This is a genomic window from Flavobacterium arsenatis (assembly GCF_031456785.1).
Lineage (GTDB): Bacteria > Bacteroidota > Bacteroidia > Flavobacteriales > Flavobacteriaceae > Flavobacterium > Flavobacterium arsenatis.
The window spans coordinates 230686-273564 of record NZ_JAVDVI010000004.1 but is presented as its reverse complement, the minus strand read 5'-3'; the positions used below and the strand labels follow the sequence as shown (position 1 = coordinate 273564).

At 36.3% G+C, this 42879-nt stretch carries 43 protein-coding genes and 1 pseudogene (2 of these 44 cut by a window edge); 13 read left to right on the top strand and 31 right to left on the bottom strand.

Annotation, left to right across the window (positions count from 1 at the left end; genetic code table 11):
- From J2X31_RS06620 to J2X31_RS06570, 11 genes are all read left to right on the top strand, one after another.
- On the top strand, positions 1-2598 hold a 2598-nt coding region (locus J2X31_RS06620), incomplete at its 5' end, for a collagen-like domain-containing protein (RefSeq protein ID WP_310025431.1).
- A gap of 137 nt (positions 2599-2735) precedes the next feature.
- Positions 2736-4316, top strand: a complete 1581-nt coding sequence (locus tag J2X31_RS06615; protein ID WP_310025430.1) for a phage tail-like protein — start codon at positions 2736-2738, stop codon at positions 4314-4316.
- A 361-nt stretch (positions 4317-4677) separates the two neighbouring features.
- Complete coding sequence (locus tag J2X31_RS06610) at positions 4678-4995, top strand: GIY-YIG nuclease family protein (RefSeq protein WP_310025429.1); 318 nt, start codon at positions 4678-4680, stop codon at positions 4993-4995.
- 373 nt (positions 4996-5368) lie between these two features.
- Positions 5369-5611: a GlsB/YeaQ/YmgE family stress response membrane protein gene (locus J2X31_RS06605; RefSeq protein WP_310025427.1), complete on the top strand. Its 243-nt coding sequence runs from the start codon at positions 5369-5371 to the stop codon at positions 5609-5611.
- Between the two features lie 98 nt (positions 5612-5709).
- Positions 5710-7017, top strand: a complete 1308-nt coding sequence (locus J2X31_RS06600; RefSeq protein ID WP_310025425.1) for a T9SS type A sorting domain-containing protein — start codon at positions 5710-5712, stop codon at positions 7015-7017.
- A 63-nt stretch (positions 7018-7080) separates the two neighbouring features.
- A complete protein-coding gene (locus J2X31_RS06595) occupies positions 7081-7977 on the top strand; it encodes a hypothetical protein (protein ID WP_310025424.1) in 897 nt (298 codons plus the stop codon).
- 12 nt (positions 7978-7989) lie between these two features.
- Positions 7990-8838, top strand: a complete 849-nt coding sequence (locus J2X31_RS06590; protein WP_310025423.1) for a hypothetical protein — start codon at positions 7990-7992, stop codon at positions 8836-8838.
- Between the two features lie 13 nt (positions 8839-8851).
- Positions 8852-9751, top strand: a complete 900-nt coding sequence (locus J2X31_RS06585; RefSeq protein WP_310025421.1) for a hypothetical protein — start codon at positions 8852-8854, stop codon at positions 9749-9751.
- A gap of 356 nt (positions 9752-10107) precedes the next feature.
- Positions 10108-11361 (top strand): T9SS type B sorting domain-containing protein, encoded by a 1254-nt coding sequence (locus J2X31_RS06580; protein WP_310025420.1) that lies wholly within the window; start codon positions 10108-10110, stop codon positions 11359-11361.
- Positions 11362-11377: 16 nt separating this feature from the next.
- Complete coding sequence (locus J2X31_RS06575) at positions 11378-12307, top strand: PorP/SprF family type IX secretion system membrane protein (protein ID WP_310025418.1); 930 nt, start codon at positions 11378-11380, stop codon at positions 12305-12307.
- A gap of 12 nt (positions 12308-12319) precedes the next feature.
- The gene (locus tag J2X31_RS06570) at positions 12320-14254 is read left to right on the top strand and encodes an OmpA family protein (RefSeq protein ID WP_310025416.1); all 1935 of its coding nucleotides are present in this window, start codon (positions 12320-12322) and stop codon (positions 14252-14254) included.
- 538 nt (positions 14255-14792) lie between these two features.
- Here the strand turns inward: J2X31_RS06570 and J2X31_RS06565 are convergent.
- Positions 14793-14996: pseudogene (locus J2X31_RS06565) on the bottom strand (IS5 family transposase); the annotation flags it as partial.
- Between the two features lie 227 nt (positions 14997-15223).
- Between J2X31_RS06565 and J2X31_RS06560 the strand changes: the two are divergent.
- Complete coding sequence (locus tag J2X31_RS06560) at positions 15224-16867, top strand: helix-turn-helix domain-containing protein (protein ID WP_310025415.1); 1644 nt, start codon at positions 15224-15226, stop codon at positions 16865-16867.
- Positions 16868-16942: 75 nt separating this feature from the next.
- Here J2X31_RS06560 and J2X31_RS06555 read toward each other — a convergent pair whose 3' ends face one another.
- The 23 genes from J2X31_RS06555 to J2X31_RS06455 form a co-directional block, all read right to left on the bottom strand.
- Positions 16943-17677 carry an LCIB family protein gene (locus J2X31_RS06555; RefSeq protein WP_310025413.1) on the bottom strand — a complete coding sequence of 245 codons (735 nt, stop codon included), beginning with the start codon at positions 17675-17677 and terminating at the stop codon, positions 16943-16945.
- 160 nt (positions 17678-17837) lie between these two features.
- A complete protein-coding gene (locus J2X31_RS06550) occupies positions 17838-18209 on the bottom strand; it encodes a GxxExxY protein (RefSeq protein WP_310025412.1) in 372 nt (123 codons plus the stop codon).
- Between the two features lie 143 nt (positions 18210-18352).
- Entirely contained in the window at positions 18353-19369 is a 1017-nt protein-coding gene (locus J2X31_RS06545; protein WP_310025411.1) for a bestrophin family protein, read from the bottom strand.
- Positions 19370-19378: 9 nt separating this feature from the next.
- Entirely contained in the window at positions 19379-20986 is a 1608-nt protein-coding gene (locus J2X31_RS06540; RefSeq protein ID WP_310025409.1) for a Na+/H+ antiporter, read from the bottom strand.
- A gap of 25 nt (positions 20987-21011) precedes the next feature.
- Positions 21012-21332: a nuclear transport factor 2-like protein gene (locus J2X31_RS06535; protein ID WP_310025406.1), complete on the bottom strand. Its 321-nt coding sequence runs from the start codon at positions 21330-21332 to the stop codon at positions 21012-21014.
- Between the two features lie 160 nt (positions 21333-21492).
- Positions 21493-21840 carry a DoxX family protein gene (locus tag J2X31_RS06530; protein WP_310025404.1) on the bottom strand — a complete coding sequence of 116 codons (348 nt, stop codon included), beginning with the start codon at positions 21838-21840 and terminating at the stop codon, positions 21493-21495.
- A gap of 170 nt (positions 21841-22010) precedes the next feature.
- Positions 22011-23384: an aldehyde dehydrogenase family protein gene (locus J2X31_RS06525; protein WP_310025402.1), complete on the bottom strand. Its 1374-nt coding sequence runs from the start codon at positions 23382-23384 to the stop codon at positions 22011-22013.
- A 70-nt stretch (positions 23385-23454) separates the two neighbouring features.
- Positions 23455-23724: a hypothetical protein gene (locus tag J2X31_RS18280; protein ID WP_445351659.1), complete on the bottom strand. Its 270-nt coding sequence runs from the start codon at positions 23722-23724 to the stop codon at positions 23455-23457.
- A gap of 47 nt (positions 23725-23771) precedes the next feature.
- Entirely contained in the window at positions 23772-24335 is a 564-nt protein-coding gene (locus tag J2X31_RS18275; protein WP_445351658.1) for a KilA-N domain-containing protein, read from the bottom strand.
- 58 nt (positions 24336-24393) lie between these two features.
- Positions 24394-25134, bottom strand: coding sequence for an SDR family oxidoreductase (locus tag J2X31_RS06515; RefSeq protein ID WP_310025400.1), 741 nt, complete (start codon positions 25132-25134; stop codon positions 24394-24396).
- Positions 25135-25494: 360 nt separating this feature from the next.
- Positions 25495-26061, bottom strand: coding sequence for a DUF6620 family protein (locus tag J2X31_RS06510; protein ID WP_310025398.1), 567 nt, complete (start codon positions 26059-26061; stop codon positions 25495-25497).
- 11 nt (positions 26062-26072) lie between these two features.
- The gene (locus J2X31_RS06505) at positions 26073-27002 is read right to left on the bottom strand and encodes a hypothetical protein (protein ID WP_310025395.1); all 930 of its coding nucleotides are present in this window, start codon (positions 27000-27002) and stop codon (positions 26073-26075) included.
- Positions 27003-27254, bottom strand: coding sequence for a hypothetical protein (locus J2X31_RS06500; protein WP_310025394.1), 252 nt, complete (start codon positions 27252-27254; stop codon positions 27003-27005).
- Positions 27255-27593: 339 nt separating this feature from the next.
- Positions 27594-28940 (bottom strand): DUF6138 family protein, encoded by a 1347-nt coding sequence (locus J2X31_RS06495; RefSeq protein WP_310025392.1) that lies wholly within the window; start codon positions 28938-28940, stop codon positions 27594-27596.
- 219 nt (positions 28941-29159) lie between these two features.
- A complete protein-coding gene (locus tag J2X31_RS06490) occupies positions 29160-30185 on the bottom strand; it encodes a PDDEXK nuclease domain-containing protein (RefSeq protein ID WP_310025390.1) in 1026 nt (341 codons plus the stop codon).
- 422 nt (positions 30186-30607) lie between these two features.
- A complete protein-coding gene (gene tnpA / locus J2X31_RS06485) occupies positions 30608-31069 on the bottom strand; it encodes an IS200/IS605 family transposase (protein ID WP_310025388.1) in 462 nt (153 codons plus the stop codon).
- A gap of 350 nt (positions 31070-31419) precedes the next feature.
- Positions 31420-32358 (bottom strand): SPFH domain-containing protein, encoded by a 939-nt coding sequence (locus J2X31_RS06480; RefSeq protein ID WP_310025387.1) that lies wholly within the window; start codon positions 32356-32358, stop codon positions 31420-31422.
- Positions 32359-32421: 63 nt separating this feature from the next.
- The gene (locus tag J2X31_RS06475) at positions 32422-33087 is read right to left on the bottom strand and encodes a DUF2490 domain-containing protein (protein WP_310025386.1); all 666 of its coding nucleotides are present in this window, start codon (positions 33085-33087) and stop codon (positions 32422-32424) included.
- 95 nt (positions 33088-33182) lie between these two features.
- Positions 33183-33605, bottom strand: coding sequence for a DUF5684 domain-containing protein (locus J2X31_RS18220; RefSeq protein WP_374725214.1), 423 nt, complete (start codon positions 33603-33605; stop codon positions 33183-33185).
- Positions 33606-33957: 352 nt separating this feature from the next.
- Entirely contained in the window at positions 33958-34362 is a 405-nt protein-coding gene (locus J2X31_RS06470) for a hypothetical protein (protein WP_310025385.1), read from the bottom strand.
- 58 nt (positions 34363-34420) lie between these two features.
- Positions 34421-34819, bottom strand: a complete 399-nt coding sequence (locus tag J2X31_RS06465; RefSeq protein WP_310025384.1) for a hypothetical protein — start codon at positions 34817-34819, stop codon at positions 34421-34423.
- Positions 34820-35321: 502 nt separating this feature from the next.
- Complete coding sequence (locus J2X31_RS06460; RefSeq protein WP_310025382.1) at positions 35322-36071, bottom strand: type 1 glutamine amidotransferase domain-containing protein; 750 nt, start codon at positions 36069-36071, stop codon at positions 35322-35324.
- 77 nt (positions 36072-36148) lie between these two features.
- Complete coding sequence (locus J2X31_RS06455) at positions 36149-36904, bottom strand: SDR family oxidoreductase (protein WP_310025380.1); 756 nt, start codon at positions 36902-36904, stop codon at positions 36149-36151.
- A 646-nt stretch (positions 36905-37550) separates the two neighbouring features.
- On the opposite strand from J2X31_RS06455, the gene J2X31_RS06450 reads away from it, so the two are divergent.
- Positions 37551-38468, top strand: a complete 918-nt coding sequence (locus tag J2X31_RS06450; RefSeq protein ID WP_310025378.1) for a helix-turn-helix transcriptional regulator — start codon at positions 37551-37553, stop codon at positions 38466-38468.
- A gap of 721 nt (positions 38469-39189) precedes the next feature.
- On the opposite strand, the gene J2X31_RS06445 is transcribed toward J2X31_RS06450, so the two are convergent.
- The gene (locus tag J2X31_RS06445; protein ID WP_310025376.1) at positions 39190-39951 is read right to left on the bottom strand and encodes a hypothetical protein; all 762 of its coding nucleotides are present in this window, start codon (positions 39949-39951) and stop codon (positions 39190-39192) included.
- Between the two features lie 209 nt (positions 39952-40160).
- A complete protein-coding gene (locus J2X31_RS06440) occupies positions 40161-40292 on the bottom strand; it encodes a hypothetical protein (protein ID WP_310025374.1) in 132 nt (43 codons plus the stop codon).
- Positions 40293-40319: 27 nt separating this feature from the next.
- Positions 40320-40916, bottom strand: coding sequence for a hypothetical protein (locus tag J2X31_RS06435; protein ID WP_310025372.1), 597 nt, complete (start codon positions 40914-40916; stop codon positions 40320-40322).
- Positions 40917-41151: 235 nt separating this feature from the next.
- Positions 41152-41703 (bottom strand): thioredoxin family protein, encoded by a 552-nt coding sequence (locus J2X31_RS06430; protein WP_310025370.1) that lies wholly within the window; start codon positions 41701-41703, stop codon positions 41152-41154.
- 381 nt (positions 41704-42084) lie between these two features.
- Positions 42085-42402, bottom strand: coding sequence for a nuclear transport factor 2 family protein (locus J2X31_RS06425; protein ID WP_310025368.1), 318 nt, complete (start codon positions 42400-42402; stop codon positions 42085-42087).
- Positions 42403-42429: 27 nt separating this feature from the next.
- Positions 42430-42879, bottom strand: partial view of an oxidoreductase gene (locus J2X31_RS06420; RefSeq protein ID WP_310025366.1) — the 3' portion only. The gene runs 24 nt beyond the window's last position; the window shows 450 of its 474 coding nt (coding positions 25-474); its start codon lies beyond the right edge, outside the window; it ends in the stop codon at positions 42430-42432.
- On the bottom strand, positions 42867-42879 hold the end of the coding sequence (locus J2X31_RS06415; protein WP_310025364.1) for an SDR family NAD(P)-dependent oxidoreductase. The gene runs 344 nt beyond the window's last position; 13 of the gene's 357 nt are visible here — the last part of the coding sequence; its start codon lies beyond the right edge, outside the window — the gene reads right to left on this strand; the stop codon is at positions 42867-42869. The genes J2X31_RS06420 and J2X31_RS06415 overlap by 37 nt, the downstream gene beginning before the upstream one ends.

Here is a 42879-nt window from a genome sequence, read left to right as displayed (position 1 = left end):
GGACCGGCAGGTTTGGACGGACAAGACGGAGCACAAGGGCCACAAGGTATCCAAGGTGAAGTTGGACCACAAGGACCGGCAGGTATAGATGGAGTAGATGGACAAGACGGAGCACAAGGCCCACAAGGAATCCAAGGTGAAGTTGGACCACAAGGACCAGCAGGTCTAGACGGACAAGACGGAGCACAAGGACCACAAGGAATCCAAGGTGAAGTTGGACCACAAGGACCGGCAGGTATAGATGGAGTTGACGGACAAGACGGAGCACAAGGACCACAAGGTATCCAAGGTGAAGTTGGACCGCAAGGACCGGCAGGTTTGGACGGACAAGACGGAGCACAAGGGCCACAAGGTATCCAAGGTGAAGTTGGACCACAAGGACCGGCAGGTATAGATGGAGTTGACGGACAAGACGGAGCACAAGGACCACAAGGAATCCAAGGCGAAGTTGGACCACAAGGACCAGCAGGTATAGATGGAGTAGATGGACAAGACGGAGCACAAGGGCCACAAGGTATCCAAGGCGAGGTTGGACCACAAGGACCGGCAGGTATAGATGGAGTTGACGGACAAGACGGAGCACAAGGACCACAAGGTATCCAAGGCGAGGTTGGACCACAAGGACCGGCAGGTATAGATGGAGTTGACGGACAAGACGGAGCACAAGGGCCACAAGGTATCCAAGGCGAGGTTGGACCACAAGGAATCCAAGGTGAAGTTGGACCACAAGGACCGGCAGGTATAGATGGACAAGACGGAGCACAAGGGCCACAAGGTATCCAAGGCGAGGTTGGACCGCAAGGACCGGCAGGTATAGATGGAGTAGATGGACAAGACGGAGCACAAGGACCACAAGGTATCCAAGGCGAGGTTGGACCGCAAGGACCGGCAGGTATAGATGGAGTTGACGGACAAGACGGAGCACAAGGACCACAAGGTATCCAAGGCGAGGTTGGACCACAAGGACCAGCAGGTTTGGACGGACAAGACGGAGCACAAGGACCACAAGGAATCCAAGGTGAAGTTGGACCACAAGGACCAGCAGGTATAGATGGACAAGATGGACAAGACGGAGCACAAGGACCACAAGGAATCCAAGGCGAGGTTGGACCGCAAGGACCGGCAGGAGTAGATGGGCAAGACGGAGCACAAGGACCGCAAGGTATCCAAGGCGAAGTTGGACCACAAGGACCGGCAGGTTTGGACGGACAAGACGGAGCACAAGGACCGCAAGGAATCCAAGGTGAAGTTGGACCACAAGGACCAGCAGGTATAGACGGACAAGATGGAGTTGACGGACAAGACGGAGCACAAGGACCACAAGGTATCCAAGGCGAAGTTGGACCGCAAGGACCAGCAGGTTTAGACGGACAAGACGGAGCACAAGGACCACAAGGAATCCAAGGCGAAGTTGGACCACAAGGACCGGCAGGTATAGATGGAGTTGACGGACAAGACGGAGCACAAGGCCCACAAGGAATCCAAGGAGAGGTTGGACCGCAAGGACCGGCAGGTTTGGACGGACAAGACGGAGCACAAGGACCACAAGGAATCCAAGGAGAGGTTGGACCACAAGGAATCCAAGGAGAAGTTGGACCACAAGGAATCCAAGGAGAGGTTGGACCACAAGGACCAGCAGGTATAGACGGAGTTGACGGACAAGACGGAGCACAAGGACCACAAGGAATCCAAGGAGAAGTTGGACCACAAGGTATTCAAGGAGAGGTTGGACCACAAGGTATTCAAGGCGAAGTTGGACCACAAGGAATCCAAGGAGAGGTTGGACCACAAGGACCAGCAGGTGATCCAGCAACCAATACCGATGAGCAAACGCTTTCTATAGTAGGTGATCAATTGACTATATCTAACGGAAATACAGTGACTTTACCAGACACCGATGACCAAGTAATTGAAACATTCACTCTAACAAGCACTGCAGCTACAAACGCTACACTAAATTTAGAGATAGAAGATGCTGGTGCAGCTGTAGCAGTACCTTTAATTTCAACTACTGCAGGCAATGCATTAGTATATAATACAAACGGGTTATTTGTACCAGAAGCAGCAGCAGTAACTGCAGACAACGGTTTACATATTGATGCAGGTGATGTTCATCTTGGTGGTGCTTTAATAGAAGCTACAACTATCACGCAAGCAGGAAACACTTTAGAGATTGCAACCGGTGGAACTGACTTTATTGTGTCTGATTTAGTAGAATTAACAGATGGAGATCTTGATAACGTAGATGGTATTATGACAGTAGAAGCAGATGGAACAGTAAGAAAAGTATATCCAGTGTATAGCGCAACAGATGCTCAAAATACACTTAAGAAATGGATAGCTGGAGAAACGGTTTATGAAAGAGTTGGAACAGTTACATTAGCTTCAAACACTAACATAGTAAACCTATCAGGATTTGTACCGGCAGGTGCTAAATTGCTTGAAATTAGATTCATCAATGCAACTACCAATTCAATAAGCACTGATATTATTAGTTACAATGCAGCAACAGGAGATTTGATATTAGGAACACCAGGTTCATTAACAGTATTACACCCTGCAGGAAACTATCATATGATTGTAGAATATGTTGAATAAACGTAATTAAATAAACAATCAAATTAGAATGCCCTAATGATGCCTGTTTGGCAAAGGGCATTCTGGATTTGATTTCTTGAAAAAAGAATATTAAGAGTAACACCATTTTTACGATAAAAGTAATTAAGACATAAGTTATGAAAACATCAAAAATTTTAAAATTTGCCTTATTGGGATTCGCTTTCGGAGCAGCCTCAGTAGCAACTGCACAAGTTAAGATAGGCAATAACCCTACAACCATTACACCAAGTGCTGAGTTGGAGATAGAAAGCACCAACAAAGGTGCTCTGTTACCTCGTATTGCTTTAACTAGCCTTACCGATGCTACTACTATTGCGGCACCAGCTCATGCATTAACGGTTTTTAATACGGCAACAGCGGGTACAGCACCAAACGACGTTACACCAGGTTACTACTACTGGAATGATGATACCGTTACCCCAGCAAACAGCAAATGGGTAAGGTTGTTAACTTCATATACAGAAGCTACCGATTGGCACATTACAGGAAACACGGGAACAACCCCAGCCGCAATCGGTACAGTAGGTACGGCTGTAGGTACCACCAACTATGTGGGTACAGCAGATGCCAATAACTTTGTTGTTGGCGTAAACGGCATCACAAGAGGTATTTTTACCCAAGAAGGTAGTTTTATTGGTGGTAGTAATGCAATTGCATCACACACCTTTGGTGCTACACTACCAATTGGTAGCTTAATTTGGGGTACAGGGCATAAATTAGCAGTAAGTGGCGGTAACGCAAACCTTGCTGCTGTATTTGGTAATGGCAATGAAGTAAGCTCTAATAATGGGTTTACAACAGGTCTTCAAAATATTATAGGTACTGCTTCCGTTGCCTCAATGGTAAGTGGTTCCCAAAATAATCTCGGCAATTTTTTTCAAGCCTCAATTGTATCGGGTATGAATAATACTATGAATTATACTGCTATTGGTGGACGAGGTAATATGGTTCTTGGATCCAATAACAATTTGTCTGGCACTGATGCCCCAGTAGGTATAATAGTGGGTGGTAGATACAATACGAGTACAACTAGCAGTCATCATTTTTTAATGACAGGAAATAATAATACCGTAAACGCCAGCAATACCTTGGTAGCAGGTACAGGTAATACCATAACTACCGCTATGCCAAATGCCGCAGTATTAGGAAAATACAATACAGCTGTAGATAACTCATTGTTTATTGTGGGTAATGGAACATCTGCTGCTGCCCAAAACAATGCAATGGTGGTTTTAGGCGATGGAGATGTAGTGGTAGGGGCAAATAGCATCCCAAACTTTACATCGGGCGGAAGCACTATTAATCCAAAATTTCACGTAGCAGGCGATGTTTCTACAACAGGAGCATTCTATACCGCTACAGGTGTGTATGCTGATTATGTGTTTGAAGATTATTTTGAAGGAAGTTCAAAATTAAAAGAAGACTACAGTTTCAAAACATTGGCAGAAGTAGAAAAGTTTATCAACCAAAACCGTCATTTGCCGGGTATCGCCAAAATTGATAACCTAACAAAAAACGAAAACGGCGATTATATCATCAACACTACTGAGCTTTCGGTTCAGTTGCTGGAAAAGGTAGAAGAGTTGTATTTATATACTATCGAACAACAAAATCTAATCGAAAAACAACAAACCGAAATTCAGGATATGAAAACACGTTTGGAGCGTTTAGAAAAATTGATGTTAGAGAAAAAGTAAGACGCACGTCTGTCATCCCGAGGAACGAGGGAACTCACAAGCAGGACGAAACAGGAAAGAGCAACGAGTGGGATGCTTCCTCCGTCAGCATGACAAACCAAACGGAAAGACGCACGTCTGTCATTCCACGTCCAGTTTGTCATCCCGAGGAACGAGGGAACTCACAAGCAGGACGAAACAGGAAAGAGCAACGAGTGGGATGCTTCCTCCGTCAGCATGACAAACTAAACGCAAAGAGTTTCCACAAACTTGTCATCCCGACAAAGGAGGGAACTCACACAAAAAGTTTCCACAAACTTGTCATCCCGACGAAGGAGGAACCCGAATGACAAAAGGGAGGAAACTCACACAAAGAGTAAAGATGATTGAATATATGGAAGGTTACCATACTTACTATGTTTACATCATTACCAATAAACACAGGTCAGTACTCTACACAGGAATGACCAACAATTTAAAGGTAAGGTTAAAGCAACATAGAGAGAACGTTCAAAATGGTACTAAAACATTTGCTTCACGATACAATGCAGAGTTTTTAATTTATTACCAAAAATTCACATGGGTACAACAAGCAATTGCTAGGGAAAAAGAAATAAAAGGATGGAGAAGAGAGAAAAAACTCGATTTGATAAAAGAGTTTAACCCAACCTTTGAGTTCTTAGACCACCTTTTTGTTTAGAAAAACCGGTTGTCCTCCAGAGGAAGGAGGGAACTCAGGCAACGAGTGCGATGCTTCCTCCGTCAGCATGACAAACCAAACGGAAAGACGCACGTCTGTCATTCCACGTCCAGTTTGTCATCCCGAGGAACGAGGGAACCCACAAGCAGGACGAAACAGGAAAGAGCAACGAGTGGGATGCTTCCTTCGTCAGCATGACAAAAAGGGTGGAAATGACAAACTAACCGGAAAGACAAACCGCAAACTTGTCATCCCGACGAAGGAGGGAACCCACGCAAAGGAATGCCACACGTTTGTCCTCCCGAGGAAGGAGGGAACTCACAAAAAGAGAGGAAACAAAAAAGAATAGAATAACTATTAAAAAATAAATAATATGGAATTTATCTGGTTTTTATTAATTGGTGCAGCAGCAGGTTGGCTTGCTGGGCAATTGTTTAAAGGTAGTGGTTTTGGGTTGCTAGGTAATATTGTAGTAGGTATTTTGGGTGGTATAGCTGGAGGCTGGCTTGCAGGCATACTGGGAATACATTTCGGAGGCCTAATTGGTCAATTGTTAGTCGCTGCAGGTGGAGCCATTGTACTATTGTGGATAGTGTCATTGATTAAGAAAAAGTAAATGAACAATAATAGGCGATGGGTAGTGAATTATTTAGTGTTGCTCATTGTCTAACTATAATAAATAATCTATTTACTAACTTTTAACTTATTTGTATTATGAAAAAATTATACTTCTTTATTTCAGCTGGTTTGCTTCTAAACAGTTTAGACTTGATAGCACAAACAGATTTCTTATTGCTTGATGGTTTTGGATCTCGTTTGTATGATATTAACGACAATGGTAATGCGGTTCATCCGGGAGCATATTATAGTTATAGTACAAATACAAGTAGTCCTGCAGAAGCTGAATCTACTGGTACCAACCGATTGAATAACGCAGAAAATGTAGCAGGAAAAATGCTTTTTGTGGCTGGTGATGGTTCAAACCTAGACCAAGGGGCCTACAAAAAAAATGGTGTTTGGACAGCTATTGGTTATTTTCCGGGAGACGTGCCAGGAAACAGTTGGTTTGGTAATGCCTATCATATTTCAGAAAACAGCACCTATGTAGCTGGGCAAATGACCTCTGATGGTCCAGGAAGTAGCTATCCTTTTATCTACAATACAGATACCAACACCTTAACAAAGTTAATTGGAGATGGATTATGGAATAATGGTCGTGGATCAGCAGTAAATGATAATGGTGTAGTAGCCGGATGGGTAGATAGAGAGGATATCTTCAATACAGGAACCTTTCGTGTCCCGGCTTATTTTGATGCCGGCGGTGCTATGCATTATATCGATTTTGATGTACCAGAATATGGAGAGGCAAATGATGTAAATAATGCAGGACAGGTTGTAGGCTACAAGGGTAGCAAGGCTTTCATTTATAATACAAGTACTCAGGAATACCAAGCTTTTGATGCTCCTGTGGGTCAAATAAATCCTGTTTTTGTGTCAATATCAGATAATGGAGTTGCTGTGGGGTATTGTGGAATGCTTGGAGATAGGGATGTAATTATTTATCATCCTTCTATAGGAGAAAATCCTGTTTTACTTACAGACTTTTTAGCAACACAAGAAGTAGATGTAACAACTTCTGATGGAAAACTAGGTACAGCTTTGGGAGTATCGCCTGACGGAACATTTATCTGTGGATTTGACAATGCGGCACCTGTGTTTTTTGCAGCCGGGTGGGTAGTGAGATTAGACGAATCTCTTCTATCCTTAAAAGAGGTTAAAAAATCAAAACTTCAAGTTTCGATGTATCCAAATCCTGTAAAGGATGTGTTTACTATTTCTTCTGAAGAAAATATCGAGTCCTTACAGATTTACAGCGTCAGCGGACAATTATTGATAAGCAAATTATCAATAAAAGACAAAAGTTTTAGTGTTGATCTATCAGACCTACAAACAGGAATGTATATAGCAATTGCTACTTTAGATGATATGCAGACCCAAACGGTTAGGGTTATAAAAGAATAATCAAAGAAGTGTTCTTCGATTTATTTATATTAAAAAACAATTGAAATGAAATTTAAATTATTAATGATATCGGTTCTTGTAGCAACTTCTTGTTTGAAAGGTTATGCTCAAACGGGTGTGGGTACTAGAAATCCGCAAGGAGCTTTGCACATTGATGGAGCAAAAGACAATCCTGCTACAGGAGCACCAAATGCTACACAAGTAGCCAATGATGTTATTATAAATGCTACAACAGGCTTTATGGGAGTTGGCGTTCTTGCACCAGTAGTACCTCTTGATATGCGTTCGTCAGGCGGCCAAAATGCAATAGGTTTAGGGAGTACTACCACCACTATTACTGCCGTTGCCGCAGAAGCAGGTGCAGTGCGTTATAATGTTTCTGACGTTCCTGTAGGGCCCAAAATTGAAGTGTCTGATGGAGTAGCATGGAACAAAGTTTACTTAGCTCCGCAAAAAGCCGTTGTAGTAGCTCGTAAAATCACTACCCAAACTATTGCATATAATGCAGCTACACCTGCCGTTGTTGCCAATTGGCAAGAAGTACGCGATATGTCTAACAGTTTTACACCCTTATCAGGAGAGTTTACAGCACCTCGTAACGGGACTTATACGTTTTTGATGACATTTAATTTTGTCAATCATGTACTTAAAGATATGAGTCATGTAGAGGTTCAGTTTTATAGAACAAATAACACACCAACCGTATTGGCTCGTAGTTATAAAACATTTGGACAATCAATGACAGGAACATCAAATGATGCCAATCTTACAAGAGAATCACAAGCTGGTGGTTCAGCTATTATTACACTTACATTAACTGCAGGTGATATAGTGGTGCCAAGACTGTTTCAAAACATTAGTAATGCTAACGCATCAATCAATCTTAGGGTTACTACCAATGCGGCCGATCCGGCAAATGAATCTGCAGGGTTTAACAATTTAACAATTATAGAACATTAATAAGGAGTAGTTATGTATAGAATAAGTATATATATTTTTATTTGCCTTTTGGCGCTGTTTCCTTTCCAACAGGGATTTTCTCAAACAGGTGTAGGAACACTCAACCCACAAGGAGCACTACGTATTGATGGAGCTAAAGATAATAACCCTGTGGGTGCCCCAACGGTAGCTCAGGCAGCAAACGATGTTATGGTTACCACATCAGGGCAACTGGGTGTTGGGGTTGTAAACCCAGTTACCAAAGTTGACTTACGTTCTGCAACTAATAGAGGCATTATTGGTGTAGGACCCAATACACAAACCGCTGTTGCTGCAGGTGCAGGTGCAATACGCTATTTTACAGCAACTGGTTTATTGCATTATTCAGATGGTGAAAATTGGATTCCATTACCATTATCTGCTCCGCCAAAAGCACTTGTTTTGGCAAATAAAAGTGTTGCACAGTCTATCAGTCAAAACAGTACCACACAGTACGTTACTTCTTGGTTAGGGGTAACAGATAGTGGAGGTCATTTTAATCACGGTACTGGGATTTTTACAGCTCCACGTGATGGGTTTTATGTTGTTTCGTTCAGTGTTACCATTGACTCAAATACGATTCCTAACAATACTCGTTTTGAAACCATTATTGAAAGTAATACAGCTACAGATAATATACAAACCTTTAAGAGCGTGAATTCTTACCCAGCATTTCAGTCGGGTACAACTGCCAATAGGGTTGCAGGAAACTGCAGTGCTATTTTCAATCTGAAAGCGGGTAACACCATTCGATTTAGGATATGGCATAATTTAGGAGGAAATCGAGCTATCAGTACTATCAATAATGGTACAGACAACAGTATCAGTATTTCAGAACTATAAAAAACGTATAAAGATGAACACAATAACAAATAAAGTACAACTGTTAGCAAGCGTTTTTATAGTCGGAGTTTTTTCGATAACGCAAGCTGTAGCACAAACGGGTGTTGGCACACTAAATCCTACTAACAGTATGGATATCGTAACTAATGCAGGTAATGTAATTATAAGCAATACAGGCCAATTGGGTGTTTTGGTTGCAAACCCTAAAGTAGCTTTAGATTTGCGTAGTGGTGGTGCCAATGGCTCATTTGCAATTGGCATGACCAATCAAACAGCAGTACAGGCAGGTGCAGGTGCATTGCGTTACAACCCAAGCCCTGCTATAGGGGTTAATGGCTATTTAGAGTTTTCTGATGGTACTGATTGGATTGGTTTTTTCCCTTTTGGAAAACCACGTATTGTAGTTATGGCAGAAAAAACGACCCAAAATACGGTTGTATTTGAACCAGGAGGCGTAGCAACAGGCAATTATAACGGAATGCCACCTCGGTCATCGGCTTATTTAACCAATTGGACAGAAAAGTTAGATTCAGATTCAGGTACACCAACAAATAATTTTGACCCAGCAACTGGTGAGTTTATTGCGCCAAGAACTGGCGTTTATTTTGCCACTTTTACCTTTGCATTGGCAGATAATAATGTTAATACAGGTGCTAATAACCAGGTAGAAGCTATTTGGGAAGTAAGAAACCCAGCAAATCAAATTATACAAAGAGTAAAAACTAACAATGGGTATCCATCAGATTCTGGTGGTGGTACAGTAAAGGTAGGTGCACAATGTACAGTGAGTGTTTACTTGAATCAAGGTGATAAATTAAGACCTTTTTCTTGGTGCAGTGTTTCCTTCGGTACAGATATGAGAACATTTGATGTTAGTGGAGGGTATAATGTGTTGACTATTGTTGAGCAATAGAGAGATAAGAGTTAGAGATTGAGCTAATAATAAGAAAATGATATTTCTTCAATAGTTTAAAATTTATAAATTATTCAAATAACAGATAAAAAATCTTAACAACTAATAGATAAGTATTAAAGCAAGGGCTAATAGTTACGGTAAAGTTATAAACAAGTTTATATGCCGAAAGTAAGCGAAAAAAGGACGCCCGTTCTTTGTTACTGTATTTTATCTAGGGGTATTTAAAATACTAGGCATCAAGGAGATGATGACATATTGGAAGGGTTTAATACTGCAAGTATGGGATAGCTGTCCCTGTAAATCTTTTAAATTCAGAAGCTATGTCATCCTCCTTTACTATTAAAACAAAAGATATGAAAAAAATGTATTATAGAGTTGGTTTCTTGGGAATCCTTTTGGTTGGCCAGATGGCAAATGCCCAAACAGTGAATAACGGCACTATGGTTGTAATGCCAGGTACGATATTGAGCACGGTTTCAGATTTTGACAATACACCCACGGGAGACTTTGTCAACGATGGAGAGTTTTATGTCTATGCCAATTTTAACAATGATGGGCTTGTGACCTATACACCAGGACCTATTATGTCGGATGGTTATACGCGTTTTCAAGGCACTAACGTTCAAAAAATTAGTGGATCAATGCCAAGTGAACTTATGGATGTGCTTTTTTATAATCAGTCAGTGCAACCTGCATTTGAGCTTTCTGGAGCAATAAGTGTTGCAGGAAATTCAGAATTCAATCAAGGTATTGTCAATAACGACGATTTTGGAGGAACCATTTCATTTGAACAGGAAGGTACCCATACCAGCACATGGAACGGAAGCCATGTGGATGGGGAGGTAATCAAGAATGGAAGTACAGATTTCCAATATCCAATAGGAGACAAGAATTTGTATCGATATGCTAGAATTTCTGCTCCAACAGATGTGGCCTCTACTTTTACTGGGAAATATTTCTTTGAGAATTCAAATCCGTTGTATCCTCATTCAAGCAAGCAGCCAGAGATAGAACTAATCAACAATCAAGAATATTGGACACTTACCAAAGAAGGTGGAACATCCGACATCTTACTGACCTTAAGTTGGGACGAATTGGCTACCACGCCAGCCAATGTAATTGCTTCTCCGGAAAGCGATATCCATATCGTGAGATGGGATGAAGCCTTGAATATGTGGGTGGACGAAGGTGGGATTGCCGATGTGAATAACAAGACGGTTACCACTTCGGTAGAAGTAACAGGTTATGGCGTTTTTACATTAGCTAGAGTAAAAACACTCGATACACCTTGTGTTAAGATATACAATGCCGTTACACCCAAGACAGCTGATGGACTTAATGATTATTTCTTCATAGAATGTATCAACAACTACCCAAACAATACCGTAGAAGTTTATAATCGTTGGGGGGTTAAGGTTTTTGATACTAAAAATTATGACTCCAATGGAAACGTTTTTAATGGCTATTCTAATGGAAGAACAACCATTGATGGAAGCAAGACATTGCCAACAGGAACTTATTTCTATATCCTTACCTATGAAGTTACAGATGTAGAACAGCCCTACACCAAGAAACAGGCTGGCTATTTATATCTGAATGCAAACTAATTAAAAAAAAAGAAAAATGAAAATCAAAACAATAGGGAAATCCTTTTTTTGCTTCTCGTTGTTATGGCTTGCAAGTGAAACAGGCTATGCCCAGCAAGACTCGCAGTTTACACAATATATGTACAATCCAGTCAACTTTAATCCAGCCTATGCAGGTTCAAGGGAAGTATTGAGTATATTTGGGATGCACAGGACACAATGGGTAGGACTTGATGGAGCACCGGTAACCAATACCGTTTCTTTTCACACACCCATAGCCAACAGTGATTTGGGTATAGGGGCTTCCTTTGTAAACGACAGGATTGGACCATCAGATGAAAATACTATTTCGGTAGATGTTTCCTATACAGTTCCTACTTCAGATTATTTCAAATTGGCATTCGGATTGAAAGCAACTGCCAATCTATTGAATGTGGATTATACAAAATTGACACAGCAGCCTGGGGATCCAGAACTGCAATACAATATTGATAATCGTTTCTCTCCTAATATCGGAGCGGGAGTATTCTGGTATTCTGACAGGTCTTATGTGGGGTTATCTGTCCCTAATTTTCTAGAAACCAGACATTTTGACGGAGCCAAGAACTCGGTTGCCAAAGAGAAGATGCATTATCACTTTATAGGAGGATATGTATTTGATTTGAACCCGGATTTAAAATTCAAGCCTTCAATACTTATCAAGGCAGTAGATCAGGCTCCTTTACAAGCAGATTTTTCAGCCAATTTCTTATTCAATGAAAAATTAACTTTGGGAGTTGCCTACAGATGGAGTGCCGCTCTTAGTGCCATGGTAGGTTTTCAAATTACCGATGGATTGTTAGCAGGTTATTCTTATGATGCCGAGACAACCAAACTCGCCAACTACAATTCAGGATCACACGAGATCTTTTTGAGATTTGAATTGTTTAAAAACTATGACAGGATTATTTCCCCACGATTCTTTTAAAAAGCAACCATTATGAAACTTAAAGTTATTTTCCAGACCCTATTGATTGTTGCTTCAATGAATGCATATTCACAAAAAGCAAAAATAAAAAAGGCAGATAAAAATTATGAAAACTATGCTTATATAGATGCCATAAAAACCTATGAACGTGTTGCAGAAAAAGGATACAAGGATGCAGGAATGTTCCAGAAACTGGGCAATGCCTATTATTTTAATGCTGAGCTTGACAAGGCCAATAAATGGTATGGTGAGCTTTTTTCCATGACTCAGGATGTCGAGCCGGAATATTACTACAGGTATTCCCAAACTCTAAAATCGGTTGGAGAATATGCCAAGGCCAATGAAATGTTGGAGCAATTTAACGCCAAAAGTGGTAACGACTCAAGAGCCAAGCTCTATGAGCAAAACAAGGATTATTTAAAAGTGATTGAAGAAAATTCCGGCAGGTATATTGCCGAGAATGCCGGAATCAATTCTGAATATTCTGATTATGGAACCTCTTTTTATGGAAATCAATTGGTTTTTGCAAGCTCAAGAACAGTAAAGGGGACTACAAAAAAAATACAGAAATGGAACAATCAAGCCTTTACAAGTCTTTATGCCTCAACAGTTAATGGCGACGGAGAATTACTGGAGCCAGAAAGTTTTCAATCAGAAATTGATTCAAAATATAATGAGTCTACTCCTGTTTTTACCAATGATGGCACTACGATGTATTTTACAAGGAATAACTATAATGACGGGAAAAAAAGAAAGGACAACGAAAGGGTAACATTGTTGAAACTTTATAGAGCAAAATTAAAGGATGGCAAATTTACGAATGTTACAGAACTCCCGTTCAATAGCGATCAATACAGTACAGCACATCCTGCCTTGAGCACAGATGAGAAGACTTTATATTTTGCTTCTGACATGCCAGGTTCTTTGGGACAATCAGATCTATATAAAGTAACCATCAACGCTGATGGAACTTTTGGGACACCTCAAAATTTAGGAAATAAAATCAATACCGAAGGGAAGGAAACCTTTCCTTTTGTATCGGATGATAATGAACTTTATTTTTCTTCTGATGGGCATCAAGGTTTAGGAGGACTGGATGTTTTTGTGTCTAAAATAAATGCTGGTTCATTTGAAGAAGTTGTCAATGTAGGAGCTCCAGTAAATGGACCAATGGATGATTTTGCCTTTATGATTGATACTAAAACCCAGAACGGTTTCTTTTCTTCCAACAGGGAAGGAGGACAGGGCTATGACGATATTTATAAATTCAAGGAGCTAAGAAAACTGATTTGTGAGCAATTATTGGCAGGAATTGTGACAGATGCTTCAACAGGTGAAATCCTGACAGATACAAAAGTAACCCTTCTTGATGAAAAGATGAACAAAATTGCCGAAACCTATTCAGATGCAAAAGGATATTACTCGTTTGATATAATAGAATGCAAGAAAAAATACTATGTAAGGGCAGAAAAAAGAGAATATGTAACTGTAGAAGAAACAGTGGTTATTGGTAAAGAAACAGGCGAAACAGACTTGCCAATTGCATTAGAAAAAGCTGTTGTTCCTGTAAAAATTGGGGATGACCTAGCCAAGGTATTCAAGATTAAGATTATTTATTTTGATTTAGATAAATCGAACATCCGACAGGATGCTGCACTTGATTTAGCAAAGATTGTTGATGTCATGAAAGAAAACCCAACAATGAAGGTAGATGTACGTTCGCATACAGATAGCCGTGCCTCCTTCAAGTATAATGAAAGTCTTTCGGATCGAAGAGCAAGATCAACTGTTGCCTGGATGATTGAACAAGGAATAGAAGCTAGTAGATTGACAGGAAAAGGTTACGGAGAGTCACAACTGGTGAACAAATGTGCTGATGGTGTTCAATGCTCTGAGGAGGAACACCAGCAGAACAGAAGAAGTGAATTTATCATTACTGAATTATAAAGAACACTAACAATGGGGTGGTATAGTAGACTATTTCAGAAAAAGCTTCCTCCATCTGCCAGACGGATGGTTGCAGAGCTCACAGAGTTTGAATTGTCCGAATCACACAAAATATTGCTGAGCACGGAGAACGTCGTTGAGGAGTTACTCGAACATATCAGCGAGCAACAGCAGTTAATAAAGCGGTATGAAGCGGAATTAGAAGTATTAAGATCTAGGAATATTTCCGATGCGGAAATACAAAAATAATTGAAGAGGGAAACGCGACTGTTTCCTAAATGGGTTGGGGAAAATTGCTAAAAGTTGTTGTCGGGGAGGGGAATACTTCAAAAGTATGGGTGTTTTTGTTTGAGAATTTGGGGTTTTTAAATATTTTTTTTAACAGTCCATACCCCCTCCCGATGACAATTGATAATGGATAGCTTTTGTAGAAACGCTATAGTATCAATAAACTACAAATTATATTCCTTACATTAATTAAAATAATAGACTTTAGATGAACAACCATCCAAATTTAAAATAGAAGTGATTTAAACTTTTATTGTATTAAATTTTTTAGAGCAATTACGATAAATGCTAGATAATTAAAACCTATCGAACTTGCTACTGTTGTGTCAAATCTATTCAACAAAGACCTGAAGCTGTCCATCCAAGCATTTGTTCTTTCAATTTTATATCTCTCATTATAAAGCTCTTGGTCGAAATACTCATCTCTATCTGTATCTTCATTTCTTTTGTTGATTCAAACCCTTTTTAATTGGCAAATAAGTTTAAATCACTACATTTAAAATAACATAATTAAGATGTAGTAAATGAAAATTTTACAATCATAATTCCACTCGAAAAATATAATGCATCTCGGAATTTGTTAAACAGAAAAGTTTTATTTTGAAAATTTTAAGATTTGTATGTTATAATGTTTACATTTGATACACAAACAACCTCTCCTTTCACAAAAGAAACATAGTCATGAAGAATATATTGTCCATTTGTATAATAGTTTATTTGTTTTCGTCCACACTTTTTGCACAATCTAACAAAATTGAGATTGATGAAAAAATACAAAAGGTGAATGATTTATTGGATAAATCTAGTATTTCAGATGAAATGGTTAATATTCTATTACAAGCTGAAAAAGATTCGAAAGAAATCAATTATAGTCAAGGGATTTTAGAAAGTGAGAAATCACTTGCTAGACTTTATCTTGATATAAGCAATTATAAAACATCTCTAAAATTTTGTAATAAAGCTGAAAAAATAGCTATTGAGCTTGAGGATAGTAAATCTCTTTCACAAATATATAGGCATAGAGCCCTTACATTTATGAACTTAGGATTTTTACAACAGGGACACAAAGACATAATGTCATCCATTGATAATAGTAAAAAGATTGAAGATAAAAACTTGCAGCATTATTGCATGGCGTTATCTTATCATAATCTTGCGGAATATTATGAGAAGACACAGGCATCGCAAGACACAATCCTGAGTTGTTTAAAAAAAAGCCTCAAGGCAGTTGAAAATATTAAAGGTGATATTAAATTGTTAGAGAAAAAACACTTTATGATTATCCTCTTAAATAAAAGTTTAGGAATGTTTTATACAGGAATTCATGAACCTCAACGACTTGATTTGGCATCACAATACATACTTGAACTATTAAAATATCGAGAGACACAGCCAAAAGCCTTTAGAATGGATGAACTCAATACATTGAATTCAATTGGCAGGTTTTATGATGCAAAAAAGGAACCAGAAAAAGCAATAAAGTATGCTAGTGAAGTTTTATTCCTAGAAAAAAAATCCAAATCACCCTTTGAAAGGCATCTTGCTTATGCAACATTAGCAAATTCTTATGAATCTATTGGGGATAAGAATTTATCAAATCAATACTTAAGTTTATATTCCACTCTTGTAGACAGTATTAATAAAGAAGAGAAAAGAAGTATTGAGTTGCCTATGGAACATATAATTTCTGATAAGGAAGAAAGTTTTAGCAAAACAATAGGTGATTTATTATTGATAATTGGTAGTATCATACTTATCTTGCTATTAGCAGGCTGGTTATTATGGAAAAGACAAAATAGAATTTTGCAAAAAAAACATAAAAAGGTAATAGAAGAGCTTATTGCTAAAAAAAATACATTGCTATTAAGAGAAGAGGAAGCTACAAACTTAATTGACAATGACAATCCTACACAAAGATCACTTAACATTAGAGATAAAACGGTTGAATCTTTACTTTTAAAATTAGAAAAGTTTGAAAAATCTAAAAAATTTATCAAGAATGAAGTGAGTCTTACTTGGTTGGCTAATTATATGAATACCAATACTAAATCTCTTTCGGAGATTATAAGGCAATATAAAGAAGAATCATTTAACGATTATATCAATAAATTAAGGATAAAGTATATAGTAGAGTTACTATATGATGAGCCAAAACACAGAGAATATAAGATAAGTTATCTTGCCGAAATATGTGGATTTTCTTCCAGAGAAGTATTTACCACAGTATTTAAAAAAGAAACTGGTATTTCTCCTTCTTATTTTATCAATAATTTAAAGAAAGACTTAGATATAAAATCTTCAGATGTTGTTGAGTACCAAGAATAGCTTATATTAGAATAGGCTTGTTTAAACAATAAAGAGAATTTACATTTTATAAATTCTCTTTATTGTTTTTAATTTTTAAGCATAATAAGTTTCCATCAAGCTTTTTCGCTCTCCGGTTTCCAAGTTAATATATTCGAATTTTTTATAAGAACAAAAAGATCCCATATCCTTATCACCATTAATGAAAATAGCACCAATGAGAAGTACATATTTGCAGGGATAATTTGTCTTGCTTACCAATGTTTCAATACGTTCGTTGATGGCTTCATACATCACTTCGGTAGCTTCAAATATTTGGTTTTCGGCAGATTTTATTCTGTCGGCTTGTTTCAAAAAGATTTGTTCAATGGTGTTCATTTGATAATCCAGATCGGTAACGTTTCCAGGTTCAATTTGGTTGTTCAGTAACTTGCTCAAAGCTCCTTTTAAAGCACCACAGCAAGCGGAGTTTTCGCTTTGTCCAATACGATGGATTTCGCCAATGGTTCCGTCTTTTGTAATCCCAATGTGTGGTGCATAAAACACTACAACCGCTCCATCTTCAGGAACGTGGTGTGCAAAAGCATTCATCCCAGTGACGCCTGCAAACGGATAGCCATTTAAACCGCCCATATGAAATGGACCTAACATTTCATAAGCTCGTGGCGGATATTGGATCGCGTTCACATCATCGCAACACATACTGTCGGCGTGCATTAGTTGGTTGGGTTTTAGACCTAATTCGTTTTCGATTACGTCTAATAGTTTGTTTACGGTATCTTCGGTTGTTTTAGCGTTGGGATACCATTTTTGTACTGTTTGTAAGCTCATAATAGTTGGTTTTTTTTTAGTTTTTTAATTGCCACAGATGCACAGATTTTTTGTTTTAATGATCTATAAATTCTTATCTGTGCATCTGTAGTTTTTTTTCTTATTTACATTGCTCAATAACACACTAAGATGTATTTCATCTGTGCATCTGTGGCATATTCTACAAAATCAATCTTTTATAATTCAATTTTAATTCCCCAAAGTTCACTATAAGTGCAACTTTGTTTTGTGAAACTTTTAAATAATTTATAGTTTGTGCAATGTGCTCATTTGCAATATCTTTTGTTCCTTTAACTTCTAAAATAACTTCATCAAAAACTACAAAATCAGCGTAAAATTTATGGGGAAGAATTATGCCTTTGTAATTTACTTCATATTGCTTTTCTCTTTCATAAAATATTCCAGCTCGGCTAAACTCAAGTTCTAAAGCATCTTTGTAGACAATTTCTAAAAATCCTGCACCGAGGGTGTTATGCACCTCCATACAAATGCCTATAATTTTATAAGTTTCTTCTTTTAGTAGGAATTCCATTTTTCAATTTTTTTTGCCACAGATGCACAGATTTTTTTATTATTGTCCCTCTGCTGATTTCTTTGTTTTAAATTTCTGATACAACATTTTATGCCACAGATGCACAGATGAAGATTTCAAAAACATCTGTGCATCTGTGGCTATTACATTAAAATATTATTCTGTGGTGCAATTGCCGGTGGTAAATCTTTTTCGCCCAGCATTTCCTTTAAATCTATTTCTATATTTCTGCTGATTTGTGTAATCGGAATATCGTTGGCGCTTCCTTCAAAAGGATTTTCGGTGCTTTCGCCAATTTGTTCTAAAACTAAAAATACCCAACCCAACAGTACACTGAAAGGTATGACAAGCCAAATGATGTTTTCGCCAAATTTTTCGGTCATTTTTGAGAATTCGCCTATAAATCCGAGCGGTAATAACAGACATAGAGCATTTGTAAAATACAGATTGATGCTCGAAAACTGACGTGGATAAGGGAAATTTTTGATGCGTTCGCACTTGCCTTGCTGGTCATACAAATCTTTTAATTGGTTTTCTAAGGCTACATAATTGTAATCACTAATCACGCCTGTTTCATTCAATTTTTTGAATACTGATGATTGTTGGGCAACGATTTGGGTAGCTCTGTTTTTGGTCGATAAAATATATTGGCGTTCTTCTTCGTTCAAAAACATCTTCAATTCTTCATCCAAACTGCTTTCCCATTCTGGCACTTTGTAATAGTTGAGATACTCACGATTGTAGCTTTTGGTTTTTACATTTTCCCAACTTTTTGTTTCCCGAAGTTGAAATCGCAAAGCCGTAAGCCAAGCAAAATGACGGTAAATAATTTGCTGATGAAGTTGATTTTCGAGCGTTTTATCTTCCGAACGGATAAAATCTTTTACCATTATTCCGAAAGTCCTACTGCTGTTGATGATAGCGCCATAAATTTGTCGGGCTTCCCAACTGCGATTGTAGGTTTGTGTATTTTTAAACCCCGAAATGAAAGCGGTTGCCGTACCCAACAACGCCACCGGAACCCACGGAATTGCCAGCCATTTTATATCTAAAAAATAGAATAATGCAGTTGGAACAATGCTTAGAACGAGCATTTTGTAAATCTTGACCCTTGTCCAGGGAATGAAATGGTGTAATTTGTAATGGCTTGATGTATTCATTTGAATTGATTAATGATGCGTACCGCTTATTTTTAGGTCTTCAAGGTCTAATTGTGTTTCTGCTTTTCTTATTTCTTCATCGCTAAAGTATTTCTCTCTTCGCATTTTAAACAGTTCTTTCCTTTGTAAATCATAAATTTCTGTTAGTACAGCATGGTAAGTTTTTACTTCCTCTTTGCTATTTTCATCTTGTGCTAAAGAATTTAATTTCTGTTGCGTATTGCTAACATCCCTCTCCAGATTTGATTGAAAGAAACTGATTAGTTCGTTGGTTTGTATATCTGATTTATACTTTTCATTCAAAATTTTTAATGCCAATGTATCTAATCTCAACTTTATGCCCGCCTGCTGTTCATCATCAGAAATTACCTTATCTATTTCTTCCAGTTTAATGAATTTGAGTACAAAAGGTAAACTTAAACCTTGCAAAACCAATGTTATAAATATCACTACGAAAGTGATAAAAACAATAAGGTTTCGTTGAGGAAACGCTGTGCCATCTGTCATTAGCATCGGAATAGAAAGAGCAGTTGCCAATGATACTACCCCACGCATTCCGGCCCAACTGATTACCAATGGGCCCTTCCATCCGGGCGAAGGATCTTGTCTGGCTTTTGCACTCAGCCAGCGAGGGATATGAGCAATTGGATATACCCATAGAAAACGTAGCAAAATAGTAGTTGCACTGATATAAACACCATATTTGATACCATCAAAAATAGAATATTCGCCTAAACCGTTAATGATTTCTGGAAGTTCCAATCCTATTAAAATAAATACCAAAGCATTCATTGCAAAAATCATTGTGGTCCAAACGCCCAACATATTTAAGCGGGTACTACCTGTCTTAAATATTTCGTGAGACCTGAATGACATAAACAAACCTCCGCTTACAACAGCCATTACACCAGAATAATGAAATTGCTCTGCAGCAAGAAAAAGTATGTAGGGTGTCATTACAGTTAAAGCTCCATCAATAGCTGGTGTAGTAGGTAAAAAGCGATGGATGGCATACATAATATGGGCTCCAACAAGACCTATCAAAACGCCCATCCCGGCTACTAAAAAGAACTGCCCAGTTGCATCTTGCATGGAGAATGTTCCTGTTAATACAGCTGCCAGAGCAAATTTAAATACAATTAGCGATGAAGCATCATTTACCAAGCTTTCTCCTTCTAAAATGGTCATTAATCTTTTAGGAACTTTTTCTCCTTTTAAAACCGTAGCAGCGGCTACCGCATCTGGCGGAGATATAATTCCACCAAGCAAGAAACCTAACGCTAGGGTCATACCGGGTATAAAAAGCGTAGCAGTATAGGCCACGACTGTAGAGGTTAAGAAAACCAGACCAAAGGCCAGCAGTGCTATTGGACGTTTCCATTTCCAAAAATCATTCCATGAGGTGTACCAAGCCGCTTCATAAAGCAACGGTGGCAGGAAAATCAAGAAGATAAGCTCTGGCTCCAGGCTAACTTGTGGAACTCCAGGTATAAAGCTGATGCCCAATCCTGCAATGACCAGAAAAATAGGATAGGCAATGCGAATACGCTGTGCCAGCATCACTAAAAGAAATACAACAAATAATAAACCCAGTATAAGCAAAAAGGTATGATGCATTGTTTGAAATCAAAAAGGTTAAAGATTATTTAGCTTGTCCAATATCTAATCTATCAAATTTCCCATCAGCATTTTGATGAAATTTGAAAAACACAGGAAAAGTGCCCCATTGTCCGGCTTTGAAGTTTCCTTTGATGTCTTTGCCATCGTTTGTTATGGTATCAATCGTTAGGAAAATTTCCTTCCCGCAGGCTTCTTTTACAAAACTTTGAAAGTTTCTTGGGTTTCCGTCATCGGTCATTGTAGCGTCTGCGGTAAAAAAGGAAAGAAATGTTTTGCTGTCGCCAGATTGCCAAGCTTCGAATGCTTTTTTTACAGTTTCGTTTGTCAATTTACTTGTGTCCATTTTGTTGTTTTTTTGAATTGTTTTTGTTTCTGATTTTTGAGTTTTGTTTTGTCCGCAAGCTGTGAGCGATGAACAAATCAAGAAGAAAATAATTGTTTTTAATTTCATTTTAGTAATGTTTTATATGCCACAAATGCACTAATAATTAATCTCTTAAATATTAATTTTTCAGCGGATGCTGTAGATAAATAATAACCAGGTTCAGCAATAGAAAAGGCAATTCGATAACCACGCCTTTCAAATCTTTATCTAATAAATGAAGGCAGATGATTAATAAAATGCCTGTTGCCATTAAGAAATTACCATAAACAAATGTTTTAGGAAACAGAATTAAGATGGCTGAAATGATTGTCACCGCCCCGTTTATCATCAGTGCAGTTTTGGAGAAATTCCATTTGCTGAACATTTCTACCATTTCAGGCTTGCCCGAAAGCATTGCATAGCCTTGTTTGAAGCCCATAAAAACGGCTACGAGAATTAATGCGGAGTTAATAATTTTTAGTACCATAGTTTTTGAATTTTATTGTTTATTATGAGTTGTTTTTATTACATTAATGCCATGGATGTTTATTAAATCTAAAGTCTTGTTTATTCGTGTATCCGTGACTAATTTTTTATTTTTGCCACGGATGCACAGATGTTTATAAAGTCTCATTCGTGCATCTGTGGCAATTTATATTACCCAAAAACACTTAGATTTTTAGCAATATCCTTCCCTTCATAAGGTGGAAAAACATCCAATTCCAAATCGGGATTGCCTATCAGCATTGCTTTTGTGTTGCTCAATGCATCAAAACCGGCCTTGCCATAATATTTCCCCATTCCGGCATAACCCACACCGCCAAAAGGCAAACTGTCTATCCAGCAATGCAGATTGGTTTGGTTGATACAACCACCGCCAAAAGAAACCGAATTGATGAAATAATCGATATTCGCCTGGTTTTTACTGAAGAAATAGGCCGCTAAAGATTTAGGTTTGCGTTTGATGATTTCAACAATTTCCTTCAAATCATTATACACCAAAATCGGAAACACAGGACCGAAAATTTCCTGTTGCATTGCAGGGTCTTCCCAAGTACTTGGATATAAGATTGTAGGTTCCACATATCGGTCTTTAACGTTAAAGTGTCCTCCCAAAACCACTTTTTCGGGAATGATGTACGATGCAACCCTTTCGGTGTCGTGTTCGCTAATCATTCTTGCAAAATCTGGGCTTTGACTTGGGTCTTCGCCATACATTTTGATGGTTGCCTTTTTTAATTTGTCAATAAATTCATCGGCAATACTTTCGTGCACATACACATAACCCGGAGCGATGCACCACTGCCCGGAAATTGCCATATGTCCCCAGAGAATTCGGTCAACCGCAATATCAAGATTAGCAGTTTCATCTACCACCGTCGGGTTTTGACCGCCTAATTCTAAAACGATTGGCGTCAGGTTTTCGGCGGCCGCACGCATTACCACTTTGCCAACCGCAGAACTTCCTGTAAAGAAAATGAAATCGAAAGGCAACTCTAATAATTCCGTAATTTCCTCTTTTCCGCCGGTAACGATGTTTACGGCTTCTGGTTCAAAATATTTTGGAATAAGGTCTTGAAAAAGTGAAGCAACGGTAGGTGTTGTATTGGCTGGTTTAAGAATTACCGGATTTCCGGCTGACAATGCCACAATTGCCGGGTCTAGCAACAATAAAATGGGTGCATTGAATGGACCGATGACCAAGGTTACTCCAAAAGGTTCTTTGTAGATAATGCCTTTATTACCAGTTTCTTCCAAACCTTTTGGGATGGCAACTGGTTCTGGGGTCATTAATTGTTTTAGGTTTTCTTTGTAGTATTTGATGTTGCCCATCGGAACTGTAATTTCAAACAATTGCTCGAATGGCGGTTTGTTGAAATCGGTTTTCAGGGCTTGACAAAATGCTTCCTGATTTTCGGTAAGCATTTTTTCCAGTCTGTTGAGTTGGTCCATTCGCCACTCATAAGTTTTAGAAACATCAGTATAAAAAAACTCTTTTTGTGTGTCGAAAATTGATTGGTAATTGTTCATAATTGTATTTTTTTTGGTTTTATTAATCATATATAAGTACCTGAATATTGGTACTTTGTAATTCCGTTTTTTATTTTAATTTTTTAATTGCTTTACTCTCAACCAATGATTTCATTTGCATTATAGCAACTTTATTGAGCTGTATCAACCTTTCGCTTTGTGATATATTTTGTCCGATAAGCAAAGCATTGATGCTTTCCATATTGCTTAAAACAACCAATTGTTCCAAAGTAGCATCGTCTCTTATGTTTCCTTTTGTGTTGGTATTTTTATCCCTCCATTCTTTTGCTGTAATGCCGAAAAGGGCAACATTTAGCAAATCTGCTTCGTTGGCATACACCAAACCTGCTTGCTGTTTCGTTATTTACTCACTTATTTTTATTTTTTTTAAAAGTGTTCGTGATTTGCTACGCTTAATTCTTTTGGGATTAAATTTTCTTTAATAGCATCTGTATGTATTTGGTAATTGACTTTGGCTAAGGTTCTTTGTAAGTTCCATTCTAGTTTAAGACGGTCGTTTTCTTCATCTTTAAGACGCTGAAATTCTTTGATTAAATAGAGCTTAAAACTTGGTGAAATCCAAGAAGCGAACTCGAAAGCAATATCTTTATGTGCAAAAGTTCCTCCACCATATCTGCCGGCTTTGGATGTAATTCCGATAGCATTTGTTTTAGAAATCCATTGTTTAGATGTTAAAACAAAACCATTTGCTCCTGCCTCATTTTTAATGTTACTGAATTCCGTAACATTAAAAATAGGATTATGAATTTGTTCCCACAATCCCATAAATTCCACAGTAAATCTCGTACTTAGCCAATGCGAAATAACTAATCCCGTAGCTTCTTCGTTTTTGTGCTTTGCTATATCTGTCAAGGAAATAAAATCATCTGACCTATCAGAAATAATTGTTATTTCACGTCCCTCTATTTCTACTTTCTTATTTTTTGCCATACTTCAACTTTTATTTAGGCTAATTCAAGTTTAAAATTATTTTTTATTGACTTAAATTCTAAGCAAATCCACCATTGACACCAATATTTTGTGCAGTAATCCATTGTGCTTCATCAGATATTAAAAATGCAATCACATTAGCAATATCATCCGTTTCGCCAATGCGGTTGAACGCCGACATTGATGCTAATCTGGCAATGGTTTCATCGGTTTTTCCTTGCGTAAAAAGTTCGGTGTTTACCGGTCCGGGCGAAACAGAATTGACAGTTATATTTCGGTTTCCTATTTCTTTTGCAAACACCTTGGTCAGTTGTTCTACTGATGCTTTTGTGGCAGAATAAGTACCGTAAGTTGGCAACATTAACCGAGTAACCGAGCTTGAAAAATTGATAATTCTTCCGCCATCTGCCAATCGTATTGAAGCTTCTCTCATCGTGTTGAAAGTGCCTTTGACATTGATGTTAAAAATCCGGTCGAAATCTTCGTCGGTAGTGTCTTTTATTAATTTATAAATGGCAATTCCTGCATTGTTAATCAATATGTCTACTTTTCCAAAATGATTAATGGTAGCTTCAAAAAGGTGTTTTACTTCTTCTGTTTTGCTAACATCGGCTTTTATGGCAATCGCATTTCCGCCCGAATTTATGATTTCAGCTACCACATTATCGGCATCAGCTTTTGATGTCGCATAGTTAATGACCAAAGTAGCACCTTTTGAGGCAAGCGTTTTGGCAATGGTAGCTCCGATGCCTTTGGATGAACCTGTGACAATAATAACTTTTTCTTTTAATGTGTTCATAATATCTTTTTTAAAATTTACATTTTGTGATTTTTATTCCTATTTATCTTTTCATCTATAATAATTTCATTCTATAATCCTGTCATCTTCTATAATCCTGTCATCCCTTCGGGATTTTCCAAGTCCGAAGGACTGATAGAATTATAGCAATTTTTTAGCGTGTATTTCAAAACCCTGAAAGGGTGATATTTGCTGTTTCTTATCATTTCACCTCTGCGAGGTTTGTTTGGTTTCTCGTTTCTTTTTCTATAATATTTTCATCCCTTCGGGATTTTTTTCTTCATAAAAAAACATAGTACAAACTGCCGTTGAATTTTGCAATCAGCCTGGTTGACGTAAAATCTTCTTGACAGGAATACTTTAAAACTCCACATCATCCGCCACATTTCCACCCTGTTCTTCGGCAAATTTTACAGCATATTCTTTTTGTTTTTGTTCTCTGTAATCGAGGTAGTGTTTTATGGTTTCATAGTCATCAACACTTTCCGAAGGCATCCACTGCATCGCCACACTTTGAAAATCACCCAAATTAATTCCGAAATTATCCTGTATCCATTGGGCTCCATCTATGCCATATTCGTAAGCAGATTGCCTTGCTCCGTTTAGTTCTTCATAGAAATAACGGTCGGTTCTCATGTTTTCGAGATTGGCTTTTCCCTCTTCGCTTACTTCCGCCTGTAATCCGCTAAGTTTTGGATGCTGGTCTGCTTCGCCAAAATATTTACCGAATAAAGTGGTTACTTCCCACGTGCTGTCTTCCTGCATACGGGTTACCCAAATGGCCGATGCTTCTTCGAAAATGGCAGGTTCTATACCTAATGCCTTGCAAATTTCTTTTACATCCAAGCCGGAAGCTATTTTTGCTGTTATGGTCGAATAATCTTGTAAACTTACTCCGTGAATGGGTTCTAATAATGGATTGCTCATAGTTTTAAAAGTTAATTTTGTTTGCTGTAATCGGTTAATAATCTGTTGTAAAATTTTTCGTGTTCTTCGGCTAAATCAGGATTTATTTTATTCCATTCATCAAACATTGCCCGAAGGTATTTTTGATATAAAATGGGTTGTAAATGTTCCAGTTCTTGCTTTGAAAGTTCTAATTCACCTATTTTTTTCTTCGTATTTTCGATGATGATTTTATCTTTTTCTCTCATTAAGCTGAGCTTCAATTTATGTTTTTGTAAATATAAACTCTGTATCTTTTCGGGCATCACACTGTACTCTTTCAATAAATGGTTTGTTCTCTGCTCTGCCAAACTTCTTCCTATATGTTCCAGCTGTTTGGCTTGTGTGCTTGGCTCAAATGTGTTTCGGGTTTGGCAAGATGGACAGCTTATATAGGTTGTGGTAAAATATATTTTAGTCAGCAAAATAGGGCTACCGCACTGCATACATCGAAAATTGTTTTTTGTAGCTTCAAATTCATCAATTATTTTTTGATATTTAATTTCGTAATCTTCCTGATGTGTATCTTCAATCTGCTGACGACTTTGGCTCAGTAATTCGTCTAACTTATTGTATCTTTCATAACATTCACTTCTAAAATCGAGATATAGCTTTCGCAAATCGTGGCTATCTGCTGGTAAGCAAAAATTCGTAACTTTTTCTTCTTTTATATCTGATGCTTTTTGTTGGATGTTTTGTAGTTGTCCCAACACGGCAGATTTTAACCGATGATAACCTGCCTTATATTCGTCTGTATCGGTTTCGTTCAATTCCACCAGTTCCGGAATGGCTTCTGTGATAAAATCCGTAGTTTTTTGTTCCAATTTTTCTATGAAAGAAAAGAACCGTTCTTTGATTTCATTCATCTCCGTTTTTACAACAGATAGTTGATTGTTTTCCTGATGATTGCTAAAAAATCCCATTTATAGTTTCTTTGAGTTATCCGATTTTTTGATATTAATTCCATCCGAAAGTTCTACTGCAAGAAATTCAAAACTACAATATGCACAATGGGTCAACCCGTCCTGTTCTGCTCTTCCCGCCCCACAATTCGGGCAGGTTCTGGCGTTCATTTTAGCAGTTTCTTCGGTGTATTCGCCTCCGTAATTTTTTCCCTGTTTCGCTCTTTGCTTCATTTTTTCGAGCAGAGAAAGGGGTTTGTTGTTGTTTTCCATATTGTGTGATTATTTTGATTTGTATTCTTAGTTATCATACTGTTATAAAAATCATTTGTACGGTTTTATGATTTAAAATAATTTCATCCCTTCGGGATTTTCACTGATAATCATTAATTATATTCTACAATCTTGTCATCCCTTCGGGATTTTTGTTCGGTTGTTGCATTTTTCTATAATCTTTTCATCCCTTCGGGATTGTATCGTTCCTATCTTTTTTATCAAAGCCCGAAGGCTGAAATGATTATAGCAAATCATATTTTCATTTTTTAAAAATCCTGAAAGGATGGTATTTGTCTTCTATTTAAAAAATCCGCATAGACACTTATTGAACATCATTTATTTTAGTTTTTCGAAAATTTCTTTTTCCGCAGGTGTTAATTGCTTAATAATATTTTCGGGCTTCTTGCCAAAGGTGGTGTACATCACGCTTTCCCAACAGTAATCTGCCATTTCTTGCACATCGTTTCCACTATCTTCAAAATCTTTAAGGGCTTCTTCGGTAAAATAGTATTCGGCAAAGTTTTCTTTGCTGTTCAGCAATAACTTTAAGCCTTTTTCATTAGCGAAATATGATGGAAACAACTTGTGAGGTGGATGTTCCTGCATCGATAGTATGCAGTTGACATACACTTTTACGGTACTTTCATTAAGCCCAAATCTTTCCAGAAACACCGGCGTAAATTTCTCCTGAATGGACTGATGCTCATCGTCAACCGTTTGCAGATAATCGATGACGACATCAACATATTTTTCGTCATCCAAACCCAATGCAAACACGGCAAAGGTGGATGGCATTGCACAATTTTCGTCTTCCACGTTGTTGTACCATTCGTGTTCTTTCTTGGCAAGGCTGATGTATTCCAAAATTTCCTGATGAAGGTTTGGGAATTGTACCGCACCTGCAAACAGGTAGTTTTGCCCGCATTTTGGTAAGCCTTTTATGGGCAACAATTGTTTATTGTTTGATGAAAAACTGATTTCGTAGCTCTCCGGGAAATCGGTTTTCAACAGGTTGTTGATGAACAGCAAAGCTTTGCGATAGGTTTCTTCTTCATCGTTTGCCATTTTTATTTTGATGGTGGCAAAAACGTCGTTAGCTTCGCAGGTTAGGGTTTTGTCTTTATAATTGGTCAATTCCTTTGGCAGATTTCCAGTACCGATTTTTTTGAGTTTTTCGACTTCACCTGAACCCAGTCCAGTAACTACATCAAAATATTGATTGGCTTTTACACTTGCATAACTTGGTCCATATTTTATATGGCAAACCGCCAAATAACATACAAAACTTAACAGTTCCTTTTCGTAATCTGAAAGCGGTTTATTAGCGATAGCCTCATTGCCTTCCGGAATAAATATTTTGTATTTATTTTTCTTTACTCTTTCAAATGTAATGCACACTAAATTGTTTATTTGTTCTCCTAGTGCATAATCATAACTATTAAAACCACTTAGTTTTCTCAATTTCTCAAAATAATCAATGTATAATTCTTTGCTAAATGGTCTTGTTTTAAAAAAATACTGAAGAACCATTGTATTTAAAAACCGTTCTCCTGTGTCAAGCACATAAGGGTTTGGATATTTCTTATCTGCTTTACAGGTGTTGTTGTTGATGGCATCAATAAACCTTTCTAAAAGTGCTTCATTGCCTTCTATTTTTACTAAATAATCTAATTCTCTACTCATATTGTTTCTTTTTATTTTCTATTTAAAAATCCTGCATACACCAAAAACCCACCGATTGCGGTAAAAAGTGGCATTATCAATCAATCCAGTCAAACAGATATTTTTCATCGTGTTCTATTTCACATTTTCAACCCCAAAAACCAATGCTTTCAAATTTTCAAGTTTGGTTGATTATCGAAAACTCGAAGTTGTATTTTTTTAATATTGCTGTCAAGTAGGTCATTGTTGAAAATATTTGTCCAGCTTTTCTGAAATTGTTTTTTTGTTGGGCAGTAGCTTTTCATAGTCTTTTGGAAGTAGCCTAGAAGTGCTGTAAGTTGCAACACCTATAGGCTGGTTGCCTGTTTTTAAAGAATATTCTACAGTGGTTCTGTTTTTTTCTTTGCAGATGATAATCCCTATGCTGTCGTTTTCGTTTGGCATCCGTACTTTTTCGTTGAGCACTGTAAGGTAAAACTCCATTTTCCCTTTGTATTCGGGCAAAAATTCTCCTATTTTCAGTTCTATGGCAACCAAACATTGTAGCTGACGGTGGTATAAAAGCAAATCAACAAAATATTCTTTATCCTCAACTTCTACCTTAAATTGATTACCTACAAATGCAAACTGGTGTCCCATTTCGAGCAAAAAATTTCGGATATTTTGGATTAAAGCGTTTTCCAGTTCCCGCTCCGAATGTTCGTCTGCAAGCCCCAAAAAGTCGAAAGTGTACTCATCTTTTATGGCTAAAACGGCTTGGTTTTTAATAGTTTCGGGCAATGTGCTTTCAAAATTGGTTTGGTTGAGCAAATATTTTTCATACGTTTTATTGCTAATGTGGTTGAGCAATATGTTTTTTGTCCAACCGAATTTTTTGGTAGAAAGTATATAAAACTGGCGCTCTAAATTATCTTTGCACTTGTTGAGGATAAGAATGTGTTTTGTCCAGCTAATTTCTCCAACCAATGGTTGGAGATTTTCATCGGTGTGATATTCGGCATAGAACTGAGCCATTAGCCAAAGATTGGTAGTAGAAAAACCACCTATACCCACAAACTCACGTTGCAATTCTGCCGAAAGCGTGGGTACAACAGCTTTGCCCCAGTTTTCGGATTGCTTTTCTGCAATAGATTTTCCGATTTCCCAATACAGGCGGATAAGTTCCACGTTTACAGCTTTCAAAGCATTGTATTGTGCTTCGCGTACTTTGGTTTTTATTTCGATGATAAAATCAGATTGCTCTGGCGATAATGATTTTGGTTCCATAAATAAGCATTTTTATATTCTGTGTTTGTGTTTGGGGTGTTGTATAATTTTACATTTTTTACAAATTGTATGTCCCTTTATGCTTTATCTAAATTGATGATAAAGCCTTTTTAACGGTTATTTTATTCATAATTACGTTCAAATTCCATTGTTTTTACAATCAAGCCCAAGTATTCTTTAAATTAATCATATTTTTTGCTGTCAGCAATTCGTCGTTATAATCATGTCATCCCTTCGGGATTTAACCATATTCTGACATTTTTGGTCTATAATCATTTCATACCTTCGGGATTTAACCATATTCTGTGACATTTTTGGTCTATAATCATTTCATCCCTTCGGGATTTCCCAAGTCCGAAGGACTGATAAGATTATAGAACTATTTATAAATGCAATATCAAAACCCTGAAAGGGTGGCATTATCAATCAATCCAGTCAAACAAATATTTTTCATCGTGTTCTATTTCAAATTTTTGAAGAAAATCCAGATATTCTTCCTTAAAGCTTTTTTTACGGTGATGTTCTTCTTGGTTCAAAATATATTGATACACATTTTCTATCTGCGAATGTGCATACGAAAATGCTCCATATCCTTCCTGCCACGAGAATTTTCCCTGTACCCAATTTTGTTCATTAATAAATTTCGAAGAATTGTTTTTGATATCACGTATCAAATCTGAAATGCTCTTTGCCGGTTTCAGTCCGACAAATACGTGAACGTGGTCTGCCACACCGTTCACAATAATTGATTTCTGACCTTTGCCTTTTATAATACCTGCTATGTATTTGAAAACCTCATCACGCCAAGGTTTTTGTAACAGATTTTGTCTGCCTTTTACCGCAAAAACATATTGAATGTAGATTTGTGAAAATGTGCCTGCCATTGTTTTTGTTTTTATATTTTCTATAATAATTTCATCTTTATAATCATTTCATCTTCTATAATCATGTCATCCCTTCGGGATTTTTGTTCGGTTGTTGTATTTCTTTCTATAATCTTTTCATCCCTTCGGGATTTTCCAAGTCCGAAGGACTGACAGGATTATAGAATCATTTAATGCGTATTTCAAAACCCTGAAAGGGTGATATTTTTTCATCATTTCATCTATAATAATTTCATTCCTTCGGGATTTTTGCTCGGTTGTTGTATTTCTTTCTATAATCTTTTCATCCCTTCGGGATTTTTTCCCATTGTGAAAATCATTTAATCATAAAAATTATAGTTCAGACGATGTTATATTTTATCAATCAACTCGGCTTTTTTCGTTTTATATTCTGCATCATCAATCAATCCTTCATCAAAAAGGATTTTAAGCTTTTTTAGTTTTGAAGTAATATCATCAACATCGTTGCTTTGATTATTTGATTGGTTTTGCATCTGGTTCATCATCATTCCCATCATTAAACCTTCATTAACGGCTGTTCCCCTTTGTGCAATGGCTTCGGCGGTATTAAATTTGGTAAATTTATCCATATCGGTTACCATATTCATATTGGTCATTTTATCATAATGAGCCGATACTTCGTCTGGAAGCGTAACACTTGTAATGGTAAACGTGGTCAGGTCAATCCCGAATTGAGAGAAATAGGGTTTTAAAAAGGGTTCAACTTTTTTACCAAGTTCGGTTACATTTCCTGCAACATCTTTTACTGCAATACTCTCATTGGCAAGCACTTCGCCAAATTTTGGGGCTATAAAATCTCTCAACTCATACTGCAACTCAAAAATGCTAAAGGTTTTATAAGAGCCTGCATATTGGCGAAAAAACGTTTCAAAGTCCTTAATCTGAATATCGTACGTTCCAAAAGCACGAATGCGAACCTGCCCAAACTCGGGGTCACGCATCATAATGGGTGCTGGCGTTCCCCATTTGTTGTTCACAAATTGGCGTGTATTTACAAAATAAATATCCGCTTTGAACGGACTGTTAAATCCATATCTCCACCCTTTCAGACTACTCAAAATAGGAATATTTTCTGTACTTAAAGTATGAAGTCCGGGCAGAAAGACATCTGCGAGTTTTCCTTCGTTTAGGAAAACAGCAATCTGCGTTTCCCTAACGGTAAGCTTGGCTCCATTTTTAATTTCTTTGTCTTCGTCGGCAAATTTCCACATCAGCAAATTGGGGTCTGGCGTGGTTGCTTCAATAATTTCTATAAATGGTAAATTCATATATCAGTCGTTTTTTTTGTGCTTATGTGATTTGTATTACTTACAACGGTTGAGGGTTTCGTCCTATTTAAAAACTCCAAAATTCTCCAACGGCAATGTAAGTACAAGCCAACCTAAAATCCTGTTACCGCTAGCCTTATCGCTTTGATACATACACATCACTTGCGGTGTGAGCCATTTAAAAAGTTGGATGTTGCCACCCAAAACAACCCGGTTTCGGGTAAATTGTCCGTTATCAAGGCTTAGAAATACTTCGTCTTGTAAAAATATGCTTGCTTGTTTTTTGAAAACTTCGATATTGTGGGTAATTCCCAATCGGTTTCTGTAAAATGATAAATCGTCTCCATCTCTAAATCGGTGGAAATACATATTTCTATCGGCAATCGTCCAGTTTTTTGCTATCGGAAAAGCCACAGTAGCCATTCCTAAAAACTGATGTTCTTCCACCTTGCCAGCGTTACCCAAATCTACATTTACGTAGGTATATCCTGGTGTTAGTGTCAGGTATTTGTTGACTTTAAAATTAGGCAAAGCCAAAATTGCCTTTACATTATCGGTTGGGCTGATACCTGTGTAAAGTAATAGCTTGTTGTCTTTTGGAATTTTCATACTCACGCCAGCCACCAAAAAGGAACTGACTCCGTCAATGTCTTGGGCTTTTAAATGCTGTGTCGAAAAAACAAAAAGCATCATACTGAATGCTACTATTTTAAATGGTTTTAAATTCATTTTATTTGAATGTTATGTTCTGCAAGACTGATTTTTTTGGGAGATTGAGAAACCTTTGTTATAGTGTTGTAATCATACCATTAAATGCATTTTTTTTATTTATACACCAGTTTCGCGTAAAATATTGGCGGTATTAATGTCATCCATATTGCGTTGGATTGGTTTGTGTTATGGATTTCACATAATCGTTTATTGATTTTGTAAAACCAAAAAAGTCGTACAAAAGGAATGAATAAAATGAAAATCCAGGAAACAGGCAGTTTGCAGATTTTCAGTATCGTAATATTATTCACAACAGGTATAAAACTTAAATATGGGTTTCTGTTATTTTCTTCAAATACTTTAAAAAGGCTGAATTTGAAAAACAAAAAGAAATAGAAAACATAAGGAGAAAAGAGAAGTCCCCAGAAATATGAAAACTCGTTAGTGGAAAAGAATTGCTTAATGCAAAAAACCGGATACTCGATATAAAAAAGAAAACTAAATTGTGTCACAAACGGACAATCGTTGTTTTGCATTTCATTGAGCAGACCTATTAAACCTTGGTTTCCTATATCGTTAGTTTGTTGTGGACAAAAATGAATAAATATATTTCCTAAACAGACTTGTATGATTTGTATAAGAATTGGAAATGCCAAAACTGTCAAAAGTGCAAATCCGAATTTCACTTTGTGTTTGTATAATTCTTTCAACAATAAGATGAAAAATATCGCACGAACAACTGTAAAAATATATGAAAATTCAAGATATTGAATTTGTGCAGGAATGATAAGTTTTAAAACATTTATAATTAATTCGAATAGTACAAGAATTATTAAGAATTTGATGATTGTGCTTTTGTGTTTCATTGATGTTATTCTATATTAATATTTACTGACAATTGATATTTGTTTTTTTTACTGATTTCAATATTGCGTTATAAATCAGATTTACTGCCGGAATTAAAATTGTGACAATGAGAATGTAGTAATCTTCATTATTGGTCCCGAATTTTTTGCTGAAATCTGGGCCCGCAATTATTTTAATTAAAAGCAATGAAAAAAGAACAGTGAACACTAAATTAATCGAGGTCAGTAAAGTGGTATTAGCAGGAGAATATGTTTTTGCCCAGAACTTGGATTTGAAAATATAAAACAGGTTATACAGTCCAAATAATAATAAGAACAGTGAAATTAAAGCGGGTTGTTTAATAATACCTATTACTGTTATTGCAAAAAATACTGTGATTAATACAATGTCAATAAGCAGTAAAAAAAATCCAGAAATAAGCTTCATTTTAATATATTTTAGTTCTTCGTAAGTTCAATATCTTTCTCGTATGTTGTTATTACCTTTAATTTTCCGTTGTCATACTATCATTTCCATCTGCTTGTTTTTGTTGTGTTGCTGTTCTAATTAATTCTTCTACCGAAATGTTGTACATCGTATATATCTCCGGATTATCTTTCAGACAGGTAATATCCCAAAAATTGTCATAGTTAAAGGCTGAATGGTTTTGGGCATATTTAATCGGGTCATTTATTATCAATATAGTTCTGATAGTTCCTATATAATTTAGTTTTAGATTTATTTGTTGGGCTTTAGCAACATAATCGGAAGGGATTATTTTGTCAAAATCGCTTATTTTTTCCAAACCGTAGTTTTCCAATTCATATAAAATATCCATTTGATTGGACTCAACATCTCCAAAGCCTTCATACATTAAATGGGGAAATAATTCACTAAATCTCATTTTAAAATATTTGGCGATATACTCAATACTTATCTTTTTGTTCAGAAGGAATTTTAGTTGTGTTTTTTTGAGAGGATTCATTTCTGTGTTTTATTTAATTTCCAGTGTTTTCAAAATATCAAAAACTTGCTTGTTTTCTTTGCCGGATTTCGGAGTTTCAATTACAAAATGATGAAATTTATTTTTGTGTATTAGGAAAACTTCTAAACTGTTGAGCTTATAAAGGTGGTTTTCAAATAACGATGTTTGTTTTGAAGTGTTACAAGAGATAAGGAATGTAAGCATTCCGATAAGTGTGAATGTGAAATTTAAGACGTTGTTTTTCATAAAATTGCTGATGACATTTCAAAGCTTTGCTTTGCGGGAAAACAATACTTCAACAAATGATATCGATGCCCAATAGCCGATATAATTACCATATTTTGTAACCCAAAAAAGGAAAACAAAAAGCAGAATAAAACCCGTTTTTCATTTTCCTTTTACTTAAAAATTATTAAACCATTTATTCTGACAATGCTTCGATAACTAATTGGGATGCTAAATAGCTACTGTGTTGCTGTTGAGCGGTAATCAATCTGCCGTCTCTGATTGCAAACGGTTCCAATGGACCGGCACATTCAAAGTTGGTGTTTGGGTTTTTGCGGGCTTCGGTTTCGATGGTATAATCGTTTACCGTCATTCCAAACATATCGTTAATCATATTCTCTTCACTATCAGCAAATCCTGTCCAGCTTTTGCCGTCTGCCAATAGTTTCCCGTCGCTCAATTTTGTCCATAACAGCAAAGATGTTCCGTGACAAATAAGGCATACGATTTTGCCTGCTTCATAAAAATCTGCAATAAACTTGTGCAGTTTTTCATCATCTTTAAAGTTAATTAAAGGCGCACCACCACCAGCTACACAAATAGCATCATAATCATTTACATTAAATTTATCGATAGAAGGTGTGTCTTTCATCAATTTACCATAGTCTTTATGATGAACAAACCCGATACTTACCAAGTCATTTTGATAAGCTCCTTCGGGATTTTCCGGGTCGCTGTGTGCGTCAAAAACTACTTCGCCACCCCAAGACGAACAAAAATCCACGTCAAATCCAGCATTGATAAAATCGAAAAATGGACGAGTTATTTCTTCTGCAAAAAAGCCCACTTTCATACCGTGAAGCATTGCCGGGTTTGAAACCAAACACAAAACCTTTTTCTTAGGAAATGTATGTTTAGGTTGTTTTCTGATTACGTTGTTGCTCATATTTTTATTTAAATTTTAAATTAAAAAAAAGAAAAAACCGACAATTAAGTTTTGCTTAACCGCCGGTTCTCAATAGATTATCTTGTGGTATAACCGCCGTTTGCAAATATGGTTTGTCCTGTAATCCACCATCCATCGGTTACTAAAAACTCTACCAATGGAGCGATGTCTTGAATATTCGTCAATCCACCCAAAGCCGAAGCTGATTTGTGGTAAGCCACGGCTTCTGGACTTTCCTGTCCGTAGAAAAATGGTGTGTCCATTGGGCCTGGAGCTACTGCTGTTACAGAAATCCCTCTGCTACCAAATTCTTTAGAAGCCGCTCTGGTAAAATGCTCTACCGGAGCTTTTGCACCTGCATAAGTAGAATATAACCCTGTGAATGCTGCTAATAATGAAGTAACAATGGTACATATTTTAGCATTGTCATTCACTTTTTTACCAGCTTCCTGCAGGAAAAAATAAGCAGCTTTTGAGTTGATATTAAACATAGTATCGTACTCTTCTTCAGTAGTTTCAGCAAATGGTTTTTTCAACACCATCCCTACAGTATTGATAGCGATGTCGATACCGCCAAATTTTGCGATGGTCTCGTCAAAAAACTTGGTGATGTTTTCTACTTTGGTTAAATCTCCTTGAAACAAAAATGCTTCAGCACCTAACGCTTGTACTTCTGCCAAAGTTTTTTCGCTTTCTGCTCTTGAACCCTCACTGTTGTAATGAATGGCTAATTTTGCCCCTTTTGCCGCAAAATCTTTACTTAATAATCCGCCAAGGTTTTTACCACCTCCGGCAATTAGAACTACTTTTCCTTTTAAATCATTTCTTGACATAATTTCTTCATTTAATAATTAGAATAATAACAAAATTAGATTTTCTACAAGTCCCTAATATGGTAAACTTTTTGGATGTTGTAATAAAATCAGAATTTCTTTTATTTTTTTAAGTTAACCGAGGTTATTTTAGTGAGAACATTTAGATAGTTTTTAAAGATCAGATGTTAATTTTCAAGCAATCCACTCAACAGAAATAACGGGTATTAAGTGTTTTTTTTATTCAATTATTTTCAAATTGTAATAGCAATAAAGAACGTCCCATTGTTTGTTGAAAAGTATAAGCTAGATGCTTATGAGATAAAATTTACACATTTGCTTTTACACATTTGCTGTCTCGCTGAATTCTAGTGTCTTTTATCCCATATCTAAAAAAAAATATATAATTATCAAGAGATGATTTAAGCCGGATTAAGTAGATATAACCAGATATTTTTTTTACACGCTAACTTTCATAAAAACAAAGTTTTACATCTTATTTCATTGGTGATTTATTCCGAAATAATTACATACATAGATTTACTCATGTATTTATTTAGCTTAAAATTGCATCAAATTTCCGTGTTAAAGTCTTTTAAAAAGGGAAAGCTAGAAAATTAACTTAAGCTTCTATCTGGAGCATTTGAAACATTTATAAATAAATCCTATGGACTTAAATATTATTATGCAGATTCCCAATTTTTACACAAGGTTAATAGAATATGGTATTGTAAAATCGAAGCATAGAATGGAGGCAGAATATATTAAGTTATGGAATAAAAGCTTCTTTTCGCTTTCGCTTTTATATCTTGTTATTGCTGTTTACGATTTTTTTTGGGTATCATCCATAATTTCTTATTGCTTTTTTCTTTTGTCAGTAATCTTTTTTTATTCTTTATTTACAGATTTAAAATTCAACAAGTTGGCACAGGTCTTTACCTATCTATTACTTAGCTTTATTTATTTTTTCATATCGTCACATATAGGATTTGAATCTGGTATTTATTTGTATTATATCCCTTTAGTGTTATCTATTCCTAATTTTTTAAATATTAAAAAGGATACAAAGGAGATACTAATAATATGTTTTGTTATTGTTTTTGAGTTCTTTTTGGACTTTAAGATCAGCTCGGTTATACATCCACAGAAAGACGCAATTTTTTTAGAATCACTTTTAGGATCGCTTGCTTTTATATTCTGGATTGTGTATTTTATATTGAGAAAGCAGACTGTATTAATAAAGTATTACAAAAAGAAGACAGGAATACGTAGTGCTGAAGTAGATATTGATATAGATAAATTGAATGAAGTTGTTGATCTAGCAAGAAAGGCAGATTGCATTTTCTTTATAAAATTTAAGGACTTGTATCCTTATTTCTGTGAGAGATTAATTGAAATTCAGCCATCTATAGTTACAACCGAACTTGAATTTTGTGCTTATATAAAATTAGGTTTTTCTACAAAGGAGATAGCAAGATATACAAGTAGCAGTGTTAGAAGCATTGAAGGTAAAAAATACAGAATTAGGAAAAAATATAGCATTCCTGAAAAAGTTGATATTTATGTATGGATAGCCAATTTATAAAAATACTAACGGATTAGGTGCGAATACTTGGATCAAATGACATTCACTTTATCTGCTTTTTTCTTTTTCATAGTCCCCTTTCCTTCGTACCCATTACGCTCTCTTTTATAATCGTACTTTTACTTTTTTAAAATTTCCGTTTTCATCTTCATTCCATTTGTCGTCTCCAATTAAATAATAGTTGCCTTTCTCCTTAATTATTCGATTTTCAAAATCTTTATCGTTAGATAGGAATCCATTTGTTTCTGCAATTTCATTCCAGTTTCCGTTTTTAAAAGACCAAACGGAAATGTTATTCCACCAGCCTTCATTCGTTCTGGAAAAAATTATTATTTCATTTGCGTTGTCATTAGTAACATCTTTCGTTTTTGCAACAACAATTCCTAAACTTTGTGTAAAAATAATTTTCGGAATGTTATTTTTAAATTCAATAGTTATCTCGCAATTGTTCTTCCCGCTCTCTATTTCATTTGTTTCTCTATTCCATTTGTAATTTACGAATGCCGTATCGTTAACTTTATCATTATCAAAATCTCCAACAAAGAACCTTCTGTTTACGGTTTCGATATTATTCTGAAGAGGTTTTTCTACTTCTTTCTTTCTCGATATACTTTTTTTGTTTTAGTCTCACAACCATAAACGACCAAAAGTAAAATTAGAATTATGTTTTTCATAAATACGATTTTAGAACAGTGAATACATATTATCGTTTGACATTTTTTTACTTGTCGATTTGTTTTAGCAGTTCATTGAGTTCTGAATATGGAGCAGTGTTGTCTGTCTCCCATTCTTTCTGGTTATTCATCCTTGCTTTAACGGCCTTAATACTCTCCGGACGACTATTTTCTAAAATCTTAAAGACTACGTTTCTGGTAGGAAAGTCTGTTGGATCATAATACATCCAAACATTTATTAAAATGTCCAATTCATTTGGGTCAGTCAATTTGTTTACTGATTCAAGGCTCTTTATCATTAAGTCTTTGTCATTTTGAGAGTCAGCTGATTCCTGGTATTTAACATAGACGTCAAAAATGTTTTTAATATTTTGTATGTGATTTACAAACGCAGTGACTTGAACTTTGTCATTATTAATATCTTCAACAACAAACTTCCTGTTTACAATTTCAATTTTCTTCTGAGTCGTTTTTTCCATTTTATATTTTCCAGAACTACTTTTTTTTGATTTGTTTTCACAACTAAATTTCAAATAGCCTATCAAAAAAACAAATAGTAGTACAACAATGTTCCAAATGATTAAACGAAAATGGGCTTTTATTTCAAGACTTTCCCTACGTACATATCTGTACAGCATATAAATAACGAGTAAAATAACTGTTGCTGGAAAAGCAAGAAATATGATGATATAGAATGTTCCATAAAATACAATATAGGGAAGACCTTCTAAAATAGTGACTGTTGTTTGAAATCTACCATAATAGCCTGTCTTGGGAAAAATAACGAGCAACAACGATAAAATGCTCATGCCTAACATCATCCAGAATATAACCTTGATTAGATGGCATTGCTTTCGAAATCCACTGGTCGTAGATGCCGTTTCTGAATGATTCTTTTATCTTTAGCATGATCTAAAATCGGTATTATAATAGTTTTTTTGTCGACTCCTGTTTTTTTTATTACAGGAATTCAATCGAATGAATAATAAATCAGCTCCGTTACCTTCATTTGAAGCTTTTAAACAGTTGCTATTTCGTCAATGCATTTCCAATTCTTGGTTTCCTTCTTTGATTTTTTCAAATAAGATTTTTTATACCTCTGGTCATTACTGTTTGAATGATAGAGATGGTTGGTTTTAGTATCAAACATAATCAACGGATGGTTTTAGTCTTGTCATTATTCACAAACGAAAACCGTATTTTGAAACATATATCCAACAGGTGGTTTTCCTGTATAAAAATTAGACCAGGGCCTTTTGCCTTTGTAAAGCGCCATATTTTCTAAAACTTCGGTACAGGAAGGAAAATGTTTTTCAATAGCCTGAAACATGGCTTCCTGCTTGTCTGGTTCGTCTTCCCTGTAATAAGCAGATTCAATTTCCTTACCATTTGCATCTAAAATGGAGTAACTGATTTGCAACCGATCCCTTTGGCTGCCATAAGGCCTGAAGCAACAAATTAGCTTTTTGTCTTTGCCATTTATCAAGGTTTTATAAAATCCGAACGGCGCTTTTTCATTTCTTTGCAACCTCACATAAGTTACGCCATTAACTGTTTCCAGTTTTTCGATTTTTTCTATGTCTATTCGGTGAGGCGAAGACTCAAATTTACCGTTTTTCTTTAGGTATTGAACATAAACGCCATCTCTCCACGTATAAAAAACATCATGGTCTTCGATAACGATTTTTTTTCCATCTTTCATATACAAGAATGAATTTTGGGAATTGGCATAGGAACAAGTCAGAAGTCCTAGCAATAATACTAATTGTTTCATTTTTAAGGGTGTGTTTTAAGTGTTAGTATTTATAATAATGTGAATCTGTGTTCAAAAAGTATATTTTTCTGTTTGTTTAAAATTAAATCATCAAGTGATTGACAATTAGAATTATCTTCATTTCAATTCTTCAGTTTTTATTATTGTTATAGCTTTATTTAAGCATTTGATTATCATTAAAAACATGAATGACCTACATACTTTTCTTATAGTGATTGTTTTTAAGTTCTATTAATTACTTCAACAGAGGAACAATCTTGATTTGTACCATATCACTGTCATCTTCCCAGCTTCCCGGATTGTCTTTCCAATTGGTAACCATTATGACCTTGCCTGTTTTGTCAAGCAAGATATATTTAGAAAAACCATCAATCATTTCAAATTGCGGTGGGGTTATTTCTTTAACAAATTTTGTGTTGCGTTTTTGGGTTTTATCTCCATACACAGCATCTTTTAATACGGCAATTTTGATATCCTTGTCGAGTTTTTGCAAATAATCAATTGCGCGACTAGTCCTATCACTGGTTTGTGAATCAACCAGTAAAACATAAAATTCTAGATCATAATCTTTAGCAAGCTTAATTGCTGTAGGCAGATGCAGGCGACATGGCTCGCACCAAATACCAAAGGTAAAAAAGAGGGTATTCTTTTTACTCGATTTTTGTGCCAGTTTGTAAATGTCGTTACTGTCGACACTTAAAATTGTTGTAGCTTTGGTTGCAATGGGTTGTTGTGCAGTGGCACAAAGAGAACAGATAAATGTGCAAAGTAGAAGGAATTGTTTCATGGGTAAATTGGTTTTATTGATTTATTTGGACAAACTCAAATTAGAAGTCCAATTCTATAATCATAGACGACTAAACTGGCAAGATGGTTGTACTTGCCAATAATAATTTTTAAAACCTGCTATCTGTCACAAAAAAAAACCAATCAGTAAGGTAAATCTGTTAAATGTAAATGGCAGGTAGGAAATAAAAATATTTTCGTTTCCTAAAATCATTTTATATTTACTTACAGTCAGTTCTTTTTCGATTTCATATCAGAAGATTATCTGATACTTGTTTAAATATAAATCAATAAATTTTACCAAGACTTACAATGCATATAAGATCGGATGCAGCTACACCAACTCTTTCTTTAGTACTATTGCTTAACCATCTATGGTATTTCAGACAATTTTTAAGGATTGAATCTGCCCATCCTCAAATTCAAACTCATACTCGAGTACCAACGGACTTCCCGGAAAGGATCCTGAAATCTCAGCTTTTAAGGTATGTTCAGCTTCTGAATATTCAAGTGGCTTCATCGTTGCTTGGTATTTCTTATTTGCTTTTTCTATCCACTTTTGAATTTCTTTTTTTCCATTGTGTGTGTTTCCTTCATCAAAAACCACTGCTGTTTCGGTAAAACAATTTGCATAAGCCAAGCTGTCAAAACGGTTTTGTGCTTGAACCAAATCTGCTACTACTTTTGGTAAATTTTTCATAATCCAGTTTTTATTAAGTGTTAATTATTAAATTGTTGGTATTGTTCCGCCATCTATTACAAACTCGGTTCCTGTAAGATAATTGGCTCTTGGCGAAACTAAAAAGCCAACCAGTTCTGCTACTTCTTCAGGTTCAGCTGGCCGTCCAAAAGGAATTCCACCCAAACCCTCCATCACACTTTGTGTGGCTTGTTCAATCGTTAGGTTTGAACTTTCTGCGATTCGCTCCATCATTGCCTTTGACGAGCTTGTGTTTATCCATCCCGGTGAAACGGCCAATACGCGAATACCTTTTGGAGCCACTTCGTTTGACAGTCCTTTGCTGTAGTTGATCAATCCTGCTTTTGCCACAGCATAGGGCAGGGTGGAATCAAACAAAGGCAATTTTCCTTGAATAGAGGCAACGTGAATTATCACGCCACTCTTTCGTTCAATCATTTGGGGTAAAAAGCCCCTGTCTAATCTTACCGGTGCCAG

Bases quoted from the DNA above. Each gene is read 5' to 3' on its own strand.
- J2X31_RS06480 (WP_310025387.1), bottom strand. From the start codon at position 32,358: ATGAATTTACCATTTATAGAAATTATTGAAGCAACCACGCCAGACCCC.
- tnpA (WP_310025388.1), bottom strand. From the start codon at position 31,069: ATGGCAGGCACATTTTCACAAATCTACATTCAATATGTTTTTGCGGTA.
- J2X31_RS06605 (WP_310025427.1), top strand. From the start codon at position 5,369: ATGGAATTTATCTGGTTTTTATTAATTGGTGCAGCAGCAGGTTGGCTT.
- J2X31_RS06435 (WP_310025372.1), bottom strand. From the start codon at position 40,916: ATGAAACAATTAGTATTATTGCTAGGACTTCTGACTTGTTCCTATGCC.
- J2X31_RS06595 (WP_310025424.1), top strand. From the start codon at position 7,081: ATGATATCGGTTCTTGTAGCAACTTCTTGTTTGAAAGGTTATGCTCAA.
- J2X31_RS06555 (WP_310025413.1), bottom strand. From the start codon at position 17,677: ATGAGCTTACAAACAGTACAAAAATGGTATCCCAACGCTAAAACAACC.
- J2X31_RS06510 (WP_310025398.1), bottom strand. From the start codon at position 26,061: ATGAGCAATCCATTATTAGAACCCATTCACGGAGTAAGTTTACAAGAT.
- J2X31_RS06500 (WP_310025394.1), bottom strand. From the start codon at position 27,254: ATGGAAAACAACAACAAACCCCTTTCTCTGCTCGAAAAAATGAAGCAA.
- J2X31_RS06615 (WP_310025430.1), top strand. From the start codon at position 2,736: ATGAAAACATCAAAAATTTTAAAATTTGCCTTATTGGGATTCGCTTTC.
- J2X31_RS06450 (WP_310025378.1), top strand. From the start codon at position 37,551: ATGGACTTAAATATTATTATGCAGATTCCCAATTTTTACACAAGGTTA.
- J2X31_RS06440 (WP_310025374.1), bottom strand. From the start codon at position 40,292: ATGTTTGATACTAAAACCAACCATCTCTATCATTCAAACAGTAATGAC.
- J2X31_RS18220 (WP_374725214.1), bottom strand. From the start codon at position 33,605: ATGCAAAACAACGATTGTCCGTTTGTGACACAATTTAGTTTTCTTTTT.
- J2X31_RS06580 (WP_310025420.1), top strand. From the start codon at position 10,108: ATGAAAAAAATGTATTATAGAGTTGGTTTCTTGGGAATCCTTTTGGTT.
- J2X31_RS06545 (WP_310025411.1), bottom strand. From the start codon at position 19,369: ATGAATACATCAAGCCATTACAAATTACACCATTTCATTCCCTGGACA.
- J2X31_RS06535 (WP_310025406.1), bottom strand. From the start codon at position 21,332: ATGGACACAAGTAAATTGACAAACGAAACTGTAAAAAAAGCATTCGAA.
- J2X31_RS06445 (WP_310025376.1), bottom strand. From the start codon at position 39,951: ATGAGCATTTTATCGTTGTTGCTCGTTATTTTTCCCAAGACAGGCTAT.
- J2X31_RS06475 (WP_310025386.1), bottom strand. From the start codon at position 33,087: ATGAATTTAAAACCATTTAAAATAGTAGCATTCAGTATGATGCTTTTT.
- J2X31_RS06495 (WP_310025392.1), bottom strand. From the start codon at position 28,940: ATGAGTAGAGAATTAGATTATTTAGTAAAAATAGAAGGCAATGAAGCA.
- J2X31_RS06540 (WP_310025409.1), bottom strand. From the start codon at position 20,986: ATGCATCATACCTTTTTGCTTATACTGGGTTTATTATTTGTTGTATTT.
- J2X31_RS06515 (WP_310025400.1), bottom strand. From the start codon at position 25,134: ATGAACACATTAAAAGAAAAAGTTATTATTGTCACAGGTTCATCCAAA.
- J2X31_RS06610 (WP_310025429.1), top strand. From the start codon at position 4,678: ATGATTGAATATATGGAAGGTTACCATACTTACTATGTTTACATCATT.
- J2X31_RS06550 (WP_310025412.1), bottom strand. From the start codon at position 18,209: ATGGAATTCCTACTAAAAGAAGAAACTTATAAAATTATAGGCATTTGT.
- J2X31_RS06430 (WP_310025370.1), bottom strand. From the start codon at position 41,703: ATGAAACAATTCCTTCTACTTTGCACATTTATCTGTTCTCTTTGTGCC.
- J2X31_RS06455 (WP_310025380.1), bottom strand. From the start codon at position 36,904: ATGTCAAGAAATGATTTAAAAGGAAAAGTAGTTCTAATTGCCGGAGGT.
- J2X31_RS06525 (WP_310025402.1), bottom strand. From the start codon at position 23,384: ATGAACAATTACCAATCAATTTTCGACACACAAAAAGAGTTTTTTTAT.
- J2X31_RS06570 (WP_310025416.1), top strand. From the start codon at position 12,320: ATGAAACTTAAAGTTATTTTCCAGACCCTATTGATTGTTGCTTCAATG.
- J2X31_RS06590 (WP_310025423.1), top strand. From the start codon at position 7,990: ATGTATAGAATAAGTATATATATTTTTATTTGCCTTTTGGCGCTGTTT.
- J2X31_RS06530 (WP_310025404.1), bottom strand. From the start codon at position 21,840: ATGGTACTAAAAATTATTAACTCCGCATTAATTCTCGTAGCCGTTTTT.
- J2X31_RS06575 (WP_310025418.1), top strand. From the start codon at position 11,378: ATGAAAATCAAAACAATAGGGAAATCCTTTTTTTGCTTCTCGTTGTTA.
- J2X31_RS06425 (WP_310025368.1), bottom strand. From the start codon at position 42,402: ATGAAAAATTTACCAAAAGTAGTAGCAGATTTGGTTCAAGCACAAAAC.
- J2X31_RS06460 (WP_310025382.1), bottom strand. From the start codon at position 36,071: ATGAGCAACAACGTAATCAGAAAACAACCTAAACATACATTTCCTAAG.
- J2X31_RS06490 (WP_310025390.1), bottom strand. From the start codon at position 30,185: ATGGAACCAAAATCATTATCGCCAGAGCAATCTGATTTTATCATCGAA.
- J2X31_RS06560 (WP_310025415.1), top strand. From the start codon at position 15,224: ATGAAGAATATATTGTCCATTTGTATAATAGTTTATTTGTTTTCGTCC.
- J2X31_RS06470 (WP_310025385.1), bottom strand. From the start codon at position 34,362: ATGAAGCTTATTTCTGGATTTTTTTTACTGCTTATTGACATTGTATTA.
- J2X31_RS18275 (WP_445351658.1), bottom strand. From the start codon at position 24,335: ATGGCAAAAAATAAGAAAGTAGAAATAGAGGGACGTGAAATAACAATT.
- J2X31_RS06600 (WP_310025425.1), top strand. From the start codon at position 5,710: ATGAAAAAATTATACTTCTTTATTTCAGCTGGTTTGCTTCTAAACAGT.
- J2X31_RS06465 (WP_310025384.1), bottom strand. From the start codon at position 34,819: ATGAGATTTAGTGAATTATTTCCCCATTTAATGTATGAAGGCTTTGGA.
- J2X31_RS06585 (WP_310025421.1), top strand. From the start codon at position 8,852: ATGAACACAATAACAAATAAAGTACAACTGTTAGCAAGCGTTTTTATA.
- J2X31_RS06505 (WP_310025395.1), bottom strand. From the start codon at position 27,002: ATGGGATTTTTTAGCAATCATCAGGAAAACAATCAACTATCTGTTGTA.